The sequence below is a fragment of the Synechococcus sp. 8F6 genome, assembly GCF_002252665.1.
Lineage (GTDB): Bacteria > Cyanobacteriota > Cyanobacteriia > PCC-6307 > Cyanobiaceae > Cyanobium_A.
On record NZ_NQKZ01000009.1, the window covers coordinates 1 to 54,634 of the forward strand.

59 protein-coding genes, 2 tRNA genes and 2 pseudogenes (1 of these 63 cut by a window edge) are annotated in these 54,634 nt (G+C 63.9%); 37 read left to right on the forward strand and 26 right to left on the reverse strand.

The window, feature by feature from the left end:
- Positions 1–135: 135 nt before the first annotated feature.
- Entirely contained in the window at positions 136–342 is a 207-nt protein-coding gene (locus tag CJZ78_RS08040) for a hypothetical protein (protein ID WP_233128612.1), read from the reverse strand.
- Positions 343–1,106: 764 nt separating this feature from the next.
- On the opposite strand from CJZ78_RS08040, the gene CJZ78_RS08045 reads away from it, so the two are divergent.
- Together CJZ78_RS08045 and CJZ78_RS08050 are read left to right on the forward strand one after the other, a co-directional pair.
- Complete coding sequence (locus CJZ78_RS08045; RefSeq protein WP_094560481.1) at positions 1,107–1,301, forward strand: hypothetical protein; 195 nt, start codon at positions 1,107–1,109, stop codon at positions 1,299–1,301.
- The gene (locus CJZ78_RS08050; protein ID WP_233128596.1) at positions 1,298–1,477 is read left to right on the forward strand and encodes a hypothetical protein; all 180 of its coding nucleotides are present in this window, start codon (positions 1,298–1,300) and stop codon (positions 1,475–1,477) included. The genes CJZ78_RS08045 and CJZ78_RS08050 overlap by 4 nt, the downstream gene beginning before the upstream one ends.
- Before the next feature lie 310 nt (positions 1,478–1,787).
- Here CJZ78_RS08050 and CJZ78_RS14190 read toward each other — a convergent pair whose 3' ends face one another.
- The 9 genes from CJZ78_RS14190 to hisF all read right to left on the reverse strand — a co-directional run bounded on the left by CJZ78_RS14190 (position 1,788) and on the right by hisF (position 9,456).
- Entirely contained in the window at positions 1,788–1,961 is a 174-nt protein-coding gene (locus tag CJZ78_RS14190; RefSeq protein ID WP_198953867.1) for a hypothetical protein, read from the reverse strand.
- A 1,408-nt stretch (positions 1,962–3,369) separates the two neighbouring features.
- Positions 3,370–3,454, reverse strand: a tRNA-Ser gene (locus CJZ78_RS08060).
- Positions 3,455–3,489: 35 nt separating this feature from the next.
- Positions 3,490–5,463, reverse strand: coding sequence for a ComEC/Rec2 family competence protein (locus tag CJZ78_RS08065; RefSeq protein WP_304442191.1), 1,974 nt, complete (start codon positions 5,461–5,463; stop codon positions 3,490–3,492).
- Positions 5,464–5,521: 58 nt separating this feature from the next.
- Entirely contained in the window at positions 5,522–5,716 is a 195-nt protein-coding gene (locus tag CJZ78_RS08070) for a hypothetical protein (protein WP_233128597.1), read from the reverse strand.
- Positions 5,713–6,633, reverse strand: coding sequence for a glycine--tRNA ligase subunit alpha (gene glyQ, locus CJZ78_RS08075; protein ID WP_094560486.1), 921 nt, complete (start codon positions 6,631–6,633; stop codon positions 5,713–5,715). Before glyQ ends, CJZ78_RS08070 begins: the two co-directional genes overlap by 4 nt.
- 94 nt (positions 6,634–6,727) lie before the next feature.
- Entirely contained in the window at positions 6,728–7,474 is a 747-nt protein-coding gene (locus tag CJZ78_RS08080) for an EAL domain-containing protein (protein WP_158217055.1), read from the reverse strand.
- An 80-nt stretch (positions 7,475–7,554) separates the two neighbouring features.
- Positions 7,555–8,259, reverse strand: coding sequence for a bifunctional demethylmenaquinone methyltransferase/2-methoxy-6-polyprenyl-1,4-benzoquinol methylase UbiE (gene ubiE / locus CJZ78_RS08085; protein ID WP_094560490.1), 705 nt, complete (start codon positions 8,257–8,259; stop codon positions 7,555–7,557).
- Entirely contained in the window at positions 8,246–8,554 is a 309-nt protein-coding gene (locus CJZ78_RS08090; protein WP_233128598.1) for a hypothetical protein, read from the reverse strand. The genes ubiE and CJZ78_RS08090 overlap by 14 nt, the downstream gene beginning before the upstream one ends.
- A gap of 113 nt (positions 8,555–8,667) precedes the next feature.
- Positions 8,668–9,456, reverse strand: a complete 789-nt coding sequence (gene hisF, locus CJZ78_RS08095; protein WP_094560494.1) for an imidazole glycerol phosphate synthase subunit HisF — start codon at positions 9,454–9,456, stop codon at positions 8,668–8,670.
- A 68-nt stretch (positions 9,457–9,524) separates the two neighbouring features.
- Between hisF and CJZ78_RS08100 the strand changes: the two genes are divergently transcribed.
- The 3 genes from CJZ78_RS08100 to CJZ78_RS08110 are packed head-to-tail and all read left to right on the forward strand — an operon-like array spanning position 9,525 to position 12,838.
- Positions 9,525–9,740 (forward strand): DUF2862 domain-containing protein, encoded by a 216-nt coding sequence (locus CJZ78_RS08100; RefSeq protein ID WP_094560496.1) that lies wholly within the window; start codon positions 9,525–9,527, stop codon positions 9,738–9,740.
- Positions 9,741–9,765: 25 nt separating this feature from the next.
- Positions 9,766–10,746, forward strand: a complete 981-nt coding sequence (gene chlG, locus CJZ78_RS08105) for a chlorophyll synthase ChlG (protein ID WP_094560498.1) — start codon at positions 9,766–9,768, stop codon at positions 10,744–10,746.
- A gap of 1 nt (position 10,747) precedes the next feature.
- A complete protein-coding gene (locus CJZ78_RS08110) occupies positions 10,748–12,838 on the forward strand; it encodes a transglycosylase domain-containing protein (protein ID WP_233128599.1) in 2,091 nt (696 codons plus the stop codon).
- On the opposite strand, the gene CJZ78_RS08115 is transcribed toward CJZ78_RS08110, so the two are convergent.
- Complete coding sequence (locus CJZ78_RS08115) at positions 12,835–14,226, reverse strand: 16S rRNA (cytosine(967)-C(5))-methyltransferase (RefSeq protein ID WP_094560668.1); 1,392 nt, start codon at positions 14,224–14,226, stop codon at positions 12,835–12,837. The two genes, CJZ78_RS08110 and CJZ78_RS08115, sit on opposite strands and share 4 nt — an antisense overlap.
- Positions 14,227–14,257: 31 nt before the next feature.
- The gene (locus tag CJZ78_RS08120; protein ID WP_094560500.1) at positions 14,258–14,614 is read right to left on the reverse strand and encodes an MGMT family protein; all 357 of its coding nucleotides are present in this window, start codon (positions 14,612–14,614) and stop codon (positions 14,258–14,260) included.
- A 126-nt stretch (positions 14,615–14,740) separates the two neighbouring features.
- Between CJZ78_RS08120 and trmH the strand changes: the two genes are divergently transcribed.
- On the forward strand, positions 14,741–15,430 hold the full coding sequence (trmH, locus tag CJZ78_RS08125; RefSeq protein ID WP_094560672.1) for a tRNA (guanosine(18)-2'-O)-methyltransferase TrmH: 690 nt from the start codon (positions 14,741–14,743) through the stop codon (positions 15,428–15,430).
- Here the strand turns inward: trmH and CJZ78_RS08130 are convergent.
- Entirely contained in the window at positions 15,424–15,624 is a 201-nt protein-coding gene (locus CJZ78_RS08130) for a hypothetical protein (protein ID WP_233128601.1), read from the reverse strand. The genes trmH and CJZ78_RS08130 overlap by 7 nt on opposite strands.
- 97 nt (positions 15,625–15,721) lie before the next feature.
- On the opposite strand from CJZ78_RS08130, the gene CJZ78_RS08135 reads away from it, so the two are divergent.
- Positions 15,722–16,861, forward strand: a complete 1,140-nt coding sequence (locus CJZ78_RS08135) for an ATP-binding protein (protein WP_094560502.1) — start codon at positions 15,722–15,724, stop codon at positions 16,859–16,861.
- A gap of 8 nt (positions 16,862–16,869) precedes the next feature.
- Here the strand turns inward: CJZ78_RS08135 and CJZ78_RS08140 are convergent, their stop codons facing one another.
- Entirely contained in the window at positions 16,870–17,691 is an 822-nt protein-coding gene (locus CJZ78_RS08140; protein WP_198953870.1) for an ABC transporter permease, read from the reverse strand.
- 144 nt (positions 17,692–17,835) lie between these two features.
- Between CJZ78_RS08140 and CJZ78_RS08145 the strand changes: the two genes are divergently transcribed.
- From CJZ78_RS08145 to CJZ78_RS14810, 8 genes and pseudogenes are all read left to right on the forward strand, one after another.
- Positions 17,836–18,084, forward strand: coding sequence for a CopG family transcriptional regulator (locus CJZ78_RS08145; protein ID WP_094560676.1), 249 nt, complete (start codon positions 17,836–17,838; stop codon positions 18,082–18,084).
- Positions 18,081–18,536 (forward strand): TA system VapC family ribonuclease toxin, encoded by a 456-nt coding sequence (locus CJZ78_RS08150; protein WP_233128602.1) that lies wholly within the window; start codon positions 18,081–18,083, stop codon positions 18,534–18,536. Before CJZ78_RS08145 ends, CJZ78_RS08150 begins: the two co-directional genes overlap by 4 nt.
- An 81-nt stretch (positions 18,537–18,617) precedes the next feature.
- Entirely contained in the window at positions 18,618–18,866 is a 249-nt protein-coding gene (locus tag CJZ78_RS08155) for a hypothetical protein (protein ID WP_094560506.1), read from the forward strand.
- On the forward strand, positions 18,863–19,267 hold the full coding sequence (locus CJZ78_RS08160; RefSeq protein WP_094560508.1) for a type II toxin-antitoxin system VapC family toxin: 405 nt from the start codon (positions 18,863–18,865) through the stop codon (positions 19,265–19,267). The genes CJZ78_RS08155 and CJZ78_RS08160 overlap by 4 nt, the downstream gene beginning before the upstream one ends.
- A gap of 434 nt (positions 19,268–19,701) precedes the next feature.
- Positions 19,702–19,836: pseudogene (locus CJZ78_RS13715) on the forward strand (prepilin-type N-terminal cleavage/methylation domain-containing protein); the annotation flags it as partial.
- A 771-nt stretch (positions 19,837–20,607) separates the two neighbouring features.
- Positions 20,608–20,805, forward strand: coding sequence for a hypothetical protein (locus CJZ78_RS13720; protein ID WP_143592871.1), 198 nt, complete (start codon positions 20,608–20,610; stop codon positions 20,803–20,805).
- Positions 20,806–20,810: 5 nt separating this feature from the next.
- Entirely contained in the window at positions 20,811–21,383 is a 573-nt protein-coding gene (locus CJZ78_RS08180) for a prepilin-type N-terminal cleavage/methylation domain-containing protein (protein WP_094560514.1), read from the forward strand.
- Positions 21,377–21,460: pseudogene (locus CJZ78_RS14810) on the forward strand (prepilin-type N-terminal cleavage/methylation domain-containing protein); the annotation flags it as partial. The gene CJZ78_RS08180 and the pseudogene CJZ78_RS14810, both read left to right, overlap by 7 nt.
- A gap of 11 nt (positions 21,461–21,471) precedes the next feature.
- Here the strand turns inward: CJZ78_RS14810 and CJZ78_RS14420 are convergent.
- Positions 21,472–21,618 (reverse strand): hypothetical protein, encoded by a 147-nt coding sequence (locus CJZ78_RS14420; protein ID WP_233128603.1) that lies wholly within the window; start codon positions 21,616–21,618, stop codon positions 21,472–21,474.
- 70 nt (positions 21,619–21,688) lie between these two features.
- Between CJZ78_RS14420 and CJZ78_RS08185 the strand changes: the two genes are divergently transcribed.
- A complete protein-coding gene (locus CJZ78_RS08185; RefSeq protein WP_233128604.1) occupies positions 21,689–22,582 on the forward strand; it encodes a calcium-binding protein in 894 nt (297 codons plus the stop codon).
- Between the two features lie 7 nt (positions 22,583–22,589).
- On the opposite strand, the gene CJZ78_RS08190 is transcribed toward CJZ78_RS08185, so the two are convergent.
- From CJZ78_RS08190 to lepA, 5 genes are all read right to left on the reverse strand, one after another.
- On the reverse strand, positions 22,590–23,150 hold the full coding sequence (locus tag CJZ78_RS08190; protein WP_094560518.1) for a prepilin-type N-terminal cleavage/methylation domain-containing protein: 561 nt from the start codon (positions 23,148–23,150) through the stop codon (positions 22,590–22,592).
- Positions 23,147–23,671, reverse strand: a complete 525-nt coding sequence (locus tag CJZ78_RS08195) for a GspH/FimT family pseudopilin (RefSeq protein ID WP_094560520.1) — start codon at positions 23,669–23,671, stop codon at positions 23,147–23,149. The genes CJZ78_RS08190 and CJZ78_RS08195 overlap by 4 nt, the downstream gene beginning before the upstream one ends.
- Complete coding sequence (locus tag CJZ78_RS08200; RefSeq protein ID WP_094560522.1) at positions 23,658–24,086, reverse strand: hypothetical protein; 429 nt, start codon at positions 24,084–24,086, stop codon at positions 23,658–23,660. Before CJZ78_RS08200 ends, CJZ78_RS08195 begins: the two co-directional genes overlap by 14 nt.
- Complete coding sequence (locus tag CJZ78_RS08205) at positions 24,083–24,547, reverse strand: hypothetical protein (RefSeq protein ID WP_094560524.1); 465 nt, start codon at positions 24,545–24,547, stop codon at positions 24,083–24,085. The genes CJZ78_RS08200 and CJZ78_RS08205 overlap by 4 nt, the downstream gene beginning before the upstream one ends.
- Positions 24,548–24,708: 161 nt before the next feature.
- Positions 24,709–26,517 carry a translation elongation factor 4 gene (lepA, locus tag CJZ78_RS08210; RefSeq protein ID WP_094560526.1) on the reverse strand — a complete coding sequence of 603 codons (1,809 nt, stop codon included), beginning with the start codon at positions 26,515–26,517 and terminating at the stop codon, positions 24,709–24,711.
- Positions 26,518–26,593: 76 nt separating this feature from the next.
- On the opposite strand from lepA, the gene CJZ78_RS08215 reads away from it, so the two are divergent.
- The 5 genes from CJZ78_RS08215 (at position 26,594) to CJZ78_RS08235 (ending at position 32,135) form a co-directional block, all read left to right on the forward strand.
- Positions 26,594–26,878 carry a NifU family protein gene (locus CJZ78_RS08215; protein WP_094560528.1) on the forward strand — a complete coding sequence of 95 codons (285 nt, stop codon included), beginning with the start codon at positions 26,594–26,596 and terminating at the stop codon, positions 26,876–26,878.
- A 38-nt stretch (positions 26,879–26,916) separates the two neighbouring features.
- A complete protein-coding gene (gene serS, locus CJZ78_RS08220; protein ID WP_094560530.1) occupies positions 26,917–28,194 on the forward strand; it encodes a serine--tRNA ligase in 1,278 nt (425 codons plus the stop codon).
- A 153-nt stretch (positions 28,195–28,347) separates the two neighbouring features.
- A complete protein-coding gene (gene rseP / locus CJZ78_RS08225) occupies positions 28,348–29,436 on the forward strand; it encodes an RIP metalloprotease RseP (RefSeq protein WP_094560532.1) in 1,089 nt (362 codons plus the stop codon).
- 74 nt (positions 29,437–29,510) lie between these two features.
- Positions 29,511–29,813 carry a 30S ribosomal protein S14 gene (gene rpsN / locus CJZ78_RS08230; protein WP_094560534.1) on the forward strand — a complete coding sequence of 101 codons (303 nt, stop codon included), beginning with the start codon at positions 29,511–29,513 and terminating at the stop codon, positions 29,811–29,813.
- Positions 29,814–30,002: 189 nt separating this feature from the next.
- Positions 30,003–32,135, forward strand: a complete 2,133-nt coding sequence (locus tag CJZ78_RS08235; protein WP_094560536.1) for a polyribonucleotide nucleotidyltransferase — start codon at positions 30,003–30,005, stop codon at positions 32,133–32,135.
- 15 nt (positions 32,136–32,150) lie between these two features.
- Here the strand turns inward: CJZ78_RS08235 and CJZ78_RS08240 are convergent, their stop codons facing one another.
- Positions 32,151–33,086 (reverse strand): 3'(2'),5'-bisphosphate nucleotidase CysQ, encoded by a 936-nt coding sequence (locus CJZ78_RS08240; protein ID WP_094560538.1) that lies wholly within the window; start codon positions 33,084–33,086, stop codon positions 32,151–32,153.
- Here CJZ78_RS08240 and rsmI point away from each other — a divergent pair.
- Positions 33,085–34,008, forward strand: a complete 924-nt coding sequence (rsmI, locus tag CJZ78_RS08245; protein WP_094560682.1) for a 16S rRNA (cytidine(1402)-2'-O)-methyltransferase — start codon at positions 33,085–33,087, stop codon at positions 34,006–34,008. The genes CJZ78_RS08240 and rsmI overlap by 2 nt on opposite strands.
- Before the next feature lie 69 nt (positions 34,009–34,077).
- Entirely contained in the window at positions 34,078–34,320 is a 243-nt protein-coding gene (locus CJZ78_RS08250; RefSeq protein ID WP_094560540.1) for a hypothetical protein, read from the forward strand.
- Here CJZ78_RS08250 and CJZ78_RS08255 read toward each other — a convergent pair.
- Positions 34,299–35,060 carry a helix-turn-helix domain-containing protein gene (locus tag CJZ78_RS08255; RefSeq protein WP_094560542.1) on the reverse strand — a complete coding sequence of 254 codons (762 nt, stop codon included), beginning with the start codon at positions 35,058–35,060 and terminating at the stop codon, positions 34,299–34,301. The two genes, CJZ78_RS08250 and CJZ78_RS08255, sit on opposite strands and share 22 nt — an antisense overlap.
- A 125-nt stretch (positions 35,061–35,185) precedes the next feature.
- On the opposite strand from CJZ78_RS08255, the gene CJZ78_RS08260 reads away from it, so the two are divergent.
- Positions 35,186–35,259, forward strand: a tRNA-Arg gene (locus CJZ78_RS08260).
- Positions 35,260–35,374: 115 nt separating this feature from the next.
- Positions 35,375–35,761 carry a hypothetical protein gene (locus tag CJZ78_RS08265; protein WP_094560544.1) on the forward strand — a complete coding sequence of 129 codons (387 nt, stop codon included), beginning with the start codon at positions 35,375–35,377 and terminating at the stop codon, positions 35,759–35,761.
- A gap of 131 nt (positions 35,762–35,892) precedes the next feature.
- On the opposite strand, the gene CJZ78_RS08270 is transcribed toward CJZ78_RS08265, so the two are convergent.
- The 3 genes from CJZ78_RS08270 to CJZ78_RS08280 all read right to left on the reverse strand — a co-directional run bounded on the left by CJZ78_RS08270 (position 35,893) and on the right by CJZ78_RS08280 (position 38,464).
- Positions 35,893–36,894 carry an STAS-like domain-containing protein gene (locus tag CJZ78_RS08270; RefSeq protein ID WP_233128605.1) on the reverse strand — a complete coding sequence of 334 codons (1,002 nt, stop codon included), beginning with the start codon at positions 36,892–36,894 and terminating at the stop codon, positions 35,893–35,895.
- 273 nt (positions 36,895–37,167) lie between these two features.
- The gene (locus CJZ78_RS08275) at positions 37,168–37,473 is read right to left on the reverse strand and encodes a hypothetical protein (RefSeq protein WP_094560684.1); all 306 of its coding nucleotides are present in this window, start codon (positions 37,471–37,473) and stop codon (positions 37,168–37,170) included.
- A gap of 292 nt (positions 37,474–37,765) precedes the next feature.
- On the reverse strand, positions 37,766–38,464 hold the full coding sequence (locus CJZ78_RS08280; protein ID WP_233128606.1) for a sigma-70 family RNA polymerase sigma factor: 699 nt from the start codon (positions 38,462–38,464) through the stop codon (positions 37,766–37,768).
- Between the two features lie 147 nt (positions 38,465–38,611).
- Between CJZ78_RS08280 and CJZ78_RS14425 the strand changes: the two genes are divergently transcribed.
- From CJZ78_RS14425 to pglX, 8 genes are all read left to right on the forward strand, one after another.
- Complete coding sequence (locus CJZ78_RS14425; RefSeq protein ID WP_094560548.1) at positions 38,612–38,857, forward strand: type II toxin-antitoxin system HicB family antitoxin; 246 nt, start codon at positions 38,612–38,614, stop codon at positions 38,855–38,857.
- 92 nt (positions 38,858–38,949) lie between these two features.
- Positions 38,950–39,162 (forward strand): hypothetical protein, encoded by a 213-nt coding sequence (locus CJZ78_RS08290; RefSeq protein WP_094560550.1) that lies wholly within the window; start codon positions 38,950–38,952, stop codon positions 39,160–39,162.
- Positions 39,163–39,672: 510 nt separating this feature from the next.
- Entirely contained in the window at positions 39,673–40,674 is a 1,002-nt protein-coding gene (locus tag CJZ78_RS08300; RefSeq protein WP_233128607.1) for an HIT domain-containing protein, read from the forward strand.
- 51 nt (positions 40,675–40,725) lie between these two features.
- The gene (locus CJZ78_RS08305; protein ID WP_094560554.1) at positions 40,726–41,664 is read left to right on the forward strand and encodes an HNH endonuclease; all 939 of its coding nucleotides are present in this window, start codon (positions 40,726–40,728) and stop codon (positions 41,662–41,664) included.
- A 253-nt stretch (positions 41,665–41,917) separates the two neighbouring features.
- Positions 41,918–42,811 (forward strand): BrxA family protein, encoded by an 894-nt coding sequence (locus tag CJZ78_RS08310; protein ID WP_094560556.1) that lies wholly within the window; start codon positions 41,918–41,920, stop codon positions 42,809–42,811.
- Entirely contained in the window at positions 42,808–43,416 is a 609-nt protein-coding gene (locus tag CJZ78_RS08315; RefSeq protein ID WP_094560558.1) for a DUF1788 domain-containing protein, read from the forward strand. Before CJZ78_RS08310 ends, CJZ78_RS08315 begins: the two co-directional genes overlap by 4 nt.
- Positions 43,413–46,898 carry a BREX system P-loop protein BrxC gene (brxC, locus tag CJZ78_RS08320; RefSeq protein WP_094560560.1) on the forward strand — a complete coding sequence of 1,162 codons (3,486 nt, stop codon included), beginning with the start codon at positions 43,413–43,415 and terminating at the stop codon, positions 46,896–46,898. The genes CJZ78_RS08315 and brxC overlap by 4 nt, the downstream gene beginning before the upstream one ends.
- A gap of 50 nt (positions 46,899–46,948) precedes the next feature.
- A complete protein-coding gene (gene pglX / locus CJZ78_RS08325; protein WP_094560562.1) occupies positions 46,949–50,431 on the forward strand; it encodes a BREX-1 system adenine-specific DNA-methyltransferase PglX in 3,483 nt (1,160 codons plus the stop codon).
- Positions 50,432–50,512: 81 nt separating this feature from the next.
- Here pglX and CJZ78_RS13725 read toward each other — a convergent pair whose 3' ends face one another.
- Positions 50,513–50,941 (reverse strand): hypothetical protein, encoded by a 429-nt coding sequence (locus CJZ78_RS13725; protein WP_143592872.1) that lies wholly within the window; start codon positions 50,939–50,941, stop codon positions 50,513–50,515.
- A gap of 170 nt (positions 50,942–51,111) precedes the next feature.
- On the opposite strand from CJZ78_RS13725, the gene pglZ reads away from it, so the two are divergent.
- From pglZ to brxL, 4 genes are all read left to right on the forward strand, one after another.
- Entirely contained in the window at positions 51,112–53,646 is a 2,535-nt protein-coding gene (pglZ, locus tag CJZ78_RS08330) for a BREX-1 system phosphatase PglZ type A (protein ID WP_255373960.1), read from the forward strand.
- Between the two features lie 84 nt (positions 53,647–53,730).
- Positions 53,731–53,994, forward strand: a complete 264-nt coding sequence (locus CJZ78_RS08335) for a type II toxin-antitoxin system Phd/YefM family antitoxin (protein WP_094560566.1) — start codon at positions 53,731–53,733, stop codon at positions 53,992–53,994.
- Positions 53,991–54,389 (forward strand): type II toxin-antitoxin system VapC family toxin, encoded by a 399-nt coding sequence (locus tag CJZ78_RS08340; RefSeq protein WP_094560568.1) that lies wholly within the window; start codon positions 53,991–53,993, stop codon positions 54,387–54,389. Before CJZ78_RS08335 ends, CJZ78_RS08340 begins: the two co-directional genes overlap by 4 nt.
- Positions 54,390–54,395: 6 nt before the next feature.
- Positions 54,396–54,634, forward strand: partial view of a BREX system Lon protease-like protein BrxL gene (gene brxL / locus CJZ78_RS08345; protein WP_094560570.1) — the start only. 1,918 nt of this gene lie beyond the right edge of the window; 239 of the gene's 2,157 nt are visible here — the first part of the coding sequence; the start codon lies at positions 54,396–54,398; the stop codon falls past the right edge of the window.

Sequence of the window (54,634 nt, forward strand, 5' to 3'; positions counted from 1 at the left end):
TAAGCCAACAGAGGAGCCAAACCCGACCCTGGCGCTACCCTTAATCCAGGCCGCCTGAATAGCAGCCCAGGAGTGACAACTTTCCTGAAAGTCACCGCCTGACCCAGGAAAGCGCCTGAGACTCCCTCCCGAGCATCAGACGCGAAAGACCCGCTGAAGATGGGCGACGGGGTTGCTGGCCTCATCTCCACCAACAACCCAAAACTCAGTGCTGCCGCTTCTGAGGAGGGCGCGGAAGTCATCGGCATCGATCAAAATCCCGCAGTGTTCCGCCAGGGCGACCATCTCCTCTGGGGTGGTGGCGGCATAGAACTCACGCCCCAACTCTGGGTCACCATCCATCCGATACAGGAAGTGATCCAGGGCATCCAGTAGCGGGGACGAGGAGCAATCCACCCAGGGTGCTCAACTGATGAGAACCATTATCTGCAACGGCGGGAGTGCCCAACAAATAACTTCACAAGAGCAGCAGCAACGGCCCCCAGGCATCCGCCTCCACTGCCGTCAAATTCTCCCTAAGCCCACTGCTGCTGGGGGTGAGGTGGGGAAGGGTGATCCGGCGACCATCCAGACCAAGCAGAACCAGGTGGATAGCTGTGGGCGATTGATGGACATCCTTGAGTGGGCCTTCTAGGGGTTGAGGTAGGTCACGCACCACTTGCTATCACCGGCATTCACACGGGTGTAGGGAAAGATGCAGGTTTTGCTGGAATTCTCGCCAAGGTAGATGATGTCCTTGTATTCAGGTGCTGCCTGGCACACTTTCCCTTTGCCTGCTAGCAAATAAGCGCCAGGGCAATTGACACGACTACCGACTCCAACTATGGAGGGGGCAGGTGAGCAGGGTGACGCAGTGCCTGCCGACCTCGTAGCGGAAGTACTGGCAGGTGATGCAGACAGACCCCGTGCGGGATGGTTTCAGGACATCCCACTCAAGGTCATCCCACTCCTCTGGGTGGGTCAAAGCGGCAGAGGCGGTCACAGCAGCGAGACAAGAACATCAGTACTACTCCTGATGGGGGCTGAGGTCAAGAAGTCTCCTGAGGCGCCTCACTGGACTGACTGAGGTGCCTACGTTTTCAGCAAAGGCACCAGAAGCGTCGCCTGTGACCACTGAACTGCTACTGGCACTGGGCATACCCACCGCCTATCTGGTGGTCTCCACCCTGCTGCTGCTTCAACGACCTCAGACCCTGCCACCACTGCTTCAGCGCCTCAGCACCCGCAGGGCAATCGCCTGGAACACGATGGTGGGACTCTCTATCGGTGTGGGGGCATTGCGATGGGCACTGAATCGGTGACAACCAATCCCCTGTGGATGCTGGTGCCCTGGGCGGTCTTTGCGATCGCTGCTGGGTTAAAGTTCTGGCGCCTCACCGCCCTGTTCCGCAAGCACCTGCTGGGGGTCCCCTCACGAACCGAACGCTTCAGGCAGGCACTGGAGAGGATCTGGCAGAAGGATCAGCAGGCGGTGTGATGGACCACCTGAACTGGGGCACCATCCAACTGGGATTAGTCGCCCTTGCCTTTGGCGGTCTTCAGGTCTGGTGGATCAGCAGCGTCTTTAGAAGGCGAGAGCTGGCACGACCAATGAGCGAGGGGCAATTCAGACGGGCACTGGAGCGGATCTGGTCAAAGCGACCCTGAAAACCCAGCGCATCCACGGTTCGTTACAGAAGTTCATAGAGTGTGCTCTGGTTATCGAGCGGTCCTGGACGGGTCCGCTTTTTTATTGGGCAACCGTTCTGTAGAGGCGAAATGGTTGCGCTTCTGCCGCCCACAGGCAACTACCGCTGAACCGACCTCCAGATCCACCAGGCAACCACTGCCACCATCACCCAAGGCACCAGTGTCCTAAAGACCAACAGCACCACCAGAAGCACTAGGGCAGAGACCGCCGTGCGCTTGGTGAGTGCCTTCGCCTCATCGGTCATGTAGCGCCAGCGGGGGATCAGGGACATTGCTTGGGCAGAAGGGAGGAACTCAGAAAAGCGCCGTGAAGGTCAGGCATCAAGAGGGGCGTAAATCCGTCCAAAAAGCGCCACATGGCCCCTATTGAAGAGGAGGAGTGGGTCTATGTGTGGGCTGAGAACATGGTGGGAAGAGAAGGCGACATCGCAGTTCAGGACGGCGGTGGGATACTGGATGGAAGGTTGATGACTTGATGGGTCTTCCTCAAAATCGACCATTAGAGCGAATGACCTCCGTACAAAGTTTTATGGCGCGGCTATTGAGTGTGATTACCCTGATAAGTTGGAGGAAGTAACCGCAACCACCTTTATTCCTTGGAAGAGAGATCATCTTGACATTGTACATGAAACAGAGGCGCCATGAAACGTAAATGCGTTTGCTGCCAAAAAACCAAACCACTGGACAAAAAACACTTTCAGGTAGTCAAATACTTTACGGACGGGTACTCTTATTACTGTCTTGATTGTGACGAAAAACTCAAGAAGCCAAAGTCAAGGAGCAAAAAGGAATCAAAGTTCCTTAGCGAGAAGGTAGAGTTCAAGTTGCAGTACAAAGATATATTAGAACTAGCAAAAATTCTTTCGTATTACCAAGGAGAGCTGGAGTCTTCCGTGGATTACGAAGTAGACACTTCAAACATAGAAAGATTAATTAAGAAACTTGAGCATTTTCTGCCTAAAACCAAGGGGGGTAGCACATAGCACCCTCAAGTGAAGCGAGGGCGCTCACTGCAGGATGCCTCGCGCAAGCACCTGTAATCGCAGGGACATGGAGCGATATTGAGAGGCCAAGAAACGAGTTACTCAAAACAGGCACAAAAATAGTTGAATCAAAGTGCAAGGAAAAGAACGTTATGTCATACTACGAATTCGAGGATAAGAAGACTGATCGGATCGTGATTTGCATCAACAACATAGACGCCAAAGATCCCGATGAATACTGGGAAAGCCTTATGCACGAGGCGACTCATGCAATGCATGCATGCACAGGAAACTATGCATTGGATGACAAATTTATTCCAATAGTATATAGAGAACTTCAGGCGATTAACCCAACCAGCGTGGAAGACATTCAGGTTGGACCACGCCCAGATGCGATCCCACTCCTCCCTCGCCTCCTTGAGGGTGCACATGCCCAGACCCTTCAAAGGACTTGCCCCCCCTGGCAACGGACTCAATCACCAAAATCAGGGAATCCCCGACAGATTTGCTCTGTCTGCGCTCAGCCGCCTTCAGGGCACGAACTTGCGAGTCAGAGAGTGGCGTCTCAGCAATCCAACAACACGTCGCTCGGACACCCCTGTTTTAAGGCGAACAAACCAGGACGATCCACAAAGCAAAAGTCCCACTGCCGCAGGGGAAGTGGGACTTAGGCGGTCTTCGCAGGACCTTCTCTATACGGAGAGGGTGGGATTCGAACCCACGGAAGGTTTCCCTTCAAACGATTTCGAGTCGTTCGCTTTCGACCACTCAGCCACCTCTCCAACAGCCCGCAGGCCCAGACCACTTTAAGGATCGATCAGCCCCGAGCAGCCTGCAGGGATCCACTGGAGCCGCTGGCCGCCCAGCCCCCGGGCCAGCCTGGAGGGGTGCCACCGCTGAGCCACACCCGCTCAGCGCCGAGGGCCTGCAGCTGGACACGCTCACGAGGTGAAGGCCGGAAGCCGAGCCACACGCCATCAAGACGTGCCGGATCACCGGTGTTGGCACGCCCCTGCCAGGCCCAGAGCGCCTGTCGGTCGGGCAAGAGCAACCAGCGCCAGCGGCCCACCTGCAGCTGCATCGCCCGGCTTTCGATTGCCACCGGGGCGGCACTCAGCCCCCGGCTGGCCAGGCGCTGGCCGGGCTGAAGCGGCACACTGCCGTCGGCGCTGGCCAGCACCAGGCCGGCTTGCCCCTGCCAGCAGCCCGGCTGCTCGGGGGCCAGGGGATCGAGCAACAGAGCCCAGTCGTAGCGCTGCACCCCCAGCCCACGGGCCAGCTGGCTGGCCAAACTGCAGCTGAAGCCATCGGCCGAGCTGCTCACCAGCGCCGCCCGGCCGCGATGCCGCGCCACCAGCAGATCCAGCCGCCCCTGGTGCACCAGCAGCAGCTGGTCGGCACCCAGCAGGCTGAGATGAACCGCCGCCACCAGGGTGAGCAGCCCCACGCCCAGCAGCCGCCAGCGCCGGGTCAGGCCCGGCACCGCCAGGGCGATCACGGCCAAGGCCAGCAACAGCACCAGCCACGGCGCCGGCCGGCCCAGCTGCCACTGGGCCATGGGCAGGGCCGCAAAGGCCTTCACCACCAGCACCAACAGCCGACACAGCCAGTCGATGGGCACGGTGGCCAGGGGCAGCAACGGCGGTAGCAGCACCGCCAAACAAGCGAGCGCCATCGCTCCCAGGGTGAGGGGCGTCAGCAGCGGCGCCACCACCAGGTTGGCGGGCACGGCATAGAGCGGCACCACACCGAAATGCAGCAGCTGCAGCGGCAGGGTGTAGAGCGAAGCCGCCAGAGGCACCGCGGTGGCAACCGCCAACCAGCCCGGCAGCCAGCGGCGCATCCCCAACTCCAGGGGCCGGGCCGAGATCACCAGGGCAGCAGTGGCCACCACGCTCAGCTGAAAACCCACATCCAGCAGCCAGTCGGGCCGGGCCAGCAGCAGCACCAAAGCACTGGCCGCCAGGATCCCCAAGGGCCTGCTGCGGTGGCCGCTCTCCACCACTCCCAATGCCAGCGCCCCCATCAACACCGCGCGCAGCACCGAAGGCTGGGGCCCAGCCAGCAGCACGAACAACCCCATCGCCGCCGCGGCCAGGCCCAAGCGGCCCAAGCGCGGCAGCCGGGAGCCCAGCGGCAGCACCACCCCCAGCAACACCGACAGGTGAAATCCCGAGGCGGCCAGGGCATGGGAGAGGCCCGAGGCCCGGAAGGCTTCGCGCAGCTCCAGCGGCAGCGGCACCACCGCACTGCCCAGCACCAGGGCAGCGAGTACGCCACCGCGGTCGGGGCCAGCCTGCTGGATCAGGGCCCGGGCCATGCGGCGGCGCAGATCCGCCACCGGCGTGGCGGGGCGCTGCAACACGGTGAAATCCTGCACCTGCAGCTGGCTGAAAGCCCCCTGGCGGGCCAAACGCTCGGCAGGGGCAGACAGCAGCGGATGCGGCGAGCTCTGGGGTTGGCGCAAGCGGCCCTGCACCTGCAGGCGCCAACCCTCCTGGAGCGGCGGGCACTCCTGAAAACGCAGTTCGGTGCGGCCCACGGGCAACTGCAGCAGGGCCCGGCAGGCGCCGGCGCCACCGCTGGGGATCGGGCCACCGCTGGGCACCAGATCACCCAGCAGGGTGCCCCGCAGCTCCAGCTCCACCGGTGTGTCCGCCGCTGCCTGCAGCCGCAGCACCGGATCGCCAGCTGCCGGGGCCAGCGGGGTGAAGGCCACCAGCGCCACCCGCAACAGCAGCAGCGCCAGCAGCAGCCCCCAGAGCAGCGATTTCAGCGGACACTTGGCCAACGGTTTGCACCTGGCTGCAACCCGCTCAGGGTTCCCACGGAGCGCCCAGAAGACCGACCTAAAAACGCGGAATCTTCAGCAGCAGATCGCACACCTCCCGGCTGGGCATCTGCTGGCCCAGCAGCGGCGCCACCAGGCCGGCCACGGGCCGCAGGCGGCACGGCCACACAGCCCGCTCACTGAGGCGTCCCAACTGGAAGCTGCCGCCGGCGAGCACGGCCACCAGCAGGGTGCGCTGCAGCAGACGCCTCACGGCGCAGCAGCAGCAGCGCCTTGGGCCACCATCTCGGGCTGGCGTTTGGCCGAATCCAGCAGCGGGAAACCCAGGGCCTCGCGCTCCGCCAGCCAGGCCTCCGCCACCTGACGGGCCAGGGTGCGGATGCGGCCGATGGTGGCGGTGCGCTCGGTGACGGAGATCACGCCGCGGGCCTCCAGCAGGTTGAAGGTGTGGCTGCACTTGAGCACGAAATCCAGCGCCGGAGCCGGCAGCTGCTTGGCCACCAGATCCGCCGCCTCGGCCTCATAGATGGCAAACAGCTGCTTGAGCCGCTCGGGGTTGGAGGCTTCGAAGTTGTAAGTGCACTGGCCCTTCTCAAACGGCAGCCAGATGTCGCCGTAGGAGCGGTTGCCATCCCAGGAGAGATCCCAGATGCTCTCCACATCCTGCAGATACATGGCCAGGCGCTCGAGGCCGTAGGTGATCTCAATCGACACCGGCCGGCAGTCGAGGCCGCCGCACTGCTGGAAGTAGGTGAACTGGGTCACCTCCATGCCATCGAGCCACACCTCCCAGCCCACACCCCAGGCCCCGAGGGTGGGCGATTCCCAGTTGTCTTCGACGAAGCGGATGTCGTGGTCCTTGGCGCGGATGCCGAGCGCCTCCAGCGAAGCCAGGTAGGTCTCCTGAATGCCGTCGGGGCTGGGCTTGATCAGCACCTGGTATTGGAAATAGTGCTGGGCCCGATTGGGGTTGTCGCCGTAGCGGCCGTCGGTGGGGCGGCGGCAGGGCTCGGGGTAGGCCACCGCCCAGGGCTCGGGGCCGATCGCCCGCAGCACCGTGTGGGGGCTCATCGTGCCGGCGCCCTTTTCAGTGTCGTAGGGCTGCAGGATCAAGCAGCCGCGCTCAGCCCAGAAGCCGTTGAGGGTGCTGATGATGTCCTGAAAGTTCACGGGCTGGCAGCAACAAGATTCGAGGATCGACCCGCAGGCCGTGAACCTCTGATGATCCCAGAAGGGCTGGCGGTGTGGCAGGAGGCGTCCAAGCTCATGGGGCGTTGAGCAGGCGGTCGAACGATGCCGGCACCACGTCGCCGGCGAGGGCAAGGCTCTCAAACAGCTCCACGGGGAGCGCTTCGCTCCACAGCCAGCCCTGGCCCTGGTTGACCCCATGGTTGCGGAGGAAGCTGGCTTCCGCTTCCGTTTCCACGCCCTCCGCGCAAACCTCCACCCCGATGGCGTGGCAGCCCGACACCACCCACTTCACAAACCGCTGACGGAAGCCATCCACATCAACGCCCGCGACGATCGAGCGATCCAGCTTGAGCTTGCTGAAGTGCAGATTCAGCATGTGGGAGAGGGGTGCATCGCCGGTGCCGAAATCATCAACAGCGATCGTGTGCAGGTCTGCGAGCTCGTGGATGAATGACAACGCATGCTGATCCGCCACACCAGACTCGGTCACCTCCACCACAAGCCGTCGGCCGATGCGACGACGCAGGCTGTCGAGATCACCAAGCTCCCGGGAGATCGGCCTGAAAAACATCAACCCGGAGCCGATGAACTGGCAGGACAGGTTGACCGACAACCACAGGTGGGACGGCAAGCGGTCGAGGGCCTGCAAGGCAACAATAAAAGAGTCCTGCGTCACCGCAATGTTCAGATCCGGATCCACCTCCAGGGCCTGAATGTCTGCCGCCGTTGGCTGCGCATTGTTGGGACGCCACAGCACCTCGCCGCCGCAAATACGCCCTGAGGTCAGATCAATGATGGGCTGGATGTGAAACGTTGCCAAAGCCCTCAAACGATGGCCCACAACAATCGGGCCGATTGGCAAAGACTAATCAACCCTGACAGCCAGCAAGTTGCTTGGTGTCAAGCCACCAGCTCCAGTAGCCCCATCAGGCCGCCGGCCAGGGGGCGATGGCGCGCCGCGCTGAAGCCCGCCTGCCGAGCCAGGGCCTCCTGCTCGAGCCCGGTGGGAAACCGCTGCAGGCTGTCTTCGAGGTAGGCGTAGTGCTCCGGAATGCCGAACTGCTCGGCGGTGGGCACCACCAGACGGCGCAGAACCAAGCGCTGAAAGCGCGCCGCCACCCCACTGGGCCGGTTGAAATCGAGCACCGCCGCCCGGCCGCCGTCGCGCAGCAACCGCCGCAGCTCCCGCAGGCCAGCGCCCGGATCGGCGAGGTTGCGCAGGCCGTAGGCGATCACGGCCCCATCGCAACTGGCGCTCGCCAAGCCGGTGGCCAGGGCGTCGCCCTGTTGCCAGCGCAGCGGCAGCCAGGGCTGGGCGGCGCCGCGCCGGGCCGCCACCCCAAGGGGAGCCACTGCCGCATCGATTCCGAGCACGGAGCCCCCCGGCCGCACCCGGGCCGCCAGCACCAGCGCCAGATCGCCGGTGCCGCAGCAGAGATCGATCAGCTGCTGGCCGGGGCGGGGCTGCAGCCAGGCGATCGCCTGGCGCTTCCAGAGCCGGTGCAAGCCGAAGCTGAGCAGATCGTTGAGCTGGTCGTAGCGGGGAGCAATCTGTTCAAACAGCTCCTGCACCGACGCCGGATCACCCGGCTTAAAGCTGACCATCCCAGGGCAGCACGATGGCATCGAGGCTGATCCCGGCTTCCACCTCCGGAACGGGCAGCAAACCGCGGGACTCCAGCCGCTCCGGGCTGGTGAAGGTGAGCACCATCACCGTGGCCAGACCAACGGCGGCTGAGCACACCATGCAGCCGGCCAGCATCAACGAAAATTCCTGGCGGTCGTTGGCGGCTTGCATCAACTGCAGGGCCCAGGCCACCAACGCCACCACGGCCCCCACCATGCCGAGGGCGATTGCGGTGGAAGCGGAAGCAGGAAGAACGGGTAGGGCGGAGAACAACGTGATGCCTGAAGCGAAGTGATGCCGAAAACGGAGTGATGCCGGAATGGTGGACTGCGGCTGGCCTTAGTGCAATCACGTTACAAGCGTTAACACGCCGACGTGGGTGCTCATCACGCCAGCGGCCGGATCGGCAAACCCCTTTGCAGCAGTTCGGTTTTGATCGCCTCGACGGTGAGCACGCCGTCGTGGAGCAGGGACGCCAACAGGGCCGCGGAGGCATGCCCGCCCTCGGGGCCCGGATCGAGGGCCTCGGCCAGGTGGGCGATGCAGCCAGCGCCACCTGAGGCGATCACCGGCACCTCCACCGCATCGGCCACCGCCCGGGTGAGGTCGAGGGCGTAGCCGGCCTGGGTGCCGTCGCCATCCATCGAGGTGAGCAGGATCTCGCCGGCGCCGAGCGCCACCACCTGCCGGGCCCAGGCCACCGCATCGAGGCCAGTGTTCTCGCGACCGCCCTTCACATACACATCCCAACCGGCCCCGGAGCCCTCGCCGCTGCGGGCCCGGGCGTCGATGGCCACCACGATGCACTGGCAGCCGAAGCGCTCGGCACCGCGGGCCACCAGATCCGGGTCGCGCACCGCCGAGGAGTTGAGGCTCACCTTGTCGGCGCCGGCGCGCAGCAGCTCGGTGATGCCCTCCACGCTGCTGATGCCGCCACCCACGGTGAAGGGAATGGTGACGGCCTCAGCAGTGCGCCGCACCAGCTCCACCAGGGTGCCGCGGCCCTGGTGGCTGGCGGCAATGTCGAGAAACACCAACTCATCAGCCCCCGAGGCGCTGTAGCGGCAGGCGAGTTCCACCGGGTCGCCCGCATCCCGCAGGCCCACGAAATTCACCCCCTTCACCACCCGGCCATCAGCCACGTCCAGACAGGGAATGATCCGCTTGGCAACCATGGACGCGAGCTCCGTTGGGGACTGTTTGGCCACTGTTAAGGTTGCGCCACTTTCCAGTCGCGCCGGCCATGTCCCAGGCTGCCACCATCAACATCGGCTCGAAGGTACGAATCACCCGGGTGCGGGATCGCATCTCCACTGAGATGGTGGATTCCCTGAAGGCTGACGCCACCGGCACCGTGACGGGCTTCCGCACGGTGGACGGCAAAGGCATCGGCGTGGTGGTGGAGCTGAGCGGTGGTCAGACCGCCTGGTTCTTCGACGACGAAATCACCCTCGCCTGAGCTCCCCTCGCCGGAACAGCCCGCCTTGACCAACAGCCCCAACCCTGAAGCCTCCAGCGGCGCCGGCGCCCGCCAGCTGCTGGGCATGAAGGGTGCCAGCGGCACCAGCAGCATCTGGAAAATCCGGCTGCAGCTGATGAAGCCCGTCACCTGGATCCCCCTGATCTGGGGTGTGCTGTGTGGCGCGGCGGCATCAGGCAATTTCCACTGGACCCTGCCGGAGGTGGGGGCCTCGATCGCCTGCATGCTGATGAGCGGGCCGCTGCTGGCCGGCTACACGCAAACCATCAACGACTACTACGACCGCGAGATTGACGCGATCAACGAGCCCTACCGTCCCATCCCCTCAGGCGCGATTCCGCTGGGCCAGGTGAAGGCCCAGATCTGGATCCTGCTGTTGGCGGGTTTGGGCGTGGCCTATGGGCTCGACCTGTGGGCCGGCCACTCCACCCCCGTGCTGCTGCTGCTGGCCCTGGGTGGCTCGTTTGTGAGCTTCATCTATTCAGCCCCGCCGCTGAAGCTCAAGCAGAACGGCTGGCTGGGCAACTACGCCCTCGGCGCCAGCTACATCGCCCTGCCCTGGTGGGCCGGCCAGGCGCTGTTTGGCCAGCTCACCTGGACCACCGCGATCCTCACCCTGGCCTACTCATTGGCAGGCCTGGGCATCGCCGTGGTGAACGACTTCAAGAGCGTGGAGGGCGACCGGGCCCTGGGGCTGCAATCGCTGCCCGTGGCCTTCGGGATCGAGAAGGCCAGCTGGATCAGCGCCGGCATGATCGATGTGTTTCAGCTGGCCATGGTGGCCGTGCTGATCGCCATCGGTCAGCATTTCGCCGCGGTGCTGCTGGTGCTGCTGATCATTCCCCAGATCACCTTCCAAGACATCTGGCTGCTGCGCGATCCGGTGGCCTTTGATGTGAAATACCAGGCCAGTGCCCAACCCTTCCTGGTGTTAGGCATGCTGGTGACGGCTCTGGCTATCGGCCACAGCGCCCTCGTTGCCTGAGGTGAGCCGCACGGTCAAAAGCTCCGGCAAGCCCACGCGCCGCACCAACCTGGTGGGTGCCGGCGTGCTGGCGGCACTGATCGGCGGGGGCGTGGCCTGCGGCCAGGCGGCCCTGGTGTCCGGCTTCGACAGCCTGCTGCCCGATGCCCGTGGCATCAACCACTTCAACCGCCCCGGCACCCTGACGATCCTCTCGGCCGACGGCCAGGTGGTGCACAAAATCGGCCCGGTGACGCGCGAGAAGCTCACCCCCGAAACGATGCCCGCCCTGGTGGAGCAGGCGTTCATCGCCGCGGAAGACCGGCGCTTTCACAACCACGACGGCATCGACCCGGTGGGCATCGGCCGGGCTCTGATGCGCAACATCACCCAGCGCTCGGTTGAGGAGGGCGCCAGCACGATCACCCAGCAGCTGGCCCGCACCGTGTTTCTCAGCCAGGACCGCACCCTGGTGCGCAAGATCAAGGAAGCCGCCCTGGCCGGCAAGCTCGAGCGCCAGCTCAGCAAGCCGCAGATCCTCAGCGAGTATCTGAATGTGGTGTATCTGGGCTCCAGCGCCTACGGCGTGGCGGATGCGGCCTGGGTGTACTTCTCCAAAACCCCCGACCAGCTCACCCTGCCTGAGGCGGCCCTGATCGCGGGCCTGCCGCCGGCTCCTTCGGTGTATTCGCCCCTGGTGAACCCGGAGCTGGCCCTCGAGCGCCGGGCGGTGGTGCTGCGCCGCATGCAGGAGGCGGGCTTCATCAGCGCCAGCGCGCAGCAACAGGCCGAGGCCACGCCGCTGCAGCTGAAGCCGGCCGAGCCCAAATACTGGGACAGTGGGGCGCCGTGGTTTAGCAGCTGGGTGCAGCAGGAGCTGCCCAAGGTGCTCACCCCCGAGCAACTGGAGGTGGGCGGCCTGACGGTGCGCAGCAGCGTCAACCTGGCCTGGCAGCAGCAGGCGCAGAAGGCGATTAACACCTACGCCAGCGGCGACATGGAGGGAGCCCTGGTGGCGATGGAGCCCGGCACGGGCCTGGTGCGGGCGATGGTGGGCGGCACCGACTTCAAGGCCAGCCAGTTCAACCGGGCGGCCCAGGCGCTGCGCTCGCCGGGCTCCACCTTCAAGTTGTTTGTATATCTCACCGCCCTGGAGCAGGGGATGCTGCCAGAGCGGGTGTTCCGCGATGCGGCCCGCTGCTTCGCCGGCTACTGCCCGAAGAACTTCGGCAACCGCTACATGGGCTCGGTGTCGATGGTGGTGGCCCTGCAGAACTCGCTCAACACCGTGGCGGTGGCGCTGCTGCAGGAGCTGGGCTTCGACAAGGTGCTCGACACGGCCAAGAGCCTGGGCATCACGCGGGAGCTGGGGCGCTTCTTCCCCCTGGCCCTCGGCGCCACCGAGCAGACCGTGGTGGACATGACGGCCGCCTACGCGGCGATCAACAACGGCGGCATCTACGTCAAGCCCACGCCATTTGAAGAGATCCTCGGCCCCGACGGCGAGCTGCTCTGGAGCCGGCGGGTGGACGGCGACCAGGGCCGCCGGGCTGTGAGCAGCGACCTCGCCGCCCTGATGCTGTGGATGCTGCAGCGGGCGGTGCAGTCGGGCACCGGTGGCGGCGCCGCCCTGCCGGACCGGCCGGTGGCGGGCAAAACGGGCACCTCAGAAGGGGGCCGCGATCTGTGGTTCATCGGCTCGATCCCCCAGCTCACCACTGGGGTGTGGCTGGGCTACGACAACAGCCGCACCACCAAGAGCACCAGCGTGGTGGCCACCTACGCCTGGCGGGCCTTCATGGCGCCGATCAGCAAGGACCTACCGGCGCGCCAGTTTCCGCCCAAGCCAGATCTGCAGGACACCTACCGAGGCGGCAAGAAGCCGCCGGCGCCCCCCAGTGAAGCCCCTGCCCGCCCCGACGCCCCACTGGATGGCGAGGACGCGCGGGAACAGGAGCTCGATCCCACCCCGAGGGTCAACGAGCAGCCAGGCGCCACCGCACCCAGAGCAGGAGCGCCCGTTGCACCGGCCACCCCGGCCCCACCCCAGGCCACAACACCGCCCCCCCTGGACGCCCCACCGCCACCGGTGGCGCCCCCCCCGGCGCCCTAAGCCGCCAAGGCCGCGGGTGCCAGCGGGGCCTGCAGCAGGGCCGCAAAAAAGCCATCGCCACCGCTGGGCTCCGGCCAGCGCTGCCATTGCTGCAGCCGCTGCCAGCTGGGGTGGTCGGCCAGGAAGCCATCGAGAAGCTCGGCATTTTCAGCCGGATGAACCGTGCAGGTGGCGTACACCACCTGGCCGCCGGGCTTGAGCAGGGGCAGCAGGGCCTCCAGCAACTGGCGCTGCAGCAGCACCAGCTCGGCGATCGCCTCGGGTGTGATGCGCCAGCGGGCATCGGCGTGGCGGGCCAGGGTGCCGAGCCCCGAGCAGGGGGCATCCAGCAGGATGCGATCAAAGCTGCCGCGCCACTCGGGCTTGTCGGCCGCCAGCGCAGCGGCATCGGCGGCCAGGGTGTGGATGCTCTGCAGGCCCAGGCGCGCCGCGTTAACGCCCACCCGGCGCAGCCGCCCTTCGGAGCGATCCACCGCCCACACCTCGCCGTGGTCGCCCATCAACTCGGCCAGGTGGGTGCTTTTGCCACCGGGGGCGGCGCAGGCATCGAGAATCCGCTCGCCAGGCAGGGGAGCGAGCAGCAGGCCCACCGCCTGAGCGGCGCGGTCCTGCACGCACCAGTGGCCCTCGGCGTAGCCGGGCAGGGCTCGTAACTCGCCGCTGCGGCCCAGGAGCGTGAGGCCGTTGGGCAGATCCGGCAGGGGGGCCGCCTCCAGCCCGACGGCGGCGAAGGCCTCCAGCAGGGCCGCACGGCTGGTGCGCAGCGGGTTGACCCGCAGATCGAGGGCGGGGGCCTGGTTGCAGGAGCAGCCGAAGGCCTCGGCTTCTGGAGCGGGCAGCCACTGCAGCGCCAGCTGGGCCAGCCAGGTGGGCAGGGAGTGGCGCAGGCCAAACGCAGCCGCAGGATCGCCGGGCAGGGGGCCCAACCCATCCCAGGGCTCAGGTCCGGCCTGCGCGCGCCGCCGCCCGCAGGCCCTCAGTAGGCCATTGGCCACCGGCGCCAGCCGGCCAAGCTTGCCCCGTTTCGCCAACTCCACGGTGGTGCTCACCGCCGCCGAAGCCGGCACCCGGCTGCTGAACAGCAGTTGGTAGAGCCCCAGATGCAGCAGCCAGCGCAACTTGGGCGGCTGGCGCGCGGCCGGCACCTTGCCGAGGGCATCGAGCCAGGCATCGAGCAGGCGCCGCTGGCGGATGGCGCCGTAGGCCAGTTCGGTGGCCAGAGCGCGGTCGGCCCCGTCGAGAGGATGGCGCTGCAGCTCCCGCTCCAGGGCCACATCGGCGTAGGCGCCGCCCCCCACCGCCAGCAGCACCTGCCAGGCCAACTGGCGCGGTGCCAGACCGATCGCGGCAGGGGGCGTGGTGGGCGGTGCGGCGGGCGACGGGGTCAGGGGTGGTGCGGGCGGTGATCCGACTCCACACCTAGCGCGGCCGCCAGCGGTGGCGGGCCAGGGGCAGGCGACCGGCGGCGTCGACGGGGATGCCTTCGGCCAGCAGCAGCTCGCGCTGGATCCAGTCGCTGCCTTCGCGGCTGGGGGTGAAGCTGATCTGGCCGCGGGCATTCACCACCCGCTGCCAGGGAATCGGCGACGGCAAGGGCAGCCGCCGCAACGCCCAACCCACCTGGCGCGCCGCGCCGTAGGCCCCGATCAGCTCGGCAATCTGGCCATAAGTGGCCAGCTGCCCGCGGGGGATGCCGGCCACCGCGGCATAAACCCGCTGGTCGAAGGAAGCGCTGGGCGCGGGCGGGAGCGGGGATGTGCCATCGGCGGTTTGCATGTGTGCAACAAGTTGTTCAACAAATCCAATTCGCCCGAAACACCAGCTCCCCAGCCGGTAGGGGCGTTGCTGGTGGGGTGTTGATTGAGGATGGCGCAACGGCCCTTGACGCCAGATCCCAACGCCATGCCCCTGCTGCCCCGCCGCTTCGAGCGGCTCAAGGCCGTGCTCGATCGCCGCATGGGCGACCTCACCGTGGTGCTCGAGCACGTCGACAAACCCCACAACCTCTCGGCGATCCTGCGCAGCTGCGATGCCGTGGGGGTGCTGGAGGCCCATGTGGTGAGCCTGGCGGGCCGCACCCCCACCTTCAACTGCACAGCCAAGGGCAGCGAGAGGTGGGTGCCGCTGCACCGCCACAGCAACAGCGTGGCCCTGCTGCAGCAGCTCAAGGCCCAGGGCTTCCGGCTCTACGGCACCCACCTGTCGGTGGAGGCGGTGGACTACCGCGCCTGCGATTTCACCGGCCCGAGTGCCCTGGTGCTGGGCGCTGAGAAGTGGGGCCTGAGCGCAGAAGCGGCGGCGCTGGTGGACCAGCCGATCGTGATCCCGATGCAGGGCATGGTGCAGTCGCTGAACGTGAGCGTGGCCTGCGCCACCTTGCTGTTTGAGGCGCTGCGCCAGCGGCAGGCTGCCGGGGTGCTGCCCACCTGCGGCGAAGGGGTGCCGGCGGAGCGCTACGGACCGCTGTTGTTTGAGTGGGCCTACCCCGAGGTGGCGGCCTGGTGCCAGCGGGAAGGGCGGCCCTACCCGGCTCTCGATGCCGAGGGCGCCATCAGCGAAAACCTGCCGCGCACCCTGAAGATGCGCTACTGAAACCGGCGGGCGCTGGGGAGCCACAGGGCCACGCCGAGGGCCAGCAGCTCCAGCGGGATCTGGCGGCCGCCCAGCAGCACCACCGCCAGGGCCACAGCGGCGAGCAGCTTCTGGAACAGGCTCCAGACATCGTCGCTGTTGGTGCTGCCGCTGAACCAGAGGGCCACCGCAGCCCCCAGGAGGAGCAGATCCAACCACCAAGGCATGGGCTCGACCTTCACACCTATTGATTCTGGCGCAGCTTCAGAATCAGTGCAAAATGGAAGCCGAAACTCCATTTTGCCTGCGCAAATGGCGGCGATCCGGCGATTTCTGCAGCCACCTCCGGGCAGCTTCTTTCTGTTCGGGCCGCGCGGCACCGGCAAATCCACCTGGCTGCAGCAGGAGTTTCCCGAGGCCCTGCGGCTGGATCTGCTGGCACCGGAGGTGCTGCGCACCTATCAGGCCAGGCCGGAGCGACTGGCCGAGCGCATCGCCGCTGCAGGAACAATGGCCCACACGGTGGTGATCGACGAAGTTCAGAAAGCGCCCCAGTTGCTTGACGTGGTGCATGCCCTGGTGGAACAACGACGTGATCTGCGCTTCGTGCTCACCGGCTCGAGTGCGCGCAAGCTGCGCCACGGGGCCGCCAATCTGCTGGGAGGTCGGCTGCTGGCGGTGCACATGCCGCCGTTCATGGCGGCGGAGCTGGGCCCGGATTTCGAGCTGTCGCGGGCACTGGCCAACGGACTCGTGCCACTGGTGTGGCAAGCCGTGGATCCAGAGGCCACTTTGGCGGCCTATGCCTCGCTGTATCTGCAAGAGGAGGTGCAGGCCGAAGCCCTGGTGCGCCAGATCGGCGATTTCGCTCGCTTTCTGGAGGTGATCAGCTTTTCGCAGGGCTCATCACTAAACCTGGCCAACCTGGGCCGGGAGGCCGAAATCCCGCGCAAGCGGGCCGAAAGCTATCTGGGAATCCTTGAAGACCTTCTGATCAGCTTCCGGCTACCGGTGTTTCAACGGCGGGCCCAGCGGCAGCTGGTGCAGCACCAGAAGTTTTTCTTCTTCGATGCGGGCGTGTTCCGCTCCCTGCGCCCCCGTGGCCCGCTGGATGCGCCGGAAGAGATTGAAGGGGTGGCGCTCGAAACCTTGGTAGCTCAGCACCTACGGGCGGTCTGTCAGCTGCGCGACGGAGGCGCCCAGCTCAGCTTCTGGCGCACCCGATCTGGATTGGAAGTGGATTTCATCGTGTATGGCCCCAACTTGTTTCTGGCGATCGAGGTGAAACGCAGCCGGCGAATCGACCGGAGCGACCTCAAAGCGTTGCGGGCCTTCGGTGAGGACTACCCCGAAGCCGAACGCCTGCTGCTCTCTTACTGCCCCGAGTGCCTGCTGATCGACGGCATCCGCTGTGAACCGCTCGAAGGCTGGCTGCGGCAGCTGCGCCCCTGAAGTCGGCTTCAGGATCCCGCCCGCTGCCCGTCGGCCCCACTCAGCCAGCTCTCCAGCCCCTCCCCTAAAAACGACAGGCCGAGCACCAGCACAAACAGGGCCAAGCCGGGATAAAGGGCTGTCCACCAGATGCCGGTGGGCAGGGCCGTGAGCGCCTGCTGCAGGTCGCCGCCCCACTCCGGGATAGTTTCTGGCAGGCCCAGGCCGAGGAAACCGAGGCCGCCGAGCACCAGCACCGCATCGGCGGCGTTGAGGGTGAGCAGCACCGGCACCGAGGTGATCACGTTGCGCAGCAGGTAGCGCCGCAGGATCCAGAGCGGACCTGCCCCGAGCGACTGGGCCGCCTCCACAAACAACTCCGCCTTCACCTGGGCCGTTTGGTTGCGCACCACGCGGAAGTATTGGGGGATGTAGACGACGCACAGCGCGGCGGCGGCATTGGGCAGGCCGCGCCCCAGCAGAAACGCCAGCACCACCGAGAGCAGCAGCACCGGCAGGGTGTAGAGGGTGTCCATGAGCAGCACAAGCACCCGGTCGACCCAGCCGCCCAGGTAGCCGCTCACCATGCCCAGCGGCACCCCGATCACCAGGGCAATCACCAGGGCCAGCAGCACCACCTGCAGGGCCACGCCGCTGCCGGCCAGGGTGCGCACGCACACATCGCGGCCGAGACGATCGGTGCCGCACCAGTGGGCCAGCGACGGCGGCGCATAGATGGGGTTCTGCAGGCCGGCGTTGGGATCGCTCAGCCAGCCGATGTGCACCAGCAACGGCGTGAGCAGGGCCACCAGGGCATACAGCACCACGATCGCCAGCCCCCAGCGGGCCATACGGCCCGAAAGGCTGGTGGCGCGGCGAAGGGCAAAGCCTGCAAACAAAAGGTGCGCCAATGGCGGTGGGCACCAGTTGAGCAGAGATGGGGCTGCAGCGCCACGGCGATCAGATCTATTTTGATGTTTGATGCCAGGCACCAAATGCGCACCACCCTGCGGCTGGATGACGACGTGCTCTCGGCTGCCCGGGTTCTGGCTCGGGAACGGCGCCAATCCATCGGCAGCGTGATCAGCCAATTGCTGCGCAGCGCCTTAACCACGCCAGTGCCAGCGGATCTCGCCAGAGCACCTCAGGAACACCGCAATGGCTTTCCGTTGCTGCCCCTCCAGCCCACCGGAGGCCCGGTGGATCTCGATCTGGTCAACAGCCTGCGGGAGGACGGCGAGTGATCCCGGTCGCCCTGCTCGACGCAAACGTGCTGATCGCCTTGATCGACCCCAGGCATGTGCATCACGACAGCTCCCATCGCTGGTTTTCGAGCCGGGGAGAGGCCGATTGGGCCAGTTGTGCCGTGACCCAAAACGCCGTACTGCGCATCGTGGGGCATCCGCGATACCCCAATTCCCCGGGATCACCGGCGGTGGTGAGTCGGATTTTGCAGGAGCTCGTCTCCCATCCCCAGCATCAGTTCTGGGCGGAGGCCCCGAGCTTGCTGGGCCTGGGGCATGTCAACCCATCGGCCCTGGTGGAATCGGGCCAAATCACCGATACCTTTTTGCTGGCTTTGGCGGTTCAAAAAGGAGGGGTGCTGGCCAGCCTCGACAGACGCCTCAGCACCTTCGCCGTGGCGGGCGGACAAGGCGCCCTTGAGCTGATTCCCACCGACGCAGCGCCCCCTTAACCTCCGCCCATGGCCAGCGCATAACGCATGCATGATGCATGCATATCCACTACAATCGGCATTCACCTTCCTCGGGTAGCGATGCCCTCACTCCAGATTCGCGACCTGCCCGAGCCATTGCATCGCCTGCTGCAGCGGCGAGCCCGTGCCCACAAGCGCAGCCTGAGCCAGCAGGCGCTGGCCGATCTGGAAACCATGGCGGGCGGCGATCAGCGCCAGCGGCGCCAACTGACCCTGGAGCGGATCCAGCAGCGCTGGAACCAGCGCTCGCCCCTGCAGTGGACCCAGTCACCGGAAGATCTCATCCGGGCCGACCGTGAGCGCGGATGACAGCACCCTCCCTCGCCACCTGCGTGCTGGATGCATCAGCGGTGGTGAGGCTGATCACGGGCGATCCGGAGGCATCCCAATGGGCGCAGCACATCGAACGAGCCCCGTTGGTGCTTGCGCCTGAACTGATGCTGAGCGAGGTTGCCAACACGCTCTGGAAACTGCATCGCGCCGGCCACCTCAGTGCGCAGGATCCCCAGGAGCTGCTGGCCGACGCCCGCGATCTGGTGGACCAGATCGAACCGGATCGTCACCTCCAGGTGGAAGCTCTGGCCCTTGCCTGCCATCTCGACCACCCTGTGCATGACTGCCTCTACTTGGCCCTGGCCAGGCGAGAAGCAGCGCTGCTTCTGACGGCTGATCAGCGACTGCAAAAGCTTGCCAGCAAGGTTCTGCCGTAACGCGGCCCCCTCCTAACCTCCGCCCATGGCCAGCGCCCGTTCCTGCGCAGCGAGCTGGAGCTGGAGCTGATCCGCGCTGAGCCCTGGAATCTGCTGCTGCTCGATTGGACCCTGCCGATGCTCACCGGCGTTGACGGCATCGAAGACCGGGTGAACGCCCTGGATGCCGGTGCCGACGACTACCGGGTGAATCCTTCTCGTTCGAGAAGCTGCTGGACCGGTTGCGGGCCCTGCAAACGGCGCCATTGCAACAGCTGCCAATTGGCCGCCAGCAGGAACGTGGGCTGGAAGCAGGGTCGTAGCGAAGGGCGGGTGAGTAACGATAGCCAGCAAATTCTCAGACAGATCTCAGCAGACCCTGTAGACCGGGAAAAACGCTCCGGCGATACTGCAGGAATCCAACCCACGGACCCATGACCAGCTCCACACGTCTGATGCAGCAGAAGCTTCTGCTCAACCGCCTGATCACCAAACAAGACCGCAAGGGCCTGGCCCAGGGCTTCACCCTGATCGAACTGATGATCGTGGTGGCGATCATCGGCATTCTTTCTGCTGTGGCGATTCCTCAGTTTTTAGGGGTGCGGGATCGGGCAGCAGCGTCCGCCAAGGTAGGTGAACTGGTTGGACTCGCAAAAGAATGTGCAGTGGGGCAAGTTACTGGGGTAGAGCAGACCCTTGGACTTGGAGCCAGCGGCATTGTCCCCACCGCAAAATGTGATGGCAAGCAAGATGTTTTACTTCCGACCGCAGCACTCTCCCCTGCAGCCCCGGCTGGAGTTAAATGCCTTGCAGATGACAAATCTTCAGGGAAGACAATAGCAACTATTACCGTCAAGCAAGACGGCTCCATGGCATGCGCCTGGAGCTAACAGAGCAAAAGAACGAAAGAAGAAATAGGACAAACTTAACCAGCTTTACTTAGCCCTAAGTAGCGGCCATGTTCCAAAGTTAATTCTGCGAATCAAGGCCAATCATGTCCACTCATCACTGGCAACGCAAATTCCTGCCCCTGAAGGCAAACAAGCCCCAGGAGCAGGGTTTCATTCTGGCCCTGGTGGTGACCAACTCGGTGGGCACGCTCACGCAGTCGGGCAAGAGCTTCAGCAAAAGCCGCGAGCGCGATGCGATCAGCGCCCTGATCGCCAAAGACCTCGAAGGCTTGCGGGCCACAGCGTTCAACTACATACGCTGCGATCCCTCCCCCCAGCCCAATGAGCCAGCCGGTTGCCCCACGGCCCGTGACAATTCCTTTGCTGATGGGCAGATCACCTTCGTTCCGGATGTGACCCGCTTGCAGGGCAGGCACCCTGGCCGAAGGCCTGGCGTCCACCGACGCTGCCTTGGGGGGCATCTCCACCCTGGCCATCCCCTCAACTCTCTCGGGAGTGAGCCTCCGGGGGGTGAGCATCTCGCGCACGGTGAGCGCGACGGGCAACGAGCTCGCGGTGAAATACAGCTCGCTTTCCTCGGAATCCGGCAATAGCCCGGTGTATCAACAGGCGATCATCGTGCCGGAATCCACCGGCTGGTGTCCCTGACGGCAATGCGATCCTGCAACAGCCAAGGCTTCACCCTGGTTGAGCTGATGCTGGTGGTGGTGCTGATGGGCTTGACCAGCGTGCTCGGACTGAGCAGCTACTACCGCTTCATGAATGATGCTCGCCTCAATTCAGGCGGCAAAGCTATCGCTGGCTGGCTCGATCAAATTCGAAGCATGGCCATCCAAAATTCCAAAACCTGCACCGTGCAAATCAATCCCGCCAGCGGCACATTGGAGCTGGTCACGGATCCCACCCTGGGAAACTGCGATTTTCAGGATCCTCCACGGCCCTTCACCTTCAATCTGCAAGAGCAAGTGGGACAAGGCGAAATCGTGCAGCTCTGCGCCAGATTGATGAATCCCAGCGCGGAGTTCACACCCTGCAGCAGCTCGGCACCCGGCAGCGCGCTGACAGTGCGCTACACACCGCGCGGCACCACGCCAGACAATGCTCTGATTGAGCTACGCAGCGCCAAACAAAGCCACAATCGCTGCATCGCCCTTCATTCCCCCCTGGGGCTAATTCGCCTAGGGCGCGTGCTCAACGACCGCTGCGACTGGACTAGTGCATGGTGATCACCACACCACGGCAAGCTAAGGGGTTCACGCTTCCAGAACTGCTGATAGCAGGCTTCATCAGCGGCTTGCTGGTGGTGGGAGCTGGTCAAATCATGCTGAGCCAGATGCGCACCGATGAGCGCATGGAGGCAGCCGAACGCCAGAAAAGCGAATGGTCGCGAGCCTCATCTTTCATCGAAGCTGAAGCCGCTCTCAGCCAGCAGGTGATCACCACTGCCAGCAAGGTGAACATTCCCAGCAGTTGTGGCTTTCAAACGGACCAATTCCGCGCGGCTCTGGATCTCCGCCGTGATCTGCCATTGGTGATCTATGGGGTGAAACCCAATGTGAGCGGATCACTGCCGAGCCATGCCCTGTGGCGCTGCGGCCCGGTGATCACGGCCGAAGGCCGCTACGATTCCTCCCAGCCAATCCAGCTCGCCATGATGGTGGATGGGCTGGATGGTGACGCCATTGAGAATGGCTTTGCAGCCAGTAGCAGCGACAGCAAATCGTTCACATTTAACCTGGCTCTGAAAGGCCTTTCAACCCGTGCCTACAGCCAGGATGCGGGCGTTCACTCCCGTGTCAACCCTCTCTATCCACGCCCCGGTGAAGGCAGCTTGTGTGGGGGCAGCATGTACAACTGGGCCGTGGGATCAACCACTGGCGCAGATACCCTCAGCGTTCCCATTGGTGCACTCACCAGCGAAGACGAAGTGCTGATGTGCGGCAAAGGTGGTGGCGACACGATCCCCGGCTCCAATGTAAACGACATTCTGGAATGTGGCGATGGCGGAATCAATGGCATTGATGCCTGCACAGCCTATGGAATGGGTGGCAGCGATCGCTTGGTGGGCAGCAATCAAAACGACACGCTTTACGGAGACAGTCCTACAAACACTGGTATTACTGACACCCGAAACGAACTCGTTGGCCGTGGTGGCGACGACACGCTCTATGGCGGCCAAGGCCAAAACCTCTACCTCCCTGGCCCCGGCAACGACACCGTGATTGGCGGCTCTGGCCTCGATGTGGTGTTTTTCAAAGGGAATCGCAGCGAATACTCCCTCTCCGCTGGTTGCTCCAAAAGCAGCTGCATCGTGACCGACAACGCAGCAGCCAGCGCCGATGGCACCCGCCCGGAAGGCACCAACACGCTGTCTGGCGTAGAGATCCTGATCTTCAAGGACGCCCGCATCGACCTCGATCCCTGAGTCGCCTTCAGGCACCCCGCAGCAGCGCCACCGGCAACACACTGCGCAGCTGCCCGCCATCGGCCCAGCTCTGCTGCACCTGCAGCTGCAGCACCCCATCGGCGCCGGGCTCAGCCCGAAAGCCATCGCTGTTGGCCAGGGCATCAAGCACCACCCGGTTTTGGGCCGCGCCGCTGCCCAGTTCGCCATGGAGTCCATAGGCCGGCCCGCAGCGCATCAGCACCCGCCCGCGCCAGATCGGCTCGGCGGGTTTGCCCAGCGAGTAGGTGATCGGTCCGGCGGCGGTGGCCAGATGCAGCACCACCGTGCGCCCGGCCAGATTGCAGGCCGGCGGCAGCACCGCCGGATCAGCCTGGCCTTGGGCCTGCAGCAGATCGCCCCGCACCAGCTCCAGCGTGCGCCGGGCCACCACCCGCTCGCGCAGCAACCGGCCCAGCCGCTGGCCGTTGCTGCCTTCCGCCAGCATGGCCTGCAGCAGCCCGCCGGTGAGGCCGCAGCCGATCACCAGGGCCAGCAACAACTCCACCAGGGAAAACCCCTGGGATTGAGCAAGACACTTGTGGGTCATAACGCCCCATCGGCAAGGCAGGCGCTGCTGCTGGGCTTGCCATCCGCCGGGCCGCTATAGCGCCCCAGCCGCACCACCCCCAGGGGCAACGACAGCACCAGGCAACGCCGCAGCTCGATGCCCTCAGCAGCGATCAGCACCGTGCCGCCATCCAGCACCAGTCCGTTGCTGCTGAACCGCAGGGCCGCAGGCAGGTTGTGCCGCAGCTCCACGCCGGCTTGGTGCTCCTGCTCCGCGCCATCGCTGATTCCGCAGGCCGGCAAGCTGCCGCCACTGGGCTCACGCCAGCCCGAGGGTCCAAGCGCCAGGGCGCAGGGCTGGCCGTGGCGCGCGGCCGCCTGGCGTGCTTGCTCAAGGCCCAGGGCCAGCCGGCGGCTGGTCGACTCCACCCGCATCAGCGCCAGGCTGCGCTGGCCCGAGCCAACACTCATCGCGGCCAGGATTCCCAACACCGCCATCGCCACCAACACCTCCGGCAGGCTGAAGCCAGCGTGTGCGGTGCGGCTGTCAAAGCGTGGCATCGGTCTGCTCCTCAGTTGGGGGCTCAGTTGTGGGCGCCATTGAGCCGCACAGGCCATAGGCCGCCGGGCTGAGCCAGCGCTGCCGCTGCCCCACCTCCGCCGCAGTGATCTGCACGCGCACCAGGGCGCCGGGTTCGGCGCTCACCACACGGCTCAACCCTGCCCCCAGAGGCTGGGATTGCAGATGGGCGGCCAGCCAGCGGGCGGCATCCACGCAGTCGGCCGCCACGGGCTCGGCCGCCATGGCCGTCAGCCGGGCCTGACTGCCCAGCAGGGCGATCTCCAGCTGCCCGAGTTGCTGCTGACGCTGCTCCGCCGCCGCCGCTGAGCTGGTGCCGCTGGCCCAGAGCTGCAGGGAGCAACTCGACGAGACCACCAGAATCACCGACGCCACCAGGGTTTCCACCAGGTTCATGACGCCCCCGCCGCGGCGGAGCGACCCCGCAAGCCGAGTTCCCGCAGCGCCACCAACTGCGGGGGCGCCAGTCCCTCAGCGGCCGCCTGACGCATCAATTCCAGGGCAAACGCCGCCTGCAGCGGGCGCGGCTGCTCGGCACTGGCCAGCAGCTCCAGCGTGGCCACCGCCTGGCCCCGCTGCGGAGCCCCGGCCTCAGCGGCGTCCTGCCAAGTGGGGCCCTCAACCCGCACCAGCCGGTAGGCCACCGGGCCCACCTGGCCTGTCTCGCCCACCCGGGCGGCGAGTTGATCAACGCTGCGGGGATCCGCCAGCAGGTGCTGGGCCGCCGACATCAGCCCATCCTCGGCCTGGCGCAGCCGCTGGCCCGCACTCACCTGGCTGCGGGATTGGAGTGCCGCCGCCTGCAGCGACAGGCTGCTGAGCATCAACAGCAGGGAGGCGGCAGTGGACAGCGGCAACAGAAAGCCATCTTGCGCCGGTCGAGAGCGAGGGCCAAAGCAAAAGCAAGGGCTAAAGCAAAACCGTGGTCGCAAGTGCGGTAACGGGGCCATCGGGGCACCTGTTTGACAACGACCCGTTCAGCATTCCCACAGCCCCCACGGCCGCCCATCAGGGGGAGCTACTGATTCAGCTTGAGCACTGCCATGAAGGCCTCCTGGGGCACCTCCACCTTGCCCATCGCCTTCATCCGCTTCTTGCCCTTGGCCTGCTTCTGCAGCAGCTTCTTCTTGCGCGAGATGTCGCCGCCGTAGCACTTGGCGAGCACGTCCTTGCGCATCGCGCTGATGCTTTCGGAGGCGATCACGCGGCTGCCGATCGAGGCCTGGATGGGGATCTTGAACTGCTGGCGAGGAATCAGTTCTTTCAGCTTCTCCACCAGGCCCTTGCCCACGTTGTAGGCCTTATCGCGGTGCACGATCGTGGTAAGTGGATCGGCCTTTTCAGCATTAATCAGCACATCGAGGCGCACCAGCTCGTTTTTGCGGTAGCCGATCAGGCTGTATTCCATCGAGGCGTAGCCCTTGGTGCGCGATTTCATCTGGTCGAAGAAATCGGTCACCACCTCAGCCAGCGGCATCTCGTAGTGGAGCGTCACCCGATCGGTGGTGATGTATTTCATGTCGATGAATTCACCGCGCCGCTCCTGGCACAGCTCCATCAAGGTGCCGTTGTAGGTGTTGGGGGTGTAGATCTCGAGCTTCACATAGGGCTCTTCGATCGATTCGCGCTTCTGCGGATCGGGCAGGGTGGCGGGGTTGTCCACCATCAAGGTGCTGCCATCGAGCATGTTCACCTGATAGATCACCGACGGCGCGGTGACGATCAGATCGAGGTTGTATTCCCGCTCGAGCCGCTCCTGCACGATCTCCATGTGCAGCAGGCCCAAAAAGCCGCAGCGGAAGCCGAAGCCCATGGCGCTGCTGGTTTCGGGCTCGTATTTGAGCGCCGCATCGGAGAGCTGCAGCTTGTCGAGGGCTTCGCGCAGATCGGGGTATTGGTCGGCGTCGGTGGGAAACAGGCCGCAGAACACCATCGGCTTGGCCTCGGTGTATCCGGGCAAGGGCTCGGCAGCGGGATTGGACATCAAGGTGATCGTGTCGCCCACGCGGGCATCGGCCACGGCCTTGATGGAAGCGGCGAGATAGCCCACCTCGCCGGCGTGAAGCGACTCCACCTGGCGCTGATCAGGCGCCATCACGCCCACCTCATCGAGCTCGTAGGTTTTCTTGGACGCCATCAGCAGCACCTTGTCGCGCTTGCTGATCGAGCCGGATATCACCCGGAAATACACAATCACGCCCCGGTAGGGGTCGTAATAGGAATCGAAAATCAGCGCCCGCAGCGGCTCAGCCACCTTGTCGGGTGGGGGCGGCACCCGATCCACCACGGCCTGCAGGATCTCGGGCACACCGAGGCCGGTTTTGGCGGAGCAATGGATGGCGTTGGAGCAATCGAGGCCGATGATCGCTTCGATTTCTTCGGCAATGCGCTCGGGATCGGCTCCCGGCAGGTCGATCTTGTTGAGAACGGGAATGATCTCGAGATCGTTGGCTAGGGCCAGATACACGTTGGCCAGGGTTTGGGCTTCCACACCCTGGGACGCATCCACCACCAGCAGGGCCCCTTCGCAGGCCTGCAGGGAACGGCTCACTTCATATGAGAAGTCAACGTGGCCGGGAGTGTCGATCAGGTTGAGGATGTAGGGCTCGCCATCGGCTGCCGTGTACTCCATGCGCGCGGCCTGGAGCTTGATGGTGATGCCGCGTTCACGTTCCAGCTCCATGTTGTCGAGGAACTGCTCCTGCATGTCGCGGGCAGCGACGGTGCCGGTGTCCTGCAGCAGCCGGTCGGCCAGGGTGGATTTCCCATGGTCGATGTGGGCGATGATGCAGAAATTGCGGATCCGTTGAACGGGAACGTCTGTCATGGCAGCGATCCTAGGGAGAGGCCCTGCCGCCGCGATCCATTCCTAAGCTCCTTGGTATCGCCCCCAACCCTTAGCCATGACAACAGAAACCACGGCACCCGAAAACGCCACCCCCAGCAGCGCCGACCCCCACGCCCTCACGATTGAAAACGTGGAGCGCACCCTCGATGAGCTGCGCCCGTACCTGATGGCCGATGGCGGCAACGTGGAAGTAGTGGAGATCGACGGGCCGATCGTGAAGGTGCGGCTCCAGGGCGCCTGCGGCTCCTGCCCCAGCAGCACCATGACCCTCAAGATGGGCATCGAGCGCAAGCTGCGCGAGGCCATCCCCGAGGTGAGCGAAGTGGTGCAAGTGCTGTGAACCTTGCCCCGTAGGCTCGGTTTACTTGCCTTGGGTCTGTGCTGGATCAGCGCCTGCTGCGCGACAACCCCGAGCTGATCACGCAGCAGCTCGGGCGGCGCGGCATGACGCTCGACCTCGGCCCGCTGCAGCAGATCGCCCGCCAGGAGCGCGATCTCGAAGAACAGCGCAGTGGCCTGCAGGCTGAGGGCAACCGCATCGGCAAGGCCGTAGGGCAGCTGATCCAGGGTGGAGGCGACCCAAAAGGTCCAGAGGTGCAGGCCCTGCGCGACCAGGGCAATGCCATCAAGCATCAGGTGGCCAGCATCGAGGAGCAGGAGAAAGCCCTCGAGCTTCAGCTGCGCGAGGCCCTCGCCGCCCTGCCCAACCTGCCCTCGCCCGACGCGCCCGACGGCCGCGTGGAGGCCGACAACGTGGAGATCAAGCGCTGGGGCAGCCCCCGCGTGGAAGCGGGGCTCGAGGAGCACTGGCAGATCGGCGAGCGGCTGGGGCTGTTTGAAACCGAGCGCTCGGTGCGCATCGCCCAGAGCCGCTTCATCACCCTGATGGGCGCTGGCGCCCGGCTAGAGCGGGCCCTGATCAGCTTCATGCTCGATCTGCACGCCAGCAAGGGCTACCAGGAGGTGATGCCGCCGATCCTGGTGAACTCCGCCAGCCTCACCGGCTCGGGCCAGCTGCCCAAATTCGCCGAAGAGAGCTTCCGCTGCGCCGACGACGACCTCTGGCTCACCCCCACCGCCGAGGTGCCGCTCACCTCCCTCCATCGCGATGAGGTGATCCCCGCCGAGCAGTTGCCGCTCAAATACGCCGCCTACACCCCCTGCTTCCGCCGCGAAGCCGGCTCCTACGGCCGCGACACCCGCGGCCTGATCCGCCTGCACCAGTTCAACAAGGTGGAGCTCTACTGGTTCTGCCATCCCGAGGAGTCCGCCGCCGCCCACCAACAGATCACCGCCGACGCGGAAGCTGTGCTGGAAGGTCTCGAGCTTCCTTACCGCAAGATCGAGCTCTGCACCGGGGATCTGGGCTTCTCCGCCGCCCGCACCTACGACCTCGAGGTGTGGCTGCCCGGCGCCGGCGCCTACCGCGAGATCTCCAGCTGCTCGGTGTGCAACGACTTCCAGGCCCGCCGCGCCGCCATCCGCTACAAGCAGGGCAAGGGCACCCACCTGGTGCACACCCTCAACGGCTCCGGCCTGGCCATCGGCCGCACCATGGCCGCCCTGCTCGAAACCGGGCAGCAACCCGATGGCAGTGTGAAACTCCCCGCCGCCCTGGTGCCCTACTTCGGGAGCGCCAGGATCAGCGCAGGGTGAACCTGGGGGCCAAACTCACGGATCTCCCGTCTGGGCTGCCCGAATTCCGTACAGGCTGTACTGAAGTCTGGAGGCCCCACGGAGAGGAACCAGCCCCAAAAACGGCTGGCACCCCAAACCCACCACAATGAAGGCCTCCACAGCAGGGCCTGAATGGGCGTTCTCACAGCACTGGCGATCCTGGCGGGGTTGATCGTGGTGCACGAGGCGGGGCACTTTTTTGCCGCCACCTGGCAGGGCATCCGGGTCAGCAGCTTCTCGATCGGCTTCGGGCCGGTGCTGCTGGAGCGCCAGCGCCGCGGCGTGCAATTCGCCCTACGCGCCATTCCGCTGGGCGGCTTCGTGGCCTTCCCCGATGACGACGACGACAGCCCCATCCCCAAAAACGACCCCAACCTGCTCTCCAACCGGCCCTTACCCCAGCGCGCCCTGGTGATCGCCGCCGGGGTGATGGCCAACCTGCTGCTCGCCTATGCCGTGCTGCTGGGCCAGGGCCTGGTGCTCGGCATCCCCGCCGGCTTCAGCGCCAGCCCCGGCGTGCTGGTGAGCGGCGTGCAGCCTGGACAGGCCGCCGCCGCCGCCGGCCTCCAACCTGGTGATCGCCTGATGCGCCTCGATGGCCAGCCCCTCGGCGGCGGCCAGAGCGGCGTGGCCGCCCTGGTGGAGCGGATCAAGGCCGCCCCCGACCAAACCCTGCGCCTCGATGCCGAGCGCAACGGTCAGACCGTGGCCATGCAGCTCACCCCCGCCGACCTCGGCGGCGTAGGCCGCATCGGCGCCCAGCTGCAACCCAACGGCAGCGAGGCCTTCCGCCCCGCCCGCAATCCGCTTGAGCCCTTCCGCCAGGCCAACCACGACTTCGTCGCCCTCACCAGCCGCACCGTGGAGGGTTTCGTCACCCTCGCCACCCACTTCGGCGAAACCGCCAGCCAGGTGAGCGGCCCGGTGAAAATCGTCGAGATGGGGGCATCGCTGGCCAAACAGGGCGGCAGCAGCCTGTTCATCTTCACCGCCCTGATCTCGATCAACCTGGCAGTGCTCAATGCCCTGCCACTGCCCCTGCTCGATGGCGGTCAGTTTGTGTTGCTGCTGCTCGAGGGCGTGCGCGGCAAACCCCTACCCGAGCGTTTCCAGATGGCCTTCATGCAGTCGGGCTTTGTGTTCCTGGTGGGCCTGAGCGTGGTGCTGATCGTCAAGGACACCTCCCAGCTGCCGGCGGTGCAGCAGCTGCTGGGGCGCTGATCTCGCCCCAACCCGGAGCCCGAACCCCCGCACGGTAAGCTCGGCACCACCTACCCGATCGCAGCCCAGGCCGCATGGCGAAGAAGTCGATGATTGCGCGCGATGTGAAGCGCAAGAAAATAGTGCAGCAGTTTGCTGCCAAGCGTGCTGCACTCAAGGCCGCCTTCGACGCCGCTGCCGATCCGATGGAGCGGCTGGAAATCCACCGCAAAATCCAGGCGCTGCCCCGCAACAGCGCCCCCACCCGCGTGCGCAACCGCTGCTGGGCCACCGGCAAGCCCCGTGGTGTGTACCGCGATTTCGGCCTGTGCCGCAACCAGCTGCGTGAGCGCGCTCACAAGGGTGAGCTGCCCGGCGTGGTCAAGTCCTCCTGGTGATCCGGAGCGGGCAGGCATCGGCATCGAAATCCGAATTGCCTCTCCCCCATCCAATCCCCCAAGGCGCCTAAGGGCGCCTTTTTTTGTGCTGCCGCCAACGGCCCAAACGCGAGAAAAAGCAAAGGAATCCGCAGCAGCTAGAGGCCGAATGCGAGAATGGCTCTTGACAACAACAGGACATAAGCCCAAGTGCAAGGACAAACTCAGTCGATCTCCTTCGATGGTCGGGAGATCCGGCTGACCACCGGTCGGTTTGCCCCCCAGGCCGGGGGCTCGGTGATGGTCGAATGTGGTGATACCTCCGTTTTGGTTACCGCCACCCGCTCCGGCGGCCGCGAAGGCATCGATTTTCTGCCCCTGATCTGCGACTACGAAGAGCGGTTGTATGCAGCCGGTCGCATCCCCGGCAGCTTCTTCCGCCGTGAGGCTCGTCCCCCCGAGCGGGCGATCCTCACCTGCCGGCTGATCGATCGGCCGATGCGGCCGCTGTTCCCCAGCTGGATGCGCGACGACATCCAGATCGTGGCCACCTGCCTCTCCCTCGATGAGCGGGTACCGCCCGATGTGCTCGCCGTGACCGGCGCCTCGATGGCCACCCTGCTGGCCAAGATCCCCTTCCACGGCCCCATGGCTGCGGTGCGGGTGGGTCTGCTGGGCGACGACTTCGTGCTTAACCCCAGCTTCCGCGAGATCGAGCGCAGCGAGCTGGACCTGGTGGTGGCCGGCACGCCCGAGGGCGTGATCATGGTGGAAGCCGGAGCGAACCAGCTGCCCGAGCAGGACGTGATCGAAGCAATCGACTTCGGCTACGAAGCGGTGTGCGAGTTGATCAAGGCCCAGCAAAACCTGCTGAAGGAGCTGGGCATCGAGCAGGTGATCCCCGAGGCCCAGGTGGTCGACGCCACCCTGCCCAGCTTCCTCGAGAAGGAATGCGCCAAAGGCATCGGTGAGGTGCTCAAGCAGTTCTCCCAAACCAAGCCCGAGCGCGACGAGAAACTCGACGCGATCAAGGCTGAGGTGAGCGAGAAGATCGCCGCCCTCGCCGAGGACGACCCGATCCGCTCGGCGGCCAGCGGCAAGGCCCTGGGCAACAGCTACAAGAGCCTCACCAAGAAGCTGATGCGCGAGCAGATCCTGAAGGACGGCAAGCGCGTCGACGGCCGCAACCTCGACGAGGTGCGCACGATCAGCGCCGCCGCCGGCGTGCTGCCCAAGCGCGTGCACGGCTCAGCCCTGTTCCAGCGCGGCCTCACCCAGGTGCTCTCCTGCGCCACCCTCGGCACCCCGAGCGACGCCCAGGAGATGGACGACCTCAACCCGTCCACCGAGAAGCACTACCTGCACCACTACAACTTCCCGCCCTACTCCACCGGCGAAACCAAGCCGATGCGCTCCCCCGGCCGCCGCGAAATCGGCCACGGCGCCCTGGCTGAGCGGGCGATCGTGCCGGTGCTGCCCAGCAAGGAGTCCTTCCCCTACGTGCTGCGCGTGGTGTCGGAGTGCCTCAGCTCCAACGGCTCCACCTCGATGGGCTCGGTGTGCGGCAGCACCCTGGCGCTGATGGATGCGGGCGTGCCCCTCAAGGCTCCGGTGAGCGGCGCCGCCATGGGCCTGATCAAGGAGGGCAAAGAGGTGCGCATCCTCACCGACATCCAGGGCATCGAGGACTTCCTCGGCGACATGGACTTCAAGGTGGCTGGCACCGAGAAGGGCATCACTGCCCTGCAGATGGACATGAAGATCACGGGCCTCGACGTGAAAACCGTGGCCGAAGCCGTCAACCAGGCCCGCCCTGCCCGCCTGCACATCCTCGAGAAGATGCTCGAGGCGATCGACAAGCCCCGCGACACCATGTCGCCCCACGCCCCGCGCCTGCTCAGCTTCCGGATTGATCCGGAGCTGATTGGCACCGTGATCGGCCCCGGCGGCCGCACGATCAAGGGCATCACCGAGCGCACCAACACCAAGATCGACATCGAAGATGGCGGCATCGTCACGATCGCCAGCCACGACGGCGCCGCGGCCGAAGAGGCCCAGCGCATCATCGAAGGCCTCACCCGTCGCATCAGCGAAGGCGAGGTGTTCACCGGTGGCGTCACCCGGGTGATCCCGATCGGTGCCTTCGTGGAAATCCTGCCCGGCAAGGAAGGGATGATCCACATCTCCCAGCTTTCCGAAGCCCGGGTAGAGAAGGTGGAAGACGTGGTCAACGTGGGCGATCAGGTGACCGTGCGCGTGCGCGAAATCGACAACCGCGGCCGCATCAACCTCACCCTGCGCGGTGTGCCCCAATCCGAATCCGAAGCGCCGGTGCCGGCCTGAGGCCCCGAGGCCAACTCAGACGACAAAGCCCGGATCAATCGTGGCCATCGTCGCGGCCGCCCTTGCGCACAACGCGCCATGGGCGGTCCCGTGGCTGGCGATCAGGCAACCTGCCTGACGCACGTCGCCGCTGTTGTAGGCCAACGGCCGTCCATCGGCATGGCTGAAGGCCCCACCGGCGGCGCGCAGCACCGCTTCCGGGGCCGCCATGTCCCAGTCCTTCGGGGCACTCTTGCCAGACAGGGAGATGTAAAGGTCGGTCTCGCCGCGCAGGATCGTGGCCACCTTGCCGCCCACGCTGCCGATTGCCTTGGTGTCGCCTAGGGCTAAGGCCTCTAGGAGCTGCTCGAGGCGCGCGTCGCGGTGGTTGCGGCTGGCCACCAGCACCAGCTCGCCCAGGGCGTGGCGGCCGCTGAACCGCACGGGCGAGCGCACACCAGCGCGGTTTTCACACCAAGCCTCGCCGCTGGCCCCAGTGAGGGCGGGCATCACGCCCAGCCACAACTCCTCCATCACCGGCAGCAGCACCACCCCCAGCACCGGTTCGCCGCGGTGCACCAGCGCCAGATGCACGGCGTATTCGCCGGTGCCCTGCAGGAAGTCTTTGGTGCCATCGAGGGGATCGAGGATCCACAGCCACTCGGTTGCCAAGGGCTGGCCGTCGGTGAGTTGCTCCTTGGCGGTCTCCTCGCTGAGCACGGTCCAGTCGGCGGCGGGGAAAGCCGCCGCCAGGCCATCCAGCAGCCAGCGGTTCACCGCCAGATCCGCCGCGCTCACCGGGCCCTCGCCCCCCTCGTCCACGCTCAGGGCCCGGGGAAAACCGTAGGGGGGCTGCTCGCCGCGGCCATAGGCCAGCAGGATGTCGGCGGCCCCCCAGCTCAGCCGCCGCAGCTCACCCAGCAGCACCTCCAAGGTGATGCCCGAGGGCAAGGGCAGGGCAGCCGGCATCATGGTGGGGCAGGGATCAGCATTGTGCAGGAGCGAGCCCCGAGCCGTGCAAGCCACCGAACCGGCCCCCGGCGTGCTCTACCTGGTGGGCACCCCAATCGGCAACCTGGGCGACCTGTCGCCCCGCGCCCGGCAGGTGCTGGCCGGCGTGAGCCGCATCGCCTGTGAGGACACGCGCCGCAGCGGTTTACTGCTGCACCAGCTGGGGCTACGCCAGAAGGACCAGGGGCCCAGGCTGGTGAGCTTCCATGCCCACAACCAAACCGCCCGCATCCCCGAGCTGCTCGCCGCCCTGGCCGCAGGCGAGGCGCTGGCCGTGATCAGTGATGCCGGTCTGCCGGGCATCTCCGATCCCGGCGAGGCGCTGGTGGCGGCCGCCCGCAACGCCGGCCATGGGGTGATCTGCGTTCCTGGCCCCAGCGCCGTGACCACGGCCCTGGTGAGCAGCGGCCTACCCAGCGGGCGCTTCTGCTTTGAGGGCTTCCTGCCGCCCAAGGCCAACCAGCGGCGCCAGCGGCTGCAGGAGCTCGCCGGCGAGCAGCGCACCCTGGTGCTGTTTGAAGCACCGCACCGGCTGCTGGATCTGCTCAACGATCTGCTGGCGGTGCTGGGCGATCGGCCCCTGCGCGTCGCCCGCGAACTCACCAAGAAGCACGAGGAGCAGGTGGGCCCCACGGTGGTGGCGGCCCGCGAGCATTTCCGGCGCACGCCACCCCAGGGGGAATGCACCCTGGTGCTGGGCGGCGCCGAGCCGCCAGCGCCGCCCAGTTGGGACGCCGCCAGCCTCACGGCCGAGCTTGAGGCCCTGCAACAGGCGGGCCACAGCAGCAATGCCGCCGCCAAGCTGCTGGCCGAACGCACCGGCCACAGCAAACGCGAGCTCTACGCTCTGTTGCATCAGACGCCGCCAGGCCCCAACAGCTGACGCCGCAACCCTGACCCGTCAGACTTCTGCGCAGTTCCAGCTCCGGATCGGCCGATCCCGGATCCCCTGATGGCCGTGCGCCTGCGTCTGCTTCTGGCCAGCCTGCTGGGCGGCAGCCTGCTGCTGGCGATTCTCTGCCTCGGCGCCCAAAACCTCGATCAGCGCCCCAGCCTCAACCTGGGGTTTGGCCGCAGCGCTCCATTGCCCGCCGGCTTCCTGGTGGGCATCGCCCTGGTGATCGGTGTGCTCAGCGGCGGCTGCAGCGCGGCGCTACTGGCTCCCCGCAGCGATCAGCTGCCCGGCAGGGAATAGAGGCTTCCCTCGATCACCACACGGCTAATGCCCTGGGCGATCAGGTAGGGGGCGGTGCGCTCCAGCACGCGGGTGTCGGGCACCTTGATCACCCGCTGGGTGCGGCCGCAGTGGCGCTTGGCCTGGCGCGGATTGGCGAACACCAACAGGGCCTGCCGGTCTTCTTCCCCATCGGGCAGCTGCCCCAACTCCGGGAACTCCTTGAGCGGCTTGGCCTGGAGCTCCACGGTTTTGTCCACCAGCATGTAGACGCTGGCGGGCAGCGGCGCCTCCGCCAGGGGCTGGCACTGGGCTGGCTCGCCGTGATGGTCTCCCAGCAGCAACGGCACAGCCATGAACGACTCACTCGGATCGCTCGTGTCGTCATCGTCGAAGTCGAGGTGGGCGTCCGCTTCGGCTGCGTCGCTGGCGTCATCGCCGAAATCATCGGCATCGTCGATCGCCAACACCGCAGCCTCGTCGTCGTCGGCCCCCTTTGGCGGGCTATCTGGGAGATCTGGCGCGCTGACTTGAGGAAGGGGATCTGGCTTGGCGGGCTGCCGCACGGCCTTGGCGGCGCGGGGGGTGCGCAGCTGCTTGAGCTGCTCATATTCGGCCGGCTCGAGCGCGGCCTTCACCGCGCGGCTCACGGTGTTGGCACTACAGCCGTAGGCCTCCGCCAGCTCCGTGCTCCCCTCACCGGCGCGATAGCGCGCCACGATCTCGATTTTATGGCTGTCGGAGAGCCGGGGGGCAGCCATGGGTCGAGCAATGCGCAGCCCGCCACTTTAGGCGGTTTGCCCCGACTCCCCAAGGGCAGCCAACGGCGGCGCTCAGGGGGTGGGCGGATATGACGTTGGGGCAGGTGCGCGATCATGAGATCGAAGCTCCCTTAGCTCAGCTGGATAGAGCAGCTGCCTTCTAAGCAGCCGGTCGTGTGTTCGAATCACACAGGGGGCGTTTCAGTCAGAGCCTGATTTTTTAGCCCAAAAGCCCTCCTGTCACAGGCTTTTGGGCTGACAGGCTTTGCCTGCTTCTGCTCGCCTGCGCCTGGCTGGAATCGCTCGACCAAGGGATGCGCCGCGACGCTTTGATCCCCTCAAGCGCCCAGGGTGCACCGCGCATCGCCACCGAGGTCTCGCTGGCGGCATCCCAGGCCTATGCGCTGTTGCAGAGCCAGGCGATCCAGAAGGCGTCGATGTTTTCTTCCCTGCTGGAGCACTGGTGCACCCTCACCGGTGAAGCCTTGCCACAGCGCGATGGTCCGGCGCTGCTGGTGGAGATCAGCCTGCTGGCGCCGCTGATGAGTTGCGCCAGCACCAGTTCCATCGAGTGGATCACTCAGCTGGAGCAGCTCGATCTGCTGGTGCCCAGCGCCTTGCTGGAGTGCTCCGCCATTCAGGAGCTGACGCAGACGCTGCGGCAACGGGTGGCAAAGAGAACCGCTGGTTGGCTGGCTTGATCCACGCGAGCGGCGGCTGTCACCGGTCGTGAAGTCCTGATCAGCTCAGCAGCAACCGCATCAAGCCACTGATGCGTTGATGACAAGAACTTGGGCCGCAACCAGCACCTCGTAACGAATGACCATGCTCTTCACCTGGAGGTCTCTAAAACATGAGCAATCATCTGGCTTACTTCCTTGTTGGCATTGAGGGGTACAAGCTCGACTTCTGGATGGGCGAGGGGGAAGACACGTAACACTTCATCGGCAAAAGCCTGGCCGATCAAGGCGACACCTTTGAAGTCGAGCACCACAGTTCTAAATTTTTCAAATCGGGCGATCAGGCGCTTGGCCTGCGACCTCGACACAAGATTGTCGTCGCCGTATTGGGCCAGGCGAACGGGCACAACGGTCTTCGTGAAACCAAAGTCATCACCAGTGGTGAACTGTTTGAAGACCTTGTTGACGGAACGAGACGTGTGATTGCCGAGTTCCATCCTGACGGCGGTGCCACCGCTAGCGTCGGTTTCGAGAATCCAGTCTTCAGGGGCTTTGGCCTGATGACTGAAGCTCACAGAGCCCGATGTGATCGAAAAACAATCGAACATGCGCGAGCTGAAGAAGATGCCTTCTCCGGAATGGCGCTGTGGATCAGTGGTGAATTTACCCTTGGCCAGCTCCAACACGGCATGGCGTTCATCCAGAAGGCCAAGGGCTGCTTGGATCTTGTGGAAGATGCCAACACCGTCATCACGGATGCTCACCTCCGAAGTGGCTGCTGTCTTGGTGACGGCCACCGCGATGCTCCTGGCCTGGGCATGATCCAGCGCGTTGTTGAACATCTCCGTAAAGCCGTACTGCCAGATGCCCATCACGTTGGTGGCCAAGGGCTCGAGTTGCGGGCGGACGTCCCGCATCCAGATATCACCCTCATCGCCACTGGAGGCCACTTCATAGTGCTGCCGCCATGAGCTGAGCTGGGCCAGCGCATAGGTGCGGCTGCGGGTCTTGCCGGATTCGATCAGCGCCCCTACTTCCAACAGGCGTTGAATGTGGCGATGGATGGCCTGACGGGAACAGTCGAACTTCTCCGCCGCACGGCGGACGATGTCCGTGGGGTGCTTGGTCACATTGGCGACGATGAACGTGCGCACCTCCTCTCCACGACCTCGAATCGCTGGCAAGGCACCGCTCGATAGATGCCTAATTGTCAACCTAATAAGGCTGCATTGTCAACATCATTGTCAACCTCCGCTGGCTGACAGCCAAGGCAAGCTCAAGTCCCTGTCAGCGTTCTGGGGAGGGATGGCCAGCGACCGTTGGCTGGTCCCTTGAGGCGGAGCTAGGCGGCTGATGACCACCGGTCAGCTCGATGGCTGGATCGTGCAAAGCAGCCGGCAGCCGCTGCTACCGGCCGCATGTGCCGATCAGACCAGCAATGGCCTGCGCTCAGCTTCCAGCGTGCAGCGCCGCAGCAACTCCTGCTTGGCCAGCAGCCGCTCATCGAGCTCATCCACCCGCGCCAGGCACTGGCGGATGGCGGGCAGCACCTCTTCTTCTAAGAGGGTGATTTCCTCTTCTCCATAGGGCTGCTCGATCCAGGTGCGGCGCAGCGGCAGATCGCGCCGCAGCATCAGCACCACCTCGATGGAACGGAGCGTGGATTCGAGCAGCAGGAACGGATCTTCCTCAGGACGGCAGAACGGTGAAGCGGTAGCTGAAAGAGAAGCCATGATTTTCTGCGCCATCTGGCGCAGCGAAGGGACTTCCCGAAGCCGAGGCATGACGCAGGAATGCCTCACACTGAGGAAGCCCGGAGCAAGCCACTGGTGGAGAACTCAGGGGATCAAGGTCAGGGGCTGTTTGGGTTGCAGCGGAATCCCTGAGCAGGCGTGAACGGGTGGAGCAAGGCCCGAAGTCCGGGCTGTTCAGCGCAGAGCTGGAATCCCCGAGCGGGAGCGAGTGGGTGGAAACGCGGAGCCTGTTCCCAGAACCTTCCGGCCACCAGGGGTGGCCAAAGGCCCCTCAGGCCTGGAGCTGCATACGCAGGGCCCCAAGGGCCTTTTTCTGGGCCCTTTGCACTGACATGGCGCTGATGCCGAGCTTCTGACCTGCATCTCGGAGGCTCAGGCCTTCAAGGATCGTGAGCCGCAGCGCTGCGGCCTGGGCGGCGGGGAGCTGCTCGACCAGCTGCTCCAGCGCCAGCCCATCGGCGCCATTGCCATCAGGTGCCTCGGGCTCTGGGGCGGCCAGCTGATCGAGCAGGCAGGGCTCGCCATCGGCCTGAGCATCGAGGCTGCTGTGGCCCAGAGGGCAATGACCTGCCTCGTGAACCTGCCTGGGCACCCGCACCAGGCGGACTCGATCACGCAGGTGATGCTGCAGGGCCCCGCTGATGCAGCGGCGGAGATAGGGAGCTGCAGGCTCGCCGGCGCGGCAGCTAGGAGATGAGAAAAGCAGGGCCTCCCGGGCCACCTGGATCAGATCTTCCCGATCAACGAGCGGGAAGAAGCGCCAGGCCACCTTGGCAGCGATGGCATCAGCCAGGGGCAGGTGCTCCAGCACAAGGGCATTGCGGGCCTTGAGGGCCGAGCGGCTGAGGGCCTTGGCTTGCTGCTTGCGGCGGGAGGGGGAAAGAGGAGAAGCCATCTGGGGGACGGCGGAGAACCCCACCCCCAACGGCCGGCCGCAGCGCCGTGGCAAGGACGCCCAGTAGGGGCGCATGGCCCGATCCTTGACACGGCGTGAGGACTGGACGAGGGAATGAGGTGGGTGTGTGCCGGGCCGGTGGCGATCCAATCCCCTCGTGGTCAGTGCTGCTGGCTGGCGCTCAGCAAAAGCCCCAGACTGGAAGCACGTCGCTCAACGCCGATGAGCACTGCAACAGCCCAACGACTCACGGCGATCCTTCACCGCGAGGAGGAGGTAGTCGTGGCCGAGTGCCCGGAGGTGGGAACCGTGAGCCAGGGCGACACCGTGGAAGAGGCCCTGGCCAACCTGCGGGAGGCCACCGAGCTGTTCATGGAGGAGCTTCCCCAGCCGGTGCTGGTGGGGCCTGTGCTCACCGACGAGGCAGCGACCCTGGGCTGGATGCCGATTCAGTTCTGGCTGCCCTAGAGCAGTCGCTCTGAGCAGGGGCCGCCACTCTCCGGTGACCGCTAGCTAGGCCTGACAGAATGGATCAAGCCCTCTGACCTGGAGCGGGAGCGATGACGCAAGCCTTGTCGGCCGCGGTTGCAACTGCTGCCCAGCTTCCTGAGGAGGAACAGGATGCTCTGGCGGCGATCCTCCTAGAGGAAATGGAATCGGAAGAGCGCTGGAGCACACTCTTTGCCGACTCGCAGAATCTGCTGGAGCGGATGGCCAATGAAGCCATTCAGGATCTCCAGGCGGGCCGGGTTCAGCCCATCGACCAGTTGTAGTGAACTCGGTTACAACCGACCAGTTCCGACAGCTCTACATCCAGGCGCCCCTTGAGAGGAGGCGGAAAATCAGGCGCGCCTACCAACTGTGGCGAGATAACCCGTCGCATCCATCCCTCAGATTCAAGAAGGTTCACGCAACCCTGCCGATCTACTCAGCCCGTGTCGATCTCGATTGGCGCGCCGTTGGAGTGCTGAAGGACGGCACGTTGATTTGGTTCTGGGTGGGGTCACACAAGGCCTATGAGTCGTTGTTGCGCTCACTCTGAGGAGTCCACGACATCTCCCTTCAACGCTGGTTCGCCGTCCTCGAGGAGCATGGACATCACCTCCTCAAGATTGCCCAGCAGGTCTATCCATTGTGGTGAGGCCTGCTGGAGCCGGCAAAAGCAGGCAGTGCCCTGGCCGTCCATGCATACGTTTTCATGCCGACCTGGGCTTTCAGCGGCGACCGGTCAAACTTGAAGAAGACAGCCGGCCAAACCTTGGTTGGAGGGGATTGCAGGATTGATGGCTACCCCTCGCTCTGACAGCTTCCACCGCCTCCGCACCTACATCGCTGAGCGGATGCGGATGAGCCACATCTACCAGCCGCTGATGCTCATGGAGCTGCTTGGAAGGGGCAGCCCAGCGCCGGCGGAGGACATCGCCCGGCGGATCCTGGGAGAGGACGTGACCCAGATCGACTACTACACCGAGCGCGTCAAGCGGATGGTGGGCAAGGTGCTCACCGGCAACGGCATCACTGCCTACGGCAACGGCACCTACAGCCTGATCGGCGCCGACGAGCTGAGCGACGCCGAGCGCGATGAGCTGCAGCAGCTGTGTCGCCAGCGCCTCGATGCCTTCCGCGAGCAGCGGGGCGAGGAGGTGTTTGCCCACCGCAGCCGCCAGCGAACACCGATCAGCGGCTCGATCAAATATCGGGTGCTGACGCGCGCGCGGGGCCGCTGCGAGTGCTGCGGCGCTCATGAGCACCAAAGGGCCCTGGAGGTGGACCACATCGTGCCCAAAAACCACGGTGGCTCCGACGACCTCAGCAACCTGCAGGCGCTCTGCTTCCGTTGCAATGCCGGCAAGCGCGACACCGACAACACCGACTTCCGCGGCTTGCAGGCCAGCTACGGCCACCGCGAAGCGGGATGTGTGTTCTGCGCGCTGGAGGGCAGCGGCCGAGTGCTGCTGGAGAACGAACTGGCGCTTTGCATCGCTGATGCTTACCCCGTGACGGAGGGTCACAGCCTGGTGATCCCGCGGCGGCATGTGGCCGACGGGCTGGCACTGCACCAGCCGGAGTGGAACGCCGTGACCCAGCTTCTGAAGCTCAGAAGAGAGCAGCTAGCGACGCAGGACCCGTCGATCAGTGGCTGGAACGTGGGGGTGAACTCAGGCGAAGCTGCCGGGCAGACGGTGCTGCATGCGCACTGGCATCTGATCCCAAGGCGAGATGGGGATTGTGAGCAGCCGCGCGGTGGGGTGCGTGGGGTGATTGCGGGACGGCAGAGCTACTGAGGCGGCGATTGTTCGCCTGGGCTACAACAGGTCAAACCCCAGACACCATTCATGGCCTACTGGTGGGTCAACCACAAGCAGACCTACCGGCAGGAAACCGACGGTGGCTACATCTGGTCGCCGAAGACCAATGCCAACGGCGCCCGCAATGTGAGCTACGACAACCTCACCCGCTGCCAGCGTGGGGATGTGGTGTTCAGCTACGCCAACGGCAAGATCAGCCAGATTGGCCTTGTGGAAACGGCGGCGATCACGGCACAGAAGCCGCCTGAATTTGGATCAGCAGGCGACAACTGGAGCCAGGAAGGCTGGCTGGTGCAGGTGAACTGGCAGCCGCTGCAACAGCCGCTGGTGCTGCAGACATTTTTTGAGCTACTGCAACCGCTGCTGCCCGAGCGCCACAGCCCAATCAGCACCAGCTCAGGACGGGGCAACCAGGGTGTGTACCTGGCGGGGCTGGGCGAAATCCTGGGGCTGCTTCTGCTCAAGCTGATCGAAGACCATGCCGATCCAGCGGTGCGTGTGCACCTGGTGGTGCTGGCAGAAGAGGGGGAGTACACCGCCGCCCTGCTCGACGACATGCAGCTCTTGCGGGAGGTGCCGAGCAGCACCGAGCGCGATGCCCTCACCAAGGCGCGGCTGGGGCAAGGGTTATTCCGGCATCGGGTATCGGAGCTGGAGCCTGCCTGCCGGGTCACGGGGCTCGACCGGCAGCAGTTCCTGGTGGCGAGCCATATCAAACCCTGGCGTGACTGCGACAACCATGAGCGCCTCAGCGGCACCAACGGCCTGCTGCTGTCACCTCATGTGGACAAGCTGTTTGACCGCCACTGGATCAGCTTTGATTCCGGTGGGCAGCTGATCTGGCAGCACGAGGCCGCTGGTGAGGCGCTTCGCTGCTGGGGTATCGGAGGGGCGAATCTGATCCGGCCATTCAGCCGCGAGCAGGAGGCTTTCCTTGGTGCCCATCGGGAAGCCCTGCGAAGCTGAGCGGGACATGATCTGACCCTTGGCACGGCGCGAGGACCGGCCGAGGGATGCGGTGGGTGTGCGCTGGTCCTGGTGGTGGCCCCCTCCCCACCCCCTGCTCCGACAGCTCCTCATCGAGCCAAGCAGGCAGGAGGCCAGGCCATCAGCTACTCGAAGCATCGATTCAATGCGCTCTGCGCATAGTTTTCCTTGTTCGCAGGAGGAATAAATCAAACTCAGCCCACAAGCCATAGGCTCCAGCCGTCAAACGCTCATGGAGACAGGCTTCTTGGCTGCACCTTTGCCCTGCGCGGTGCCAGGATTAGCCAGGCGCTGCCAGCTGGTTTCCTTGCCCCGTCCTGCCCCGCAGCCCCCCCGCTACTGCCTGAGCTTCACCTCTGCAGGCCTAAGGCCTGAGCTTGCTGCTGTGATCGCGGGCATCCACCAAGAAGAGCAGGGCGACTGGGCACGCACGAAGGCCGCAGTGCTGGAACGCAACGCCCTGCAGGCCCGCTCGGCCAGCAGCGGCAAACGCCTGGAATTGGAGCTGCGCCAACGGCTGCAGTGCCTGACCACTTCACAGCTGCAGCTGCTGGCACGAGGAACGAGCGATGAGCGGAATGCGATGGCCTGGCTGGCGGTGCTGAAGCGCATTGAGATCGCGGCCGACCTGACGCGCGAGGTATTGATGGGCAAGCTCAGCAGCCTGGATCCGGTACTGCGCCGTTCAGACATGGCAGCCTTTTACGAGGACTGCGAGCGGGATCACCCAGAACTGACGGCACTGGCACCCTCTTCTCAGCAGAAGGTGCGATCAGCGCTCTTGCAGATGCTCAGGGATGCCGGCCTCCTGAGCGGCAAGGCGGGTAAAGGGGGAACGCTTGGCACGGTCCAGCGGCCGCTTCTCTCGTCACAGGTGCAGGAGCTGGTGGCGAGCGACGATCCAGCGCTGTTGGCCGGATTCTTGCTGCACGCTCCGGCCAAGCCCGCCAAAAGCCGGAAGCCAGTGGCCTCGCCAGAGATGGCATCCAAGCCAGTGGCAAAACCTGCGGTGCGCTCCGCCGCAAAGCCGAAGGCGAAGGCTGCTTCAAAGCCAGCAGCCAAACCCAAGGCCGCACCAAAGCCTGCAGCCAAAAAGGCCGCCCCGGCCCGGAGGACGAAACCATGAGCAGCGTCAGCGGCCTCGACAAGCGCCTGCAGGAGATCCTCACCCGGCCCGAGTTCCTGGAAATGCGGGGCGTGGCCAAGGAGGTGCCGATCTTCATTCAGACCTACAGCTCAGCCGACGACGACCAGCTGCGCCTGGTGGTGCGCGGGGTGGAGCAGCACCTGCGCAAGCAGGGTCTGCGGGTGAAGCACGTGGATCTGTTTGAGCTGGTGCTGCAGCTGCTGGAGGCAAAGGGCTACCTGGATGTGCTGCTGCAAGAGGAGGCGACCTGGTCCAAGAGCGACCTATTCGACACCCTGCAGAACGTGGCTGAACCCACCAGCGCCCTGGTGCCCAAGTTGATGGAGGCCCTCGACGATGCCCAGATCAGCCTGATCACCGGCTCAGGTCGGATCTACCCGTTCCTGCGCACCCACACGATCCTCGAAGCGCTGCAGCCGGCGATGGTTCGGCACCCGGTGGTGATCTTCTTCCCTGGTGAGTACTCCCAGGACGCCGACGGGGGGTCCTACCTGCGCCTGTTTGGCACCAGCACCGCCAGCAAGATCGAAAACCCGCATTACCGCGCCACAAACCTCGACTACTTCGACATCAAGAGCTCATGACAGCCACCACCATCCAAGAGCTCTTCTTCAAGCCGGTCGACCGCCCGATCGACGGCGTGATCAAGGCCGACGACGAACGCCACCTTTATGTCGAACTCGACGAGTACGTCGTCACCCGCGAGGTGAGCAAAGGCCTGGGGGCGTTCACCGACGCCTACCTGCACAACCCCACCGCTAACGGCGTGTGGATCTCGGGGTTCTTCGGCTCAGGCAAGTCGCACCTGCTGAAGATGCTCTCGCTGATGCTCGACAGCGAGAAACGAGTAGGGGATCAGGCCAGCCGGCCGGTGGAGATCCTGCTGCCGAAGGTGGAGGACGAAATCCTGCGCGCCGACCTCAAGAAGGCGACGGCGATCCCGGCCCGCAGCCTGCTGTTCAACATCGATCAGAAGTTCGATGGCATCGGCGGCACCCACGAGGCACCGATCCTCGAGGTGTTCATGAAGGTGCTCAACGAGCTGCAGGGCTATTACGGCAACCAGGGCTATGTGGCCCAGTTCGAGCACGACCTCAACAAGCGTGGACAGTTCGAGGCGTTCAAGCAGACCTATCAGCGCGTCAACGGCCGCAGCTGGGAAAACGACCGGGATGCGCTGGCCACGGTGACCAAACGCAGCTTCGCGAAGGCCTATGCCGAGCAGTTCGGCGGCAGCGAAGACGACGCCATCAAGGTGATCAATGACGCCAAGGACAGCTACCGCCTCTCGATCGAAGGCTTTGCCAGCAGGGTGAAGGACTACCTCGATAGCCAGCCGTCGGGGTTCCGGCTCAATTTCTTTGTCGATGAGGCCGGCCAGTTCATCGGCCAGGAACGCAGCCGGCTGCTCAATCTGCAGACCGTGGTGGAGAGCCTGGCCACCGCCACCGATGGGCGGGCCACGGTGTTCATCACCTCCCAGGCCGACTTGGAGGGAATCTTGGGCCAGGTGAAATTTGAGCAGGCCGACGATCTGAGCAAGATCCAGGGACGCTTCAAAACCAAGCTCACCCTGGCTAGCGCTGATGTGCAGGAGGTGATCCAGCGACGCCTGCTGGCCAAGACCCCGGATGAACCGGAGCAGCTGATCGAGATCTACGAGCAGGACAAGGAGAACTTCACCACCCTGTTCCGCTTCGGTGATGGCTCGATTCAGCTCAAGGGCTGGAGCGACTGCCAGGCCTTCTGCGGCCTCTACCCCTTTCACCCCTATCAACTGAGCCTGTTCCAGCAGGCGATCCAGAGCCTGGCGACACACAGCATTTTCGAGGGCCGGAATATGGCGGTGGGGGAGCGCTCGATGCTCTCGGTGTTCCAGGAGGTCGCCAAGGCGATCAAGGAACTGCCCGTAGGGAGGCTGGCCAGCTTTGACCAGCTGTACGACGGCATCCGCGATGTGATCCGGGCCGACAAGCAGCAGACGATGGTGACCGCCCAGAACCAGGTGGGCGAGCTGGAGCTGCGCATCCTCAAGGCGCTGTTCCTTTTGAAGTGGGTGCCGCAGTTCAAGAGCACGGCGCGCAACATCGCGATCCTGCTGATCAGCGAGCCCAGCTTCGACATCCGCGCCCATGAGCAGGCGGTGAAGGATGCGCTGATCAACCTGGAGAGCCAGAGCTACCTGCAGCGCAACGGCGAGATCTACGAATTCCTCACCGACAAGGAGAAGGATGTCGAGCAGGAGATCAAGCGCACGGAGGTGTCCGACTCAGAAGTGATCAAGGCCCTGCATCGGATTGTGTTTGACGACGTGCTGCGTAGCAACAAGATCCGCTTTGAGGACAACGGCAATGACTACGCGTTTGCCCAGAAGATCGACGACGGATTGATCAAGGGCAAGGACACCGATGTTGCTGTGAACCTGGTGACGCCGGAGCACCCCAACTACGGCAACGAGGCGATCCTGCACAGCCGCAACATGGGCGGCACCGAACTGATGGCGGTGCTGCCGGGCAAGGAGCGACTGCTGGAGCAGATCCGCAGCCAGCTGAAAACCGACCTCTACGTCCGTCAGAACAGCGGCAGCGAAGACGAAGCCTTGAACGCCATCCTGGCGATTCGCGCCAAGCAGAGCGGAACACGCCGCCAGGAGATCACTCGCCTGGCCGAAGAGCAACTGCGCACGGCCGCGCTCGTGGTGAATGGCCAGACCCTCTCGGTTGGGGAAGGCGATCCGAGAACCCGGTTCAGCAAGGCCTACCAGGAGCTGATCCGTGCGGCGTTCCCCAAGCTGAAGATGGTGCACGGCTCGTTCAGTGAAGCCACCGTGGTTGCGGTGGTGAAAGATCAGGACGACCTGCTCGATGGCCTGGCGGTGCAGCTGTCAGAAGCCGAGCAGGAGGTGTTGGTGGAGGTGGAGCGCCAGCAGAAGCTGGGCGAGCGCCTGAGCGCAGACGAGTTGGTGCGCAGGTTTGAGGCGCGGCCTTACGGCTGGAGCAACTGGGCCACACTCACCTTCATCGCGCGGTTGTATCGGCTCGGGAAGCTGGAGCTGCGGGAGAAGGAACTGCTCAGCAGCGTGGAGGTGATCGATGCGCTCACCAACAGCCGCAAGCTGTGCGGCGTGAGCGTGCGCAAGCAGGAGGTGTACGACACCAGCACGATCAATGCGCTCAAGAGGTTCCACCAGGACCTGTTCAACGTGCAGAGCCCCGGTACCGATGCCCGCAGCACCTGCGAAGCCTTCCGGATGGCGATGCGCGAGGAAGCGCAGGACCTGCGTGACCTGGCTGCTCAGGCCGGCACCTATGGATTCCTTGCTGCGGTGAAGCCCTGGGCCGAGCAGGCCGAGGCGATGACCAAGAAGGATGACGGCTATCTGCTCAACCAGCTGGAGACCTTCAAGGACATCTGGCTCGACGCCGAAGAGGACCTGCTCACCCCCCTGAAGCAGTTCCTCAATGGCAACCAGAAGGCGGTCTACGACCAGGTGAAGGCATTTGAGACTCGCTACGGCGATGAGTTCGCCGATCTGCCGACCGATCTGGTGCAACCCCTACGGGCATTGCTCAGCAGCGAGAAGCCCTATGCCGGCGGCTTGATCCCCCAGGCCAACAACGCCATGGGCGAGCTGCAAAAGCAGCTGGAGCAACGGCTGCAGCAGACACAGGCCGACGCCCTGCAGCAGATCACCGAGCAGGAGGCCCGGCTGAAGGCCGACAGCGATTTCCAGAAGCTCGATGTGGATCAGCAAGCCCAGGTGCTCGCCCCTACAGCTCGGGCTAAGGCCGATGTGCAAGGCGCCAGCAAGCCGGGTACTGCGCTGTTGCGGCTGAACCGCTATCGCTCGGAAGAGGTGCCCAACCAGCTGCAACGCATGGCGGCTCTGGCAGCTCCCAAGGACGCTCAGACATCTCCAGCGATCAAGGTCGTAGCGGCCTCATCCCTGAAGGTGAACTGTCCGCTGAGCCAGATCACCACAAGCGCCGAGCTGCAGCAATGGCTTGATGCCTTGCGCGCGGCCGCCCAAGCCGAGCTGGATCAAGGCCACCGGATCAGCCTGTGATCGCAGATGCGGCCTTTTCTCCAACCCCCGCCACCCTCCACTTCTGATCCATGCCCATCAACACCACCGCCCTGAAGACCTTTGCCCCGGCAATGCGCCGGCAGCTGCTGGAGGCGGTAGGCCGCAAGCTCGATCTGCTGCTTCACAGCCAGACCCCCGACACCCTCAGCACCTACGCCAAGCAGATCGCTGAACTGCGCGAGCAGGAAGCGGAGAACCGAGGCCAGCTACTGGAGAAGGTGGCCTACACCTGGTTCAACCGGCTGTGCGCGCTGCGCTATCTGGATGCCCGGGGCTGGCACCCGTTTGGCTGCAAGGTGTTGATGCCAGCAGCCGAAGGTGAAACGCAGCCGGAGCTACTCAAGCTGATGCGAGCTGGGGACCTACCGGCTGGATTGCAAAACCATACCGACGAAAGCCGGCTGCATAGAGTGCTGGATGGCCAGATTCAAACGGCAATTTCTGGAGCTGACCCACAGGGTGAGGTTTATCGCGAACTGGTGCTGGCGACGTGCCGTTTCTATCACGAGCTGCTGCCGAATCTGTTTGAAGGATTGGATGACGCCACCGAATTACTCTTGCCAGATGACCTCCTGACAGAAGGCTCAATAACTGGACAGTTCCGATCAGAGATTAGTGATGAAGATTGCCAAGACGTGGAGATCATTGGCTGGCTCTATCAGTTCTATATCTCGGAGAAAAAAGATGAGGTCATGGCCCGTAAGCAAGCGGTGCTCACAGAAGATATTCCAGCTGTTACCCAGCTGTTCACACCGCACTGGATCGTGCGTTATCTGGTAGAGAACTCCCTAGGGCGGCTATGGCTTCTGAACCAACCGAGCTCAAAGATAAAAGAGCACATGCCCTATTACATCGAGGGTGATGCAGAAACCGATTTCCTGGTAATCAATAAGCCAGAAGAGATCAAACTGATAGATCCAGCCTGTGGCAGCGGACACATGCTCACCTACGCATTCGATCTTCTCGCTCTAATCTATGAGGAGAATGGCTACTCACCCAGTGAAATCCCCAGCCTGATCTTGCAACACAACCTGCACGGCTTGGAAACCTGCCCTCGCGCCGCACAACTCGCAGAACTAGCCCTCATCTTCAAAGCGCGCGAAAAGTCACGACGCCTCTTCCAGCCAGAATACCTTATCCAGCCTCGCATTATCGAGCTACTCGATGTGCGTTTTGCAGAGGCTGAGCTGCGCGAATACATTCGAGCTCTCGGGCTGGGCGATCTTTTTCATCAGGCCGTACTTCGGCTACTCAAGCAGTTCGAGGAAGCGAAGAGCTTTGGATCGCTCATCCAGCCGTGTCTTAAAGAACGGGAAATCGCGGACCTTCGCCAGACCATCGAGAACAAGGAACTCAGCGACCAGCTCTTCCTGCGCAAGACGCATCTCAAAGTACTGCGCATACTCGAACAAGCCGAGGCTCTAGCCTCTCGTTATCACACAGTTGTGGCCAATCCTCCATATTTAGGGCGCCGGCAATTCAATGAACAGGTGAAGTCCTATATAGTTGAGAAATATGAACCTTACAAGGCAGATCTTTTTTCTGCATTCACATATCGAGCCTCGTTCCTCTGTCTACCAAAGGGCTACCTAGGCTTTATGACGCCGAACGTATGGATGTATATCTCTTCGCATGAGTCGCTTAGAAGTCATTTAGTCAAGACTCAGAGCCTCAAGTCGCTTGTGGAGCTGCCCCTCACAGGTTTCTCGGGGGCTACGGTTCAAATATGTGCGTTCACGTTTAAGAATCAGCATGATTCCGCTTCTAGTGGCTTCTTTATCCGCTTACTGGATTTCAAAGGAGTTAGAGAAATGGAACCAAAAACTCTTGAGGCAATACAAAACCATGAATGCAGGTGGGCATTCAAGGCTAGGCCTCAACTCTTCACCCAGATCCCAGGAACCCCGATTGCATATTGGATCAGTGATTCGTTTCTCAGGCTTTATGGACGCAAGACACTTGATGACTTTGCCAATCCAAGACAAGGTTTGGCAACTGGAAATAACGATAAGTTTTTGAGGCTCTGGCATGAGGTGCCATCAGCTCATTTCTTTCCCACCTGCAACTCCTTGGATGAAGTGCGGGAATTTAGAGCCAAGTGGGTTCCTACGACAAAAGGAGGTGCATTTAGGCGGTGGTATGGAAACAACGACTACGTAATTGCTTTTGATTCTGCAAGCTATGCGATGCTATCCAAGTCTGGTAACAAGCTCCCATCGCGTGATTTTTACTTTAAAACTGGGGCGACTTGGTCAACCCTTTCATCAGGGAAAATTTCGTTTCGCCTCTCAGAATTCTCAGTATTTGAGACGAAAGGATCAATTTGCTTTTCCAGGGGGCATGTCTCAGTCGCATATCTACTTGGATTCTTAAATTCAAACGTAACCCAGAAATTATTAGAGGTAGCGTCACCAACGCTTGATTACCATGAGGGACCGCTAAGAACATTGCCATTCATACCAGATGTTCAAGCCATTACAGTAGAGAGCACGGTGGAATTACTTGTAGGAATTGCTCGTGCCGACTGGAACAACTTCGAGACATCCTGGAACTTCCGCGAGTGCCCATTGCTGCGCCCTGGCCTCAGGGGAAATACGCTGCAGGCAAGTTGGCGGAATTGGGAGGAGCAGAGCACCGCCGCCGTCCGGAGGATGCAGGAGCTGGAAACGGAAAACAATCGGCTCTTCATCGCCGCTTACGGACTCGAATGCGAGTTACAGCCCGAAGTGCCAGAGGAGCAAATCAGCCTCGCTCGTGCTGAGGAGCGCCGTGACATTGCTGCCTTCATCTCTTATGTCGTCGGTTGCTCCATGGGCCGCTTTTCCCTTGACAAGCCTGGCCTCATCCTCGCTAACGCCTGCGATTCTTTAGAAGAATTTTTTGAAAGAGTGGGCAAGCCACGAGCCGAAGTCACCTTTGCACCCGACCCTGACGGCATCATCCCGGTGCTCGATGGCGAATGGTTCGAAGACGACATCGTCGCACGCACCCGCGAGTTCCTGGAGGTCACCTTCCCAGAGAGCACTGTCACCGAAAACCTCCGATTCATCGAAGAGTCGCTCGGCAAAGATATCCGCAAATACTTCTGCAGCGAGTTCTACAAAGACCACCTTCAGACCTACAAGAAGCGGCCGATCTACTGGATGGTGCAGAGCCCCAAGAAGGGCTTCGCCTGCTTGATCTACCTGCATCGCTACACCAAGGACACCCTCAACCAGGTGCTCAACAACTACTTCCGGCCCTACCTGCAGAAGCTGGAAGCCCGCCTGGCCCAGCTCGGCCTCGACCAGCTCAACGACTCCCTGTCCACCCGCGAAAGCTCTGCCGCCCGGAAAGAAGCCGAGAAGATCACCAAGGTGCTCAAGGAATGTCAGGCCTGGGAGCAGGACGTCCTTCTACCCTTGGCCCAGCAACGGATCCAACTCGATCTCGATGACGGGGTGAAGTTGAACTACCTCAAGCTCAAGGACGTTCTGGCATCAATTCCTGGCCTCGCAGCGATGGGGGACTAAATAGGAATACCAGATCCCCTTATCGATGCGGCAATATTTGTGCAAGGGAGGCAAGTCTTTTTAAAGACGCACGCTCTCGATTCAGTCATTAATATTAGGTAGATTTGTTATTAGATCCATAAGAAGCTCTGTGTCGCATGATGCGAGATCCCTGGGAGTGAGCCTAACTGCCATATTCCAATTCTTCTTGTTAGGGAGTCCTCGAAATAGCCTAAGTCTGCCAATGAGGCTTTCCATGTCCAGCCATTCTCCAGGGGAAACTATATGAACAGGCCTGGTCTCAATGACAACCGGATACTGACCCGGCGTGCCAAACTCTGAAGCATCTGGTCTGATGCTCGCCGACCCTACTATCTCAAGTATTCCAGCAATTTTCTGAACCTTGCTTATGTACGCAAATATAACGTTGCCTTGTCGCATTCTTCGAGTAGTTTTTTCCCTGGTTAACGGGAATGCCGCCTGTCTAAACCGTATCTCACCGGCCTTGACCCACGTCTCGGGTGTATACATGCACAGCCAGCCCGAGCAGTCAACAGTGTTGGCCAAAGTAAATGCAAATAAAACCACAATAGCATATGAGCATGCGCGATTGCAATAACCTTCCTTGCTATCCTAATTCTTAATCTTACATGCCAAACTATCCTACCAAAAAGCCATTGCAAGCTCTGCTTTGCTGCGGAATGAAAGGACCTCAATCGCTAGTCCGCATCCACGAGTGTCTCGACGCCGCTTTGGCCCGTAAGCGCGTGGTGCTCTGGTACGACCCCAACGGCGAGTGGGCCTCGGAGTTCGACGACTACCAACCTGCGGCCGGCGAGAAGCTGCGGGTGGAGAACAACGAGTTCTCCGTGAAGGTGGCGATCAGCCGCGCCCCCCTGGATCAGCGCTTCCTGCTCTACCTAACCACCGCTAAGCCACCAGAACCGGACAACTGGCTTCTGGACCTTCTCTTGGCGGGCCATGAGTTCACCGCCGATCGGGCCTCACTCGACATCCAGGAGGCCGGCCTGACACTGGAGCTCAAGGAGCTGGCCCAGCAACACAAGGCCTTCTTCCGCTCGCCGGTGCGCACCACCAAGCTCAAGGAGTTGCTGCGGCCCAACGACAACGAAGCGGCAGTGCGGCTCAAGATGCTCGCCGTGCTGGCCAAGCAGCCGCCCGATATCGACAAGCTGCTGCTGCATGCCTTCGGCCAGCTGGATCCGGCCAACCCCGATGGCGACGACCCGGTGGAGGCCCTTTATGGCAGCCACCAACTCAGCGGCCACTTCTGGAAAGCAGTAGGCGAGAAGTTCGGCTACGCCAGCCCGGAGCCCAACCTGCGCGACTTCGCTGTTGGCCTGTTCAACAGCGTCAGCAGCATTGGACCCTCTGGCGAGCTGCTACCCCACGCCCGGGTGTTCCTAAGCATCTGGAAAGACAGCCTCAGCTCCCGGCCTGCCTTTGAGCAGTGGAGTGATCATCTCGCTGGTGTGCTGCGCGTAGAGGAGCAGCTCAACGACGCACCAGAGAGCTACGAGCCAGATGACGACGACAGCTATGAGTTGATCGAGCGCTTTGTGCTCAGCCGCCTGCTGCAGCGGTTTCAGGGCGACGCCTCCGATACAGAGCTGCTGGAGGCGATCCGCAACCGCAGCAGCTCCTGCTGGTTTGGCAAGCACCAGCACGGCTACCGCGCCTTGGAGCAGGCGATCACCTTCCGGGGCCTGCTTGCTAAAGCTGACCTGCAAGTGCCCAGCTTTGAGGAGGGTCTGCAGCGCTACTGCAACGGCTGGTGGCGCCTGGATCGGGCCTACCGGCGCTGCATCTTCCACGCCCGCACCTACCAGCAGCCCGGGCTGCTCAAGCCGCTGCGCGACTGGCTCGAGGCCCAGTACGTCAACAACGTGCTGCTGCCGCTCACCAACCGCTGGAGCGATCAGGTGGCTGGCCTCAGTAACTGGGGATCGAGCACCCTGCCCCGGCAGCAGGAATTCCACATGCGCTACGTGCATGCGCCGCTTTCCTCCAAGGGGCTCAAGCGCCTGTTTGTGGTGATCTCCGATGCCCTGCGCTACGAGGCCGCCCGCGACTTCGCTGATCGCCTCAACAGCCAGGCCGGCAAGGGTTGGCAGGCAGAGGTGGATGCCCTGCTGGGAGTGCTGCCTAGCTACACGCAGCTGGGGATGGCGGCGCTGCTGCCCGGTGCGCAGCTGGGCCTCAACCCCAGCGATTCCAATGCCCTGGTGGATGGCCAAAGCGCCGCCGGCATTGAGAACCGCGACAAGTTGCTCAAGGCCTACGCCAGTGGCCGCGCCAAGGCGATCAAAGCGGAGGATTTCTTGAGCCTCGCCACCAGCAAGGAGGGCGCGGAGCTTACCCGCGACTACGACTTGATCGTGATCTATCACAACTGCATCGACCGGATCGGCGACAAGCGCGAAAGCGAGGCCGACACCTGCCAGGCAGTGGAGCAGACCTTTGATGAGCTGGAGCTGATCCTGCGCAAGATCGCCAGTCTCAAGGGCAGCCAGGCGGTGATCACTGCCGACCACGGCTTCCTGTTTCAACAGGAACCTGTCGATGCCAACGACCGCGCCGAGTTCCCTCCTGCCACCGAGCTCAGCTTCAAGAACCGCCGCTTTGCCCTGGGCAGTGGTATCAAGGCCAGTGCTGGCCAGAAGGTGTTTACCGCTGGCGAGCTGGGCTTGAGTGGCAGCTGGAAGGCAGTCTTCCCCCTGGGGCTTGATCGCTTCCCCCGTTCAGGCTCAGGTTCACGCTTCGTGCACGGCGGCACCTCCCTTCAGGAGGTGGTGGTGCCGGTGATCAAGCTCAAGCGCGAACGCAAGGACGAGAGCCGCGTGGTGGAGGCCGAGCTGCTGCGGGTGCCCGCCAAGATCACTACCGGCAAGCTTTCCTTTGGCCTATTCCAGCTGGAGGCGGTGGAACCCAAAAAGCGCCTGCCCTTGCAGCTGCGCATCGGCCTTTACGCCAAGGCCGATGGCGCCCTGCTCTGCGCCCACCGCAGCGTGCTGCTGGATTCCGCAGCCACGGAAGCCCGTGAGCGGGAGCAGCAGGTGGTGCTTGAGCTCTCCAACGCTGCTGGCGATTACAACAACAAGACCCTGGAGCTACGCCTGGAGCAGCAGCTCGATGGTGTGGCTACGCCAGTTCCCTACAAGAGCGTGGACCTGAAGCTGCAGCGGCCCTTTGGCAGCGACTTCGACGACTTCTGATGGCCTTAGTCCATGGCTAAACTAATCAGGTCAATGGCAGAGGCCGCCATGCGGGAATCGTCGTGCGGAGGTGATCCCACGCGAATGGTGAACGTCCACCAGGCCAAAACCCACCTATCGCGTCTGATCGATGAGGCCCATGCGGGCGAAACCATCGTGCTGGCAAAGGCCGGCAAGCCCTGGGCGCGGCTGATGCCCCTGGCGCCGCCCGTTCCCCAGCGCATCCCAGGCCGGTTGCGTAGCCGGGGCCCCCTCAGCCAGCCCGACCTGCTGCTCGAACCCATGGACCCCAGTGAACTGGAGAGCTGGGAGTGCGGCGCCCTGCTGCCTGAGGCGCCGCAGCGATGAGCAGTGGGGAGGCCTACCTACTGGACAGCCACGCTTTGCTGTGGTGGTGGTTTGATCCCGATCGCCTTTCCGGCGCTGTGCGCGAGCTGCTCAGCGACCCAGCCACTCCCGTCCTGGTGAGTGCGGCTTCTGTGTGGGAGCTCAGCCTCAAGCACCACCAGGGCAAGCTGCCCGAGCTCAACGGTGTGATCGCCGATCTACCTGGCTTGCTACAAGCCGATGGCTTTGAAGCACTGCCGATTTCCCTGGCCCATGGGCTGCGGGCAGGCGGTTACAGCCAGCCCCACCGCGATCCCTTTGATCGCATGCTGGCCGCCCAGGCCGAACTAGATCGACTGGTGCTGCTCAGCGCCGATCCCCAGCTTTCCACCTTCCCCTGCCAAACCCTCTGGTGAGATCCGATGGCGCCTGAAGCACCCAGCCCCCTGGACCAGAAGATCCTTGAGCACTTCCCTGGCCTGGTGGTGCGCAAGGACCTCACCACCGAGCTCAAGCAGAACGCCGTAGTACCTACCTACGTGCTCGAGTACCTACTCGGGCAGCACTGCGCGACCGACGATCCGACCCAGATCAGCGAAGGGCTGGAGTCGGTGCGGCGGATCCTCGCTAAGCACTACGTGCACCGCAACCAGGCGGAACT

Bases quoted from the DNA above. Each gene is read 5' to 3' on its own strand.
- CJZ78_RS08040 (WP_233128612.1), bottom strand. From the start codon at position 342: ATGGATGGTGACCCAGAGTTGGGGCGTGAGTTCTATGCCGCCACCACC.
- CJZ78_RS14190 (WP_198953867.1), bottom strand. From the start codon at position 1,961: ATGTCCCTGATCCCCCGCTGGCGCTACATGACCGATGAGGCGAAGGCA.
- ubiE (WP_094560490.1), bottom strand. From the start codon at position 8,259: ATGGTCAGCTTTAAGCCGGGTGATCCGGCGTCGGTGCAGGAGCTGTTT.
- hisF (WP_094560494.1), bottom strand. From the start codon at position 9,456: ATGGTTGCCAAGCGGATCATTCCCTGTCTGGACGTGGCTGATGGCCGG.
- CJZ78_RS08100 (WP_094560496.1), top strand. From the start codon at position 9,525: ATGTCCCAGGCTGCCACCATCAACATCGGCTCGAAGGTACGAATCACC.
- CJZ78_RS08120 (WP_094560500.1), bottom strand. From the start codon at position 14,614: ATGCAAACCGCCGATGGCACATCCCCGCTCCCGCCCGCGCCCAGCGCT.
- trmH (WP_094560672.1), top strand. From the start codon at position 14,741: ATGCCCCTGCTGCCCCGCCGCTTCGAGCGGCTCAAGGCCGTGCTCGAT.
- CJZ78_RS08135 (WP_094560502.1), top strand. From the start codon at position 15,722: ATGGCGGCGATCCGGCGATTTCTGCAGCCACCTCCGGGCAGCTTCTTT.
- CJZ78_RS08140 (WP_198953870.1), bottom strand. From the start codon at position 17,691: ATGGCCCGCTGGGGGCTGGCGATCGTGGTGCTGTATGCCCTGGTGGCC.
- CJZ78_RS08145 (WP_094560676.1), top strand. From the start codon at position 17,836: ATGCGCACCACCCTGCGGCTGGATGACGACGTGCTCTCGGCTGCCCGG.
- CJZ78_RS08155 (WP_094560506.1), top strand. From the start codon at position 18,618: ATGCCCTCACTCCAGATTCGCGACCTGCCCGAGCCATTGCATCGCCTG.
- CJZ78_RS08160 (WP_094560508.1), top strand. From the start codon at position 18,863: ATGACAGCACCCTCCCTCGCCACCTGCGTGCTGGATGCATCAGCGGTG.
- CJZ78_RS08180 (WP_094560514.1), top strand. From the start codon at position 20,811: ATGCGATCCTGCAACAGCCAAGGCTTCACCCTGGTTGAGCTGATGCTG.
- CJZ78_RS14420 (WP_233128603.1), bottom strand. From the start codon at position 21,618: ATGTTCACCTTGCTGGCAGTGGTGATCACCTGCTGGCTGAGAGCGGCT.
- CJZ78_RS08190 (WP_094560518.1), bottom strand. From the start codon at position 23,150: ATGACCCACAAGTGTCTTGCTCAATCCCAGGGGTTTTCCCTGGTGGAG.
- CJZ78_RS08195 (WP_094560520.1), bottom strand. From the start codon at position 23,671: ATGCCACGCTTTGACAGCCGCACCGCACACGCTGGCTTCAGCCTGCCG.
- CJZ78_RS08200 (WP_094560522.1), bottom strand. From the start codon at position 24,086: ATGAACCTGGTGGAAACCCTGGTGGCGTCGGTGATTCTGGTGGTCTCG.
- lepA (WP_094560526.1), bottom strand. From the start codon at position 26,517: ATGACAGACGTTCCCGTTCAACGGATCCGCAATTTCTGCATCATCGCC.
- CJZ78_RS08215 (WP_094560528.1), top strand. From the start codon at position 26,594: ATGACAACAGAAACCACGGCACCCGAAAACGCCACCCCCAGCAGCGCC.
- rseP (WP_094560532.1), top strand. From the start codon at position 28,348: ATGGGCGTTCTCACAGCACTGGCGATCCTGGCGGGGTTGATCGTGGTG.
- rpsN (WP_094560534.1), top strand. From the start codon at position 29,511: ATGGCGAAGAAGTCGATGATTGCGCGCGATGTGAAGCGCAAGAAAATA.
- rsmI (WP_094560682.1), top strand. From the start codon at position 33,085: ATGGTGGGGCAGGGATCAGCATTGTGCAGGAGCGAGCCCCGAGCCGTG.
- CJZ78_RS08240 (WP_094560538.1), bottom strand. From the start codon at position 33,086: ATGATGCCGGCTGCCCTGCCCTTGCCCTCGGGCATCACCTTGGAGGTG.
- CJZ78_RS08250 (WP_094560540.1), top strand. From the start codon at position 34,078: ATGGCCGTGCGCCTGCGTCTGCTTCTGGCCAGCCTGCTGGGCGGCAGC.
- CJZ78_RS08255 (WP_094560542.1), bottom strand. From the start codon at position 35,060: ATGGCTGCCCCCCGGCTCTCCGACAGCCATAAAATCGAGATCGTGGCG.
- CJZ78_RS08265 (WP_094560544.1), top strand. From the start codon at position 35,375: ATGCGCCGCGACGCTTTGATCCCCTCAAGCGCCCAGGGTGCACCGCGC.
- CJZ78_RS08275 (WP_094560684.1), bottom strand. From the start codon at position 37,473: ATGGCTTCTCTTTCAGCTACCGCTTCACCGTTCTGCCGTCCTGAGGAA.
- CJZ78_RS08280 (WP_233128606.1), bottom strand. From the start codon at position 38,464: ATGCGCCCCTACTGGGCGTCCTTGCCACGGCGCTGCGGCCGGCCGTTG.
- CJZ78_RS14425 (WP_094560548.1), top strand. From the start codon at position 38,612: ATGAGCACTGCAACAGCCCAACGACTCACGGCGATCCTTCACCGCGAG.
- CJZ78_RS08290 (WP_094560550.1), top strand. From the start codon at position 38,950: ATGACGCAAGCCTTGTCGGCCGCGGTTGCAACTGCTGCCCAGCTTCCT.
- CJZ78_RS08300 (WP_233128607.1), top strand. From the start codon at position 39,673: ATGGCTACCCCTCGCTCTGACAGCTTCCACCGCCTCCGCACCTACATC.
- CJZ78_RS08305 (WP_094560554.1), top strand. From the start codon at position 40,726: ATGGCCTACTGGTGGGTCAACCACAAGCAGACCTACCGGCAGGAAACC.
- CJZ78_RS08310 (WP_094560556.1), top strand. From the start codon at position 41,918: ATGGAGACAGGCTTCTTGGCTGCACCTTTGCCCTGCGCGGTGCCAGGA.
- CJZ78_RS08315 (WP_094560558.1), top strand. From the start codon at position 42,808: ATGAGCAGCGTCAGCGGCCTCGACAAGCGCCTGCAGGAGATCCTCACC.
- brxC (WP_094560560.1), top strand. From the start codon at position 43,413: ATGACAGCCACCACCATCCAAGAGCTCTTCTTCAAGCCGGTCGACCGC.
- pglX (WP_094560562.1), top strand. From the start codon at position 46,949: ATGCCCATCAACACCACCGCCCTGAAGACCTTTGCCCCGGCAATGCGC.
- CJZ78_RS13725 (WP_143592872.1), bottom strand. From the start codon at position 50,941: ATGTATACACCCGAGACGTGGGTCAAGGCCGGTGAGATACGGTTTAGA.
- pglZ (WP_255373960.1), top strand. From the start codon at position 51,112: ATGAAAGGACCTCAATCGCTAGTCCGCATCCACGAGTGTCTCGACGCC.
- CJZ78_RS08335 (WP_094560566.1), top strand. From the start codon at position 53,731: ATGGTGAACGTCCACCAGGCCAAAACCCACCTATCGCGTCTGATCGAT.
- CJZ78_RS08340 (WP_094560568.1), top strand. From the start codon at position 53,991: ATGAGCAGTGGGGAGGCCTACCTACTGGACAGCCACGCTTTGCTGTGG.